The sequence below is a fragment of the Mesorhizobium sp. M0715 genome, from assembly GCF_040320355.1.
In the GTDB taxonomy this organism is placed as follows: domain Bacteria; phylum Pseudomonadota; class Alphaproteobacteria; order Rhizobiales; family Rhizobiaceae; genus Mesorhizobium.
In genome coordinates this window covers 1-55,658 of record NZ_JAMYPL010000032.1, presented here as the reverse complement: position 1 = coordinate 55,658, position 55,658 = coordinate 1, and the positions used below count along the sequence as shown (strand labels likewise).

At 61.7% G+C, this 55,658-nt stretch carries 56 protein-coding genes, 1 tRNA gene and 2 pseudogenes (1 of these 59 running past the window's edge); 27 read left to right on the top strand and 32 right to left on the bottom strand.

The genetic code is table 11. From position 1 onward, the window contains the following. The 3 genes and pseudogenes from NKI21_RS28445 to NKI21_RS28435 all read left to right on the top strand — a co-directional run. On the top strand, window positions 1-8 hold the end of the coding sequence (locus NKI21_RS28445) for an HD domain-containing protein (RefSeq protein WP_352443173.1). Its footprint begins 625 nt before the window's first position; the window shows 8 of its 633 coding nt (coding positions 626-633); its start codon lies beyond the left edge, outside the window; it ends in the stop codon at window positions 6-8. A 63-nt stretch (window positions 9-71) separates the two neighbouring features. Then, a pseudogene (locus NKI21_RS28440) lies at window positions 72-1,336 on the top strand (PAS-domain containing protein); the annotation flags it as partial. Between the two features lie 84 nt (window positions 1,337-1,420). Then, window positions 1,421-2,212, top strand: coding sequence for a putative bifunctional diguanylate cyclase/phosphodiesterase (locus NKI21_RS28435; RefSeq protein ID WP_352868567.1), 792 nt, complete (start codon window positions 1,421-1,423; stop codon window positions 2,210-2,212). 12 nt (window positions 2,213-2,224) lie between these two features. On the opposite strand, the gene NKI21_RS28430 is transcribed toward NKI21_RS28435, so the two are convergent. After that, on the bottom strand, window positions 2,225-3,115 hold the full coding sequence (locus tag NKI21_RS28430; protein ID WP_023812885.1) for a fatty acid desaturase family protein: 891 nt from the start codon (window positions 3,113-3,115) through the stop codon (window positions 2,225-2,227). 111 nt (window positions 3,116-3,226) lie between these two features. Between NKI21_RS28430 and NKI21_RS28425 the strand changes: the two genes are divergently transcribed. After that, the gene (locus tag NKI21_RS28425; RefSeq protein WP_128303041.1) at window positions 3,227-4,138 is read left to right on the top strand and encodes a LysR substrate-binding domain-containing protein; all 912 of its coding nucleotides are present in this window, start codon (window positions 3,227-3,229) and stop codon (window positions 4,136-4,138) included. An 18-nt stretch (window positions 4,139-4,156) separates the two neighbouring features. Here the strand turns inward: NKI21_RS28425 and NKI21_RS28420 are convergent, their stop codons facing one another. The 5 genes from NKI21_RS28420 to NKI21_RS28400 form a co-directional block, all read right to left on the bottom strand. Beyond that, the gene (locus NKI21_RS28420) at window positions 4,157-4,429 is read right to left on the bottom strand and encodes a DUF3303 domain-containing protein (protein WP_023812883.1); all 273 of its coding nucleotides are present in this window, start codon (window positions 4,427-4,429) and stop codon (window positions 4,157-4,159) included. Between the two features lie 18 nt (window positions 4,430-4,447). Further along, complete coding sequence (locus NKI21_RS28415) at window positions 4,448-5,911, bottom strand: RimK family ATP-grasp domain-containing protein (RefSeq protein ID WP_023812882.1); 1,464 nt, start codon at window positions 5,909-5,911, stop codon at window positions 4,448-4,450. Continuing rightward, window positions 5,911-7,014 carry a peptidase C39 family protein gene (locus tag NKI21_RS28410; protein ID WP_352630842.1) on the bottom strand — a complete coding sequence of 368 codons (1,104 nt, stop codon included), beginning with the start codon at window positions 7,012-7,014 and terminating at the stop codon, window positions 5,911-5,913. Before NKI21_RS28410 ends, NKI21_RS28415 begins: the two co-directional genes overlap by 1 nt. Window positions 7,015-7,324: 310 nt before the next feature. Further along, window positions 7,325-8,116, bottom strand: coding sequence for an anti-sigma factor family protein (locus NKI21_RS28405; RefSeq protein WP_023812880.1), 792 nt, complete (start codon window positions 8,114-8,116; stop codon window positions 7,325-7,327). Further along, on the bottom strand, window positions 8,113-8,631 hold the full coding sequence (locus NKI21_RS28400) for a sigma-70 family RNA polymerase sigma factor (RefSeq protein ID WP_352868558.1): 519 nt from the start codon (window positions 8,629-8,631) through the stop codon (window positions 8,113-8,115). The genes NKI21_RS28405 and NKI21_RS28400 overlap by 4 nt, the downstream gene beginning before the upstream one ends. Window positions 8,632-8,850: 219 nt before the next feature. Here NKI21_RS28400 and NKI21_RS28395 point away from each other — a divergent pair, with 219 nt between their 5' ends. Further along, window positions 8,851-9,102, top strand: a complete 252-nt coding sequence (locus tag NKI21_RS28395; protein WP_023812878.1) for a type II toxin-antitoxin system Phd/YefM family antitoxin — start codon at window positions 8,851-8,853, stop codon at window positions 9,100-9,102. Then, on the top strand, window positions 9,095-9,490 hold the full coding sequence (locus NKI21_RS28390; RefSeq protein ID WP_352795202.1) for a hypothetical protein: 396 nt from the start codon (window positions 9,095-9,097) through the stop codon (window positions 9,488-9,490). Before NKI21_RS28395 ends, NKI21_RS28390 begins: the two co-directional genes overlap by 8 nt. 50 nt (window positions 9,491-9,540) lie before the next feature. Here the strand turns inward: NKI21_RS28390 and NKI21_RS28385 are convergent, their stop codons facing one another. The 15 genes from NKI21_RS28385 to rpoZ form a co-directional block, all read right to left on the bottom strand. Beyond that, complete coding sequence (locus NKI21_RS28385) at window positions 9,541-12,285, bottom strand: DUF2339 domain-containing protein (RefSeq protein WP_352795203.1); 2,745 nt, start codon at window positions 12,283-12,285, stop codon at window positions 9,541-9,543. A gap of 112 nt (window positions 12,286-12,397) precedes the next feature. Beyond that, complete coding sequence (locus NKI21_RS28380) at window positions 12,398-12,916, bottom strand: PaaI family thioesterase (protein ID WP_023812876.1); 519 nt, start codon at window positions 12,914-12,916, stop codon at window positions 12,398-12,400. Continuing rightward, complete coding sequence (gene recO / locus NKI21_RS28375; protein ID WP_352677450.1) at window positions 12,913-13,689, bottom strand: DNA repair protein RecO; 777 nt, start codon at window positions 13,687-13,689, stop codon at window positions 12,913-12,915. The genes NKI21_RS28380 and recO overlap by 4 nt, the downstream gene beginning before the upstream one ends. A gap of 132 nt (window positions 13,690-13,821) precedes the next feature. Beyond that, window positions 13,822-14,979, bottom strand: coding sequence for a porin (locus NKI21_RS28370; RefSeq protein ID WP_352609813.1), 1,158 nt, complete (start codon window positions 14,977-14,979; stop codon window positions 13,822-13,824). A 550-nt stretch (window positions 14,980-15,529) separates the two neighbouring features. Beyond that, entirely contained in the window at window positions 15,530-15,661 is a 132-nt protein-coding gene (locus NKI21_RS28365; protein ID WP_352609815.1) for a hypothetical protein, read from the bottom strand. 45 nt (window positions 15,662-15,706) lie between these two features. After that, the gene (locus NKI21_RS28360) at window positions 15,707-16,600 is read right to left on the bottom strand and encodes an aminoglycoside phosphotransferase family protein (RefSeq protein ID WP_352868555.1); all 894 of its coding nucleotides are present in this window, start codon (window positions 16,598-16,600) and stop codon (window positions 15,707-15,709) included. 5 nt (window positions 16,601-16,605) lie between these two features. Further along, a complete protein-coding gene (era, locus tag NKI21_RS28355; protein ID WP_128303038.1) occupies window positions 16,606-17,532 on the bottom strand; it encodes a GTPase Era in 927 nt (308 codons plus the stop codon). After that, on the bottom strand, window positions 17,529-18,281 hold the full coding sequence (gene rnc, locus NKI21_RS28350) for a ribonuclease III (protein WP_352868564.1): 753 nt from the start codon (window positions 18,279-18,281) through the stop codon (window positions 17,529-17,531). Before rnc ends, era begins: the two co-directional genes overlap by 4 nt. Beyond that, entirely contained in the window at window positions 18,281-19,030 is a 750-nt protein-coding gene (gene lepB, locus NKI21_RS28345; RefSeq protein WP_013532585.1) for a signal peptidase I, read from the bottom strand. Before lepB ends, rnc begins: the two co-directional genes overlap by 1 nt. A 78-nt stretch (window positions 19,031-19,108) precedes the next feature. Then, window positions 19,109-19,522: a holo-ACP synthase gene (acpS, locus tag NKI21_RS28340; RefSeq protein ID WP_027038035.1), complete on the bottom strand. Its 414-nt coding sequence runs from the start codon at window positions 19,520-19,522 to the stop codon at window positions 19,109-19,111. After that, complete coding sequence (locus NKI21_RS28335; protein WP_128303036.1) at window positions 19,519-20,118, bottom strand: DUF2062 domain-containing protein; 600 nt, start codon at window positions 20,116-20,118, stop codon at window positions 19,519-19,521. Before NKI21_RS28335 ends, acpS begins: the two co-directional genes overlap by 4 nt. 255 nt (window positions 20,119-20,373) lie before the next feature. Further along, a complete protein-coding gene (locus NKI21_RS28330) occupies window positions 20,374-20,754 on the bottom strand; it encodes a VOC family protein (protein ID WP_352630857.1) in 381 nt (126 codons plus the stop codon). Between the two features lie 70 nt (window positions 20,755-20,824). Then, window positions 20,825-21,403, bottom strand: coding sequence for an orotate phosphoribosyltransferase (pyrE, locus tag NKI21_RS28325; RefSeq protein WP_127267157.1), 579 nt, complete (start codon window positions 21,401-21,403; stop codon window positions 20,825-20,827). A gap of 50 nt (window positions 21,404-21,453) precedes the next feature. After that, the gene (locus NKI21_RS28320; protein ID WP_352868551.1) at window positions 21,454-23,682 is read right to left on the bottom strand and encodes a RelA/SpoT family protein; all 2,229 of its coding nucleotides are present in this window, start codon (window positions 23,680-23,682) and stop codon (window positions 21,454-21,456) included. 131 nt (window positions 23,683-23,813) lie between these two features. Beyond that, window positions 23,814-24,215: a DNA-directed RNA polymerase subunit omega gene (gene rpoZ / locus NKI21_RS28315; protein WP_023812863.1), complete on the bottom strand. Its 402-nt coding sequence runs from the start codon at window positions 24,213-24,215 to the stop codon at window positions 23,814-23,816. Window positions 24,216-24,539: 324 nt separating this feature from the next. Between rpoZ and NKI21_RS28310 the strand changes: the two genes are divergently transcribed. Genes NKI21_RS28310 through NKI21_RS28295 form a run of 4 tightly spaced genes read left to right on the top strand, consistent with a single transcriptional unit; the run spans window position 24,540 to window position 26,452 of the window. Beyond that, a complete protein-coding gene (locus tag NKI21_RS28310; protein ID WP_023812862.1) occupies window positions 24,540-25,121 on the top strand; it encodes a LabA-like NYN domain-containing protein in 582 nt (193 codons plus the stop codon). A gap of 11 nt (window positions 25,122-25,132) precedes the next feature. Beyond that, complete coding sequence (locus NKI21_RS28305) at window positions 25,133-25,789, top strand: uracil-DNA glycosylase (RefSeq protein ID WP_352550617.1); 657 nt, start codon at window positions 25,133-25,135, stop codon at window positions 25,787-25,789. Window positions 25,790-25,847: 58 nt separating this feature from the next. Beyond that, on the top strand, window positions 25,848-26,156 hold the full coding sequence (locus NKI21_RS28300; protein WP_352868547.1) for a type II toxin-antitoxin system RelE/ParE family toxin: 309 nt from the start codon (window positions 25,848-25,850) through the stop codon (window positions 26,154-26,156). Further along, window positions 26,147-26,452, top strand: a complete 306-nt coding sequence (locus tag NKI21_RS28295) for an addiction module antidote protein (protein WP_352868544.1) — start codon at window positions 26,147-26,149, stop codon at window positions 26,450-26,452. The genes NKI21_RS28300 and NKI21_RS28295 overlap by 10 nt, the downstream gene beginning before the upstream one ends. 55 nt (window positions 26,453-26,507) lie before the next feature. Here the strand turns inward: NKI21_RS28295 and NKI21_RS28290 are convergent, their stop codons facing one another. From NKI21_RS28290 to dapA, 3 genes are read right to left on the bottom strand one after another with little or no spacing between them, the layout of a single operon-like run. Continuing rightward, entirely contained in the window at window positions 26,508-27,215 is a 708-nt protein-coding gene (locus NKI21_RS28290) for a glycoside hydrolase family 25 protein (RefSeq protein ID WP_352868542.1), read from the bottom strand. 15 nt (window positions 27,216-27,230) lie between these two features. Then, window positions 27,231-27,710 carry an SsrA-binding protein SmpB gene (gene smpB / locus NKI21_RS28285; protein ID WP_013532594.1) on the bottom strand — a complete coding sequence of 160 codons (480 nt, stop codon included), beginning with the start codon at window positions 27,708-27,710 and terminating at the stop codon, window positions 27,231-27,233. A gap of 25 nt (window positions 27,711-27,735) precedes the next feature. Beyond that, on the bottom strand, window positions 27,736-28,617 hold the full coding sequence (gene dapA / locus NKI21_RS28280; protein ID WP_352868540.1) for a 4-hydroxy-tetrahydrodipicolinate synthase: 882 nt from the start codon (window positions 28,615-28,617) through the stop codon (window positions 27,736-27,738). Window positions 28,618-28,863: 246 nt separating this feature from the next. Here dapA and NKI21_RS28275 point away from each other — a divergent pair, with 246 nt between their 5' ends. Continuing rightward, window positions 28,864-30,915, top strand: coding sequence for a lytic transglycosylase domain-containing protein (locus tag NKI21_RS28275; RefSeq protein ID WP_352868537.1), 2,052 nt, complete (start codon window positions 28,864-28,866; stop codon window positions 30,913-30,915). A 276-nt stretch (window positions 30,916-31,191) separates the two neighbouring features. Next, window positions 31,192-32,091: an alpha/beta fold hydrolase gene (locus tag NKI21_RS28270; protein WP_352868534.1), complete on the top strand. Its 900-nt coding sequence runs from the start codon at window positions 31,192-31,194 to the stop codon at window positions 32,089-32,091. 59 nt (window positions 32,092-32,150) lie between these two features. Here NKI21_RS28270 and NKI21_RS28265 read toward each other — a convergent pair whose 3' ends face one another. Both NKI21_RS28265 and NKI21_RS28260 read right to left on the bottom strand, forming a co-directional pair. Beyond that, window positions 32,151-33,245, bottom strand: a complete 1,095-nt coding sequence (locus NKI21_RS28265; RefSeq protein WP_352441276.1) for a tyrosine-type recombinase/integrase — start codon at window positions 33,243-33,245, stop codon at window positions 32,151-32,153. Window positions 33,246-33,483: 238 nt separating this feature from the next. Further along, entirely contained in the window at window positions 33,484-34,587 is a 1,104-nt protein-coding gene (locus NKI21_RS28260) for a porin (protein WP_128363099.1), read from the bottom strand. A gap of 448 nt (window positions 34,588-35,035) precedes the next feature. On the opposite strand from NKI21_RS28260, the gene NKI21_RS28255 reads away from it, so the two are divergent. The 3 genes from NKI21_RS28255 (at window position 35,036) to NKI21_RS28245 (ending at window position 36,859) form a co-directional block, all read left to right on the top strand. Continuing rightward, window positions 35,036-35,126 (top strand) — tRNA-Ser (locus tag NKI21_RS28255). 237 nt (window positions 35,127-35,363) lie between these two features. Next, window positions 35,364-35,657, top strand: a complete 294-nt coding sequence (locus tag NKI21_RS32420; protein WP_502895159.1) for a GIY-YIG nuclease family protein — start codon at window positions 35,364-35,366, stop codon at window positions 35,655-35,657. Between the two features lie 14 nt (window positions 35,658-35,671). After that, window positions 35,672-36,859: a porin gene (locus NKI21_RS28245; protein ID WP_127257438.1), complete on the top strand. Its 1,188-nt coding sequence runs from the start codon at window positions 35,672-35,674 to the stop codon at window positions 36,857-36,859. A gap of 132 nt (window positions 36,860-36,991) precedes the next feature. On the opposite strand, the pseudogene NKI21_RS28240 reads toward NKI21_RS28245, so the two are convergent. Beyond that, window positions 36,992-38,045: pseudogene (locus tag NKI21_RS28240) on the bottom strand (IS1182 family transposase); the annotation flags it as partial. Between the two features lie 200 nt (window positions 38,046-38,245). Further along, the gene (locus NKI21_RS28235) at window positions 38,246-39,919 is read right to left on the bottom strand and encodes a tetratricopeptide repeat-containing sulfotransferase family protein (RefSeq protein ID WP_352441277.1); all 1,674 of its coding nucleotides are present in this window, start codon (window positions 39,917-39,919) and stop codon (window positions 38,246-38,248) included. 118 nt (window positions 39,920-40,037) lie between these two features. Here NKI21_RS28235 and NKI21_RS28230 point away from each other — a divergent pair, with 118 nt between their 5' ends. Beyond that, complete coding sequence (locus NKI21_RS28230) at window positions 40,038-41,150, top strand: pyridoxal phosphate-dependent aminotransferase (RefSeq protein WP_352868531.1); 1,113 nt, start codon at window positions 40,038-40,040, stop codon at window positions 41,148-41,150. A 36-nt stretch (window positions 41,151-41,186) separates the two neighbouring features. Here NKI21_RS28230 and NKI21_RS28225 read toward each other — a convergent pair whose 3' ends face one another. Further along, window positions 41,187-42,179, bottom strand: a complete 993-nt coding sequence (locus NKI21_RS28225) for a bifunctional helix-turn-helix transcriptional regulator/GNAT family N-acetyltransferase (protein WP_352752495.1) — start codon at window positions 42,177-42,179, stop codon at window positions 41,187-41,189. A 159-nt stretch (window positions 42,180-42,338) separates the two neighbouring features. Here NKI21_RS28225 and NKI21_RS28220 point away from each other — a divergent pair, with 159 nt between their 5' ends. From NKI21_RS28220 to NKI21_RS28195, 6 genes are all read left to right on the top strand, one after another. Beyond that, window positions 42,339-42,623, top strand: a complete 285-nt coding sequence (locus NKI21_RS28220; protein WP_352868528.1) for an acylphosphatase — start codon at window positions 42,339-42,341, stop codon at window positions 42,621-42,623. Window positions 42,624-42,694: 71 nt separating this feature from the next. Then, the gene (locus NKI21_RS28215) at window positions 42,695-43,339 is read left to right on the top strand and encodes a TetR/AcrR family transcriptional regulator (RefSeq protein WP_352868526.1); all 645 of its coding nucleotides are present in this window, start codon (window positions 42,695-42,697) and stop codon (window positions 43,337-43,339) included. Further along, window positions 43,308-44,471, top strand: a complete 1,164-nt coding sequence (locus NKI21_RS28210; RefSeq protein ID WP_352868523.1) for an isovaleryl-CoA dehydrogenase — start codon at window positions 43,308-43,310, stop codon at window positions 44,469-44,471. The genes NKI21_RS28215 and NKI21_RS28210 overlap by 32 nt, the downstream gene beginning before the upstream one ends. A 1-nt stretch (window position 44,472) precedes the next feature. Beyond that, the gene (locus NKI21_RS28205) at window positions 44,473-46,080 is read left to right on the top strand and encodes a carboxyl transferase domain-containing protein (RefSeq protein ID WP_352868521.1); all 1,608 of its coding nucleotides are present in this window, start codon (window positions 44,473-44,475) and stop codon (window positions 46,078-46,080) included. A 195-nt stretch (window positions 46,081-46,275) separates the two neighbouring features. Next, entirely contained in the window at window positions 46,276-46,644 is a 369-nt protein-coding gene (locus NKI21_RS28200; RefSeq protein WP_352441363.1) for a hypothetical protein, read from the top strand. Window positions 46,645-46,930: 286 nt separating this feature from the next. Next, the gene (locus tag NKI21_RS28195) at window positions 46,931-48,913 is read left to right on the top strand and encodes an acetyl/propionyl/methylcrotonyl-CoA carboxylase subunit alpha (protein ID WP_352441281.1); all 1,983 of its coding nucleotides are present in this window, start codon (window positions 46,931-46,933) and stop codon (window positions 48,911-48,913) included. A gap of 75 nt (window positions 48,914-48,988) precedes the next feature. Here the strand turns inward: NKI21_RS28195 and NKI21_RS28190 are convergent, their stop codons facing one another. Together NKI21_RS28190 and NKI21_RS28185 are read right to left on the bottom strand one after the other, a co-directional pair. Further along, window positions 48,989-50,110 carry an ABC transporter substrate-binding protein gene (locus NKI21_RS28190; protein ID WP_023812840.1) on the bottom strand — a complete coding sequence of 374 codons (1,122 nt, stop codon included), beginning with the start codon at window positions 50,108-50,110 and terminating at the stop codon, window positions 48,989-48,991. A gap of 393 nt (window positions 50,111-50,503) precedes the next feature. Continuing rightward, window positions 50,504-50,770, bottom strand: coding sequence for an SEL1-like repeat protein (locus NKI21_RS28185; protein WP_013532614.1), 267 nt, complete (start codon window positions 50,768-50,770; stop codon window positions 50,504-50,506). Between the two features lie 448 nt (window positions 50,771-51,218). Here NKI21_RS28185 and NKI21_RS28180 point away from each other — a divergent pair, with 448 nt between their 5' ends. From NKI21_RS28180 to NKI21_RS28160, 5 genes are all read left to right on the top strand, one after another. After that, complete coding sequence (locus NKI21_RS28180) at window positions 51,219-51,560, top strand: DUF2147 domain-containing protein (protein ID WP_352441282.1); 342 nt, start codon at window positions 51,219-51,221, stop codon at window positions 51,558-51,560. Between the two features lie 225 nt (window positions 51,561-51,785). Next, window positions 51,786-51,944: a hypothetical protein gene (locus NKI21_RS28175; protein WP_352441283.1), complete on the top strand. Its 159-nt coding sequence runs from the start codon at window positions 51,786-51,788 to the stop codon at window positions 51,942-51,944. Between the two features lie 40 nt (window positions 51,945-51,984). Continuing rightward, a complete protein-coding gene (locus tag NKI21_RS28170; protein WP_127292634.1) occupies window positions 51,985-52,179 on the top strand; it encodes a hypothetical protein in 195 nt (64 codons plus the stop codon). Between the two features lie 116 nt (window positions 52,180-52,295). Next, a complete protein-coding gene (locus NKI21_RS28165) occupies window positions 52,296-53,759 on the top strand; it encodes an AMP nucleosidase (protein ID WP_245486076.1) in 1,464 nt (487 codons plus the stop codon). A gap of 70 nt (window positions 53,760-53,829) precedes the next feature. Beyond that, on the top strand, window positions 53,830-54,876 hold the full coding sequence (locus NKI21_RS28160; RefSeq protein ID WP_352868518.1) for an endonuclease/exonuclease/phosphatase family protein: 1,047 nt from the start codon (window positions 53,830-53,832) through the stop codon (window positions 54,874-54,876). Window positions 54,877-54,880: 4 nt separating this feature from the next. On the opposite strand, the gene NKI21_RS28155 is transcribed toward NKI21_RS28160, so the two are convergent. Then, window positions 54,881-55,480, bottom strand: a complete 600-nt coding sequence (locus NKI21_RS28155) for a DUF922 domain-containing protein (RefSeq protein ID WP_352677431.1) — start codon at window positions 55,478-55,480, stop codon at window positions 54,881-54,883. Window positions 55,481-55,658 lie beyond the last annotated feature (178 nt).

The following is a 55,658-nucleotide window of genomic DNA, read 5'->3' as shown; positions in this document are numbered from 1 at the left end:
TCGACTAAAAACGCTAAATTAACCGGCGGCGGCCACAATAGCGCGTTCGATCACGGTCCGCAGGCGCGCTCATGCCCGTCGCTGATGCCAAGGATGGTTCGACCAACCCGAAACGGGAGGCCGAAGGCATGGACCGCTCCCGCCACATGGAAGACGAACTGCGCGAGCAGAACCAACGCTTTTCGGCTGCGGTCGAGAACATGTCGCACGGCCTGTGCATGTTCGACGCCGACGAGCGGATGATCATCTGCAACGGCAACTACCTAAACATCTTTTGCCTCGACACCAGGGTGATAAGGCCCGGCATCCGGTTCCTCGACATTCTGCGCCACAGCGTCGATATCGGCATCGCCTCGCAAACCGCCGACGAACTCTACGCCATCCGCAAACCCTATATCGATCAGGCAAAGCCCTCGACCTACGAAGAAACACTGTCGGACGGCCGCATCGTCAGCATCTCGCACCGCCCTCTGGCTCTGGGCGGCTGGGTCTCGATCTATGAGGACATCACTGAGCAGCGCCGCGCGCAAGAGGACCTCAAAGAGCAGCACCGCCGCTTCGACGCAGCGCTTGCCAATATGTCGCAAGGCCTGCTGATGTATGACGCCGACGGCAAGATGATCGTGCGCAACGGGCGTTTTCTAGAACTCTACAACGTCACCGCGGCGGACTTCCCGCTTGGAACAACGCACCGCGACGCGCTCGAACGATTGCTGGAGCTCGGCATCTATACGAAGATCGATGTCGACAGCGAAGTCGCCAAGACCGAGGCCTGCCTGGTGGCGAGAAAAATGCACTCGGCCTATCGGCATCTTACCGACGGCAGGACGGTTCTGGTCACCCGCCAGCCGATGAGCGGCGGCGGTTGGGTGGCGACCTTCGACGATGTTACGGAGCGCCGCCGTACCGAAGAGCGCATGACCCATCTTGCGCATCACGATATGCTGACCGGCCTGCCCAACCGCTCGATGTTCCGCGAACGGCTCGACCTTGCGCTGGAGGACACGGCGGCCACGCCGCTGGCGATCTTCTCGCTCGATCTCGATCGCTTCAAGGCGGTCAACGACACCTGGGGACATCCGGCCGGCGACTGGCTTCTGAAGAGCGTGGCCGAGCGACTACAGCGCTGCCTGCATAATGAAAACGACGTCGTCGCCCGCTTCGGCGGCGATGAATTCGTCATCATCCAGTTCAATTTCAAGGGCATTGCCAGTGCTGAAAAACTCGCGAAGCGCATCGTCGAGACAATCGGAAACCGTTCCGCGACAAGAGCCGCGAGATGCATATCGGAATCAGCCTGGGTATCGCGGTTTTCCCCGACGACGGCCGAGATGCCGACACGCTGCTGAGGAACGCCGATACAGCGCTTTACCGGGCGAAGAGCGAAGGGCGCAATCTGTATCGGTTCTTCGAACCCGGAATGGACGCAATGGTACAGGCACGGCGTGCGCTGGAGGTCGACCTTGAGACCGCGCTGCCGCGCCAGGAGTTCGACCTCGATTTCCAGCCCATCATGAACATCGCATCCGGGGAGATCGTCGGCGCGGAAGCCTTGATGCGCTGGCATTCGCCGACACGCGGCACGGTGGCGCCGGACAGCTTCATTCCGGTCGCCGAAGACACCGGATTGATCGTGCCGCTTGGCGAATGGGCGCTGAGGAAAGCCTGCACGGCGGCGGCCGACTGGCCCGCCGGCCTGCGCGTCGCGGTCAATGTCTCGGCCGTGCAACTTAAAAGCGGCAGCTTCGCCCGCAGCGTCATCTCGGCGCTGGCTTTCTCCGGCGTGCCAGCCGGTCGGTTGGAGCTTGAAATCACCGAAACCGTGCTGATGGACGAAAGCGAGGCGGTGCTAAGGACGCTGCGGCAGTTGCGCGAACTCGGCATCCGTATCGCGCTGGACGATTTCGGCATCGGCTATTCTTCGCTCGGCTATCTCAGGCGTTTTCCCGTCGACAAGATCAAGATCGATCGTTCGTTCATCCACGACCTGGGCAATCGTGACGCCGCGGCGATCGTTCGCACCGTCATCGGGCTGGGCGCCGAGCTTGGCATCACTGTCACCGCCGAGGGGGTCGAGACCGAGGCGCAACTCGACATCCTGCGCGGCAATGGCTGTACAGAGGCGCAGGGCTATCTGATCGGCGTGCCGTCAACGGCCGCCGAGATCCAGCGTCTGTTGAAATCCCGAGCGCTCCACAGCCAGACCGGCTGAGGCCGGCCATCGTCAACGCAGCGTGTCGATGTATTTGCCGTGGAAGCTGACATAGCCGGGCTCGACCACCTTGAGATGCCGCTCGATCAGCGCATGAAACCGCGGCAGTTGATGAAACGGCACGCCTGGATAGGCATGATGCTCGGCATGGAACGGCATGTTCCACGCCAGCCTGCGGACCAGCCAGTTGGTCAGCGTGGTCCTGGTGTTCTCCAGCATGTTGGCGACGAACGGACAACGGCCGTGCTCGGCTAAGAGATAGAGGCGCAGAAACGGCTGCCCCAACAGAGCGGGCAAGATCCAGACATAGAGAAGCACCGAGAGCCGGAAATAGACGGCCAGCAGAAGGACCACGGCGTAAAAGGCAATCATGGCGCGTGCCTCGATGCGCACCTTGTCATAGCCCTTTGGCGGAACGTAGCTTTCCCGGCCGCGGTCCATCGCATTGGCATAAAGCGTCTTGAGGTGGCCCCACCACAAAGGGATGCCGGATATGTGGACGAGATATTGCCGCCATGTCTCCGGTTTGGGGAAGGCCAGTTCCGGGTCGTTCTGCGGGTCCTGCGTGTATCGATGGTGGGCGAAATGGAAATAGCGAAACCAGTCCGCCGGCAGCGCGATCGCCAGGCTGCACACCCGCGCCACGGCATCGTTCAGCCATTGCGACTCAAAGGCCGTGCGATGGACCGTTTCGTGCAGCAGCGTGAACAGGAAGACGATGAGGATACCTTGCGGCAGCATCAGCAGTGGCCAGAACGGCACCTTGACGGCGATCAGCGATCCGACGACCATGATCGCGCCCCAATGAGCAGCAAGCTGAACGAGGCCCGCAACATCAGACTTGGCGGTCAGCCGATTGCGCTCCTCCTGCGTCAGCGATGAAATTACGTCACGATGATCCACGTGCTTCGATCCAGACTGGAGTTTGATGAACCCACTGTAGCCAATGAACAACCTTTCCAAAAACGACGATTTCTGCAATCTAGATAAGCTGAACTTATCTATTCGGTGATTATGGCCGTACCTCCTTCTCTCAAAGGGCTTCAAGCTTTCGAGGCTGCGGCCCGTATAGGCAGCTTTGCCGCGGCGGCGGAAGAGCTTTCGGTGTCGGCCGCTGCCGTCAGTCAGCTCATCCGCACGGTCGAGGAGCAGATGGGCCGCAAGCTGTTCCACCGCGTCAACCGGCGCGTCGTCCTCACCGAGGCAGGCGTCGAGATGCTGCCCAGGCTGACCATGGCCTTCCAGGAGATCGGCAGCGTCGCGCGCCAGCTGGGCGGCGATACGTTCCGCCCACGCCTTGTGGTGTCGGTGCCGCCATCCATGGCCATGGGTTGGCTTTCGCAGCGTCTCGCTGGTTTTGCCTCAAGCCATGGCGTCGTCGACATATCGCTCAGAGGCGACGACGACCCGGTGCCGTTCGACCGTGAACTGATCGACATCAGGCTCTCCTATGGGCCGCATTATCGCGAGCACCCGACCGAGGACATCGTCCAGGACGCAGTCTATCCCGTGTGTGCCCCCGGGCTGGCGGACACAATCAAACCCGAGGGCCTGGCCAGCCTGCCGCTTATCCACACGGGCTGGGGACCGACTGGTGCGTCCTTTCCGTCCTGGCACAACTGGTTCGAGGCGGCCGGCATCGAGCCCGGCCGGGCAGCGCAGCGCGGCCTCTCGGCCAACTCATCGCGCGCGGCACTCGACCTTGCCATTTCGGGATTGGGCGTGGCGCTGGCGCAAGGGATCTACTGTGCCGCGGCGCTGGCAGACGGCCGACTTGTCAGGCCCCTCGCCCAGGCACTGGAGCTGCGCCAGCCCTATTGCCTGACGATCCCGGAGCGCAGCGCCAGGCGCGATGTCGTGGCCGCGTTTCGCCTGTGGCTGATCGACGAGTGTCGGCGCGCAGTCGGCTCGCCGGCACTGCGTTGACGTAGTGTGCGGCGATGATCAGAGGTGCCCGCTCAATGCCTCAGCCATGTCCTTGTTTGTCGCCACGGGAACGATCTCGAATTCCACCAGATCCGCCCATTCGATGACCCAGCGCTGCAGCAGCGTGACGTCATTGGCTTCCACCAGCAGGAAGCAACGGCTCATGTCCGCCGCGATCCAGCTGTGGTGCACGAGAAGCTCGTCCGGCTTCAGGCGGCCCCGGTCGCGAAAGCGACGGTAGATCTCCTTGCGATCGCAGCCGGTGAAATCCTCGATGACGATGAACTGCATGTTCTACCCCCGATCAAATTACCGCCCCGGCCGGTCCAGCCGCTCCAGGAACCACTGCGTCAGCCGCACCCAGACCTCGTCCTTCTCGCCGGAATCCTCCCAGCCATGGTCGAGGTTGGGATTGTCGTTGACCTCTATGACGAAGACGCCGTCCTTGGTCTCCTTGAGATCGACTCCATAGAGCCCGTCACCGATGCAGCGCGCCGCCTTCACTGCCGTCTCGACGACATGCGCCGGCGTTTCCTTTAGCGTGAAGGTCTTGATGCCGCCCTGGTCGGGCTTGCCGTTGGCCTTGTGGTTGACGATCTGCCAGTGCTTCTTGGCCATCAGATAGTGCACGGCAAACAATGGCTGGCCGCCGAGCACGCCGACGCGCCAGTCATACTCGGTCGGAATGAATTTCTGCGCGATCAGAAGGTCGGAATCCTCCAGCCATTCGGTGGCCAGCGTCTTCAGTTCCTCGAAATTGGCGCATTTCTTGACGCCGCGCGAGAACGACGAATCCGGGATCTTCAGCACCAGCGGAAAGCCCAGGGTCTGCGCCGCCAGTTCGAGATCCGAGGTGCCGGCGATCATCACCGTCGGCGGCACCGGCACCTTGTTGTAGGCCATCAGCTCGTTGAGATAGACCTTGTTGGTGCAGCGGATCATCGACAGCGGATCGTCGATCACCGGCATTCCTTCCTGCTGGGCGCGGCGGGCGAAACGATAGGTGTGGTTGGAGATCGAGGTGGTCTCGCGGATGAACAGCGCGTCGTAATTGGCGAGCTTGGCGAGGTCCCGTTTGGTGATCGGCTCGATTTCGACGCCCATCTTCTCGGCGATCTTGGCCCAATAGCGCAGCGACGATATCTCCGAGGGCGGCAATTCCTCATGCGGGTCGACCAGCGTGGCGAAGGTGTAGCGCGCCGGCGTGCGGCCCTTGGTGTCGCGCCATTCGCGGTTGGTGTAGGTCTCCAGGCACTGGATGAAGCTTTTTTCCTCGTCCTCGGTCATCCGCGCCAGCGGATGGAAACCGATCTTGCGGATCGAGGCCCATTCGGCGCTGTCCTTGATGTGGACTTCGAGCGCCGGCGCGCGGAACCAGTCGAACAGAAGTTTGGCGAAGCGGTCCCAGATTTTCGACGGGCCGATGCCGAAGAAGATGCAGACCTTTTGCGGAAAAACGTCGCCGAGGTCCTTGCGGCATTTGTTGAGCGCCAGCTCCAGTTCCGGCAGCGCGTGTTCATAGAGCTTGCGCTCCGAAAGGTCGATCATCGTTTCGACCGTCGGGATCACCTTGTGGCCGCGCGAGCTTGCCAGCAGCGACGCATAGTAGCCGCGGCTCTGGTAGGCGTAATTGTTCGACAGGTTGATGACCTTCGGCCGCTGGCCGCGAAACAGTGACGGATGCGCGAGATAGTCGCGATTGGTGATGATCTTGTGCGGTGTCGCCACCTGGTCGAGATCGCTCTGCCTGCCGGTAAGGATGACCCAGGTCATTATCTGTCACGCTTTCCCAGAGTGATGGCGGCACGCAGTCCATCGCGACCGAACTGCGCCATGTTCATGAAGATGCCGTAAGGCACGGGAATGTTGGCTGCATCAAGAATGGTCTCCTGCCTTTCATCCTCGACCCAAGGGTCGTGGATCAGGATATGGTCGCCGTCATCGCCGATCGCCAGCACCCAGTGCGGCACCTTCTTGCCGAACATCAGGAAGCCGCTGATCAGCACCAGCACCAGCTTTCCCCCAGCGATCGCAGCGCGGATATCGTCGATTGTGAATGCACGGTAATTCACCGGGATACCGTAAAGTTCCGCGCGTCGGCGAAAGTCGACCTGGGCCAGTTCCATCACCCTGCGCTTGTCCTCACTGCGCACCGATTGCAGGAACAGCGCGCCATAGAAGGAAACGTAGATCTCCACCGCGAGCCCGCTTTCGTAGCCCGAGACAGCAAGGCCGAACGGTTCGCAACCACCGGGACCCGACATCATGAAGACGGTCGTCGCTTCACGCCACAGGCGGATTTCCATGACCGGATCCGGCACGAAGCCGCGATCGAAATTGGCCATCGCCATCATCAGGCAGCACGGGCCGCAGGTGAATTCGCAGGTCTGCGGGTAGAACGGAACCTTGGTGGCGATCGGAATGCCGCCACGCAAGGTCTTTTCGTAGCGAAGTGCCGTTTCGCCATCCTCATAGTAGCCGGGCTCACGGCCGATCTTGCGATAACCGGCCCGTTCGTAGATGCGGATCGCGCGGCTGTTGTCCTCGCGAACTTCGAGGCGCAGCATCATGCGGTCGTGCTCGAAGGCGGCATCTTCGGCGGATCCGAGCAGCATGCGGCCGACACCCAGTCCGCCGAAAAACGGACTGGTCGCAATCGAGTAGAGGCGCGCCACGCCGCTGCCCTTGCGAAACAGCACGATCGCATAGCCGGCCACGCGGCCGTCGACTTCGGCGACCAGCGTCTCGGCGGTTTCACGCTCGATGAACAGGCGGAAGGAGCGGCGGGAAATACGGTCGCTTGAGAAAACAGCTTTCTCAATGGCGGCGAGATCATCGACGTCAGACGCGCGGGCCGTGCGGATCTCGGCAGGCATGCGGCTTCAGAAAACCTCGATTGGTGGTGGAAATGGCCCTACTCGAACACGTCCTTGACGCCAACCAGGGCGTTGGGAAAACCGGCGTCCACCTGGGCGCACGAAGTCCGCTCCACCACCTTGAATCTTCGCCTCGGGTTTCCAAAAACCGTTTCCGATTTTCGGGGCGATGCGACGGCATTCATCAAGCGCTATCGCACCTCGATTAGGGCCGAATTGTGACAAATCCGACGCCGGCCCGACGGGCGCAAAAGGTCCTTCGGCCGGATCAGCATTCGCGCATCGACGGCACCGGCAAAAGCGATGCCGTTCAGCTTGCCAGCCCGTTTACAAGTTGCGTGTAGGCGCTCCTCGCGACCTCGGCCAACCGCTCGCGCGGCAAGGAGCCGACCACGGCACAGCCATAGCCCTTGTCCAGCCAGTAGACGGCCTCGGGTCCGTCTTGCGCGGCGGCGTAGGTGCCCTTGGCATTCTCGGTCGATTCCGTGGTGACGAACAGCGAGATACGCTGCCCATTGCCGTCCTCGTAAAGCAGCATGGCGGCCTTGCTCTCGCCTGCCGGCAACAGCCGGCCGCCGACCAGCTGGAATCCGTCGGCGGTCAGGTCCGGCGCCACCAGCTTCAGCCCTATCCGGTTGGACAGCCAGGTCTGCAGATGGTCCTTGTCGCTGGCCGGCACCTCGACGGCATGCCGCTTTTCGGCGGCATAGATGACATGGGCCGCGATTGCCTGCTCGGCCAGCCGATCTTCCGCCGGGTCCTCCTGGCCGATGCCATCGATGCCGGCAAAGTAGCCACCAAGTCCGCCAGTGACCAGAAGCACGGCGGCAGCAGCGGCAAGCCACCAGCGTGAGCGTGGCACAGATGCCTTGACCGGCGTCTCGCCAAGCACGACCTTGCGCAACCGCGCAGGCACGGCTTCGTCCAGCACGTCGGCGAAGGCGGCACGCAGCGCCGCTCGGTCGGCGGTGAAACGGGCGCTCTTGGCCTTCATCTCGGGATTGGCGTCGAGCCAGGCATCGTAGGCCGAGCGCTCATCGCCGGGCAGCTCGCCATCGAGCGCCATGTGGATGTCACGTTCGGAAAAGTCGCGGCGGATCATTTCTCGACGATCCTTATCGCCCGGCGGCGCGCCGTGTCGTCCAGCAACCCGCGCAATTCCTCACGCCCGCGCGCAATGCGCGACATCAGCGTGCCCGCAGGCACGCCCAGAATGTTGGCGGCTTCGGCGTAGGAAAAACCTTCGATGGCAACCATGACAAGGGCTGCGCGACGGTCGGGGCTGATCGCCTGCAATGCGTCGATGATCTCGCGCGAGGCAATGCTCTCCATCTGCTCGGCCGGCTGGGCAACGGCCTCGCCCGCCTCCAGCGGCAACATCGCCGCCTCGCCGCGACGGTTCACCTTGCGCATCTGGTCGATGAACAAATGATGCATGATCGTAAACAGCCACCTCCGGGGGCTTTCTCCTGTCTGCCAATTGTCGAGCCGCACGAGCGCCCGCTCGAGGCAATCCTTGACGAGATCGTCGGCAGCGTCGCGGTCGCGCAAAAGCGAGCGTGCGTAGCGGCGCAGGCGCGGTATTTCGCCAAGGATTGCTGCCTTCTTTTCGTCCATGACCGCTGGTTTTCGAGGTCGCCCTTGTTGATCCGATTGAACGCGCCTTCCGGGCGCGGCGCAAGCGGCCAGCGCGAAGCGGTCCGCCGCTCCGGTCACCCAAGCAATGAGATAACGCTGGCTGGTGCCGATTTATTCCCGACCGGAAGGCAGCGGCAAATCGATTGCTTAGATACGTAAAATATGCACAATAGGTGAAATACATATGAGGACCACCCGATGAAGCAGTTCACCTTTTCAGACATGAACCGGGCGTCCGGCGAAATTCTCGAAACGGCAATGATCGAGCCTGTCGCTCTCACGAAACGTGGCAAGGAGAAGCTGATCATCCTGTCAGCCACCCAATACCGGCAGCTCGTCAGTTCGCCTCATGCCGTAGCCTACACGCTTGAGGACGCGCCGGACGAGATCCACGATGAACTCATGTCCGGATTGGAGGCCATCACAACCGGCGACAAGCCGGATGCTTAAGCCCGGCGATTTGCTTCGATACTACTATCTATGGGCGCGGCAGGCTGATGTCGGCGAGGCGTCCGGCCGCAAGGCGCGGCCCGTCTGCATTGTGGTTAGAACGCCGGCAACGCCTGCCGCACTCTTCTTGTTTCCGCTCACTTCGCAAAAGCCCGACCAGTCCCACACGCATGTTGCCGTGAGCGAAATCGAGTGCCGCAGAGGTGGGCTCGATTTTCCGTCGTGGCTGATTCTAGACGAGTACAACCGCGTACAAGTCGACGAAGCTTATGATCTGGTCACGACGAAGCCAATAGGTTCCTTCAGCCCGGCGTTTGTCCGCAAGATCGCGGGCCTCATCAAAGAGGCAGTCGTACAACGCCGCGTGCGTGGCACCATCCGAAAATAGCGAATAGGCGGTCCATGAACCGGTAAGAACTGTTCACGGAAGCAAGCGTGTCATCCCTCCTTCGCCGCCCGCGTCAGCAGCCGCTGATAAAACAGTCCGATGCCGATCAGCACCGCGCCGAGGCCGATGAAGGACAGCGCCCTGAGCACTCCCTCCAACTCCGACATGTCGAAGATGAAGACTTTCAGCACGGCGATCGCGATCAGCGCGGCCGAGGCAATTCGCAGCACCTGCGACTTCAGCCAGACGCCGGCGGTGAGCAGCGCCACACCGATGACCAGCCAAAGCGCCGAGTAGGTGTAGGTTTCCAGCTGGCCGAGGCCGCTCCACAAGCCGATGAACTCGCCCTTGAACAGACGCCTCACCGAGAGCGTGGCATAGGCGAAGGCAAGCGCGGCAGCCACCACAGCCAACATCTGCGCATACCATTTCGGCCGCTTGTCCCTGGTGTAGAGCGCCAGCGCGCCAACGGCGACCGCTGGCAAGAGATAGGCGAGGAACAACAGGTTGAACACCGGGATGCGGCCGGTCGATTCGTCGGTGAACAATGGGTTCAGCAAGACCAAATGCCTGACAACGATGAAGGCGACCGAGGCCACACCGGCGGCCATCGAACCATAGCGCAGCACCGAGCTTGGCGAGCGCATGTCGATGGCGACCAGGATGGCGCCGGCGCCAATGGCGATCAGCGTGTAGATCGACTGTTCGGCGAGCGTCATGGCACCCGTGTCGATGACGCCGCCGTGCATGGCGTGGCGCACCAGCATGGCGAGCGTGAGCAGCGCAAACAGCGCCGCAGCCGCCTCCATGGCAAGGCGCGGCCGGCCATTCGTGGTGCGGGCGAGCTGCCAGGCGGCGAAGCCGAAGGCCAGCGCCGGTACGCCGTAGCCGGGCAACAGCCAGTTGAAGACCGGTGTCCTCGACAGGAACCCGGCGCCGACAATGGTCGGGTCGAAAGCGACGCGGCCAAGCACCGCGATCACAGCGCCGACCGAAATCCAGCCGAGCACCGGATAGGCGCGCCGGCGCGTGGCCAGCGCCGGCACGATGGCCGCCGCACCGAGCAGGATGGTGGTCCAGCCGGAATCGAAAGCCATATGCATGAGCAGGAGCCCGGCGATGGCCGCGCCGCCCAGGGCAAACGACACCGCGACACCGCCCTTGAGCGGCGGCTCCTCGGCCCGCGCGATCCACTCGCCACCGGCGGCGAAAATGACGACCAGCAGTGCCGCCGCGGCAGCGTAGACAAAGTCACGGTCGAGATTGCCGAAAGTGAACCAGAGCGCCAGCAGGACGACCAGCGGGACGATGACGCCCCACGCTGCCCATGAGGCCGCGCGGATCTGCGTGCCGGCGGCGAACCGGCGTGCGGCCCAGAAGCCGGCGCCGATGAAAACCAGGCCAAGTACGATGCCGATGCGCAAGGTCAGCGCGTTGGACGTGGCCACCGGCAGTCCGTCGACGCCCAGGGCACCGCCCGAAAAATCGGAAGCGATCGAGGTTGGCGGGATGATGCCGAGATAGATCAGCACCATGACCAGTCCCGCGGCATAGAGGAGCGGCAGCGCCAGCGGACGATAAAGCGCGACAGCCACCATTGCGGCGATCACCACCGCGCCCGGCAAGGCATCGCCGGCGGCTGCAAAGACCGGGTCGACCGACAGGCCAAGCGCCGAGAATGCGATGAACAAGCCAGGCACGATAGACGGCCAGTCGAAAACCCTGGCCGGCCCGGTTTCATCGCCACGGCGAGCGAGCCAGACAAGGGCCAGCACAGCCAGCGTGACGGCGTCGATGAACAGGATGGCGGAGAGGTTCGCCCCCCGCGCATCGGTCATGTAAAGGATGGTCCAGACACCGGTGCCGAAAAAGGCCGCCGCCATCAGCGACGTCCAGACGCGCATGCGGGCGATGACGCCGGTGGCGGCGAGCACGATCGCGAGATAGCCGAACAGCGCCCAGGGATTGGGCGCCTGCGAGGCGACCAGCACCGGCGTCACCATGGCACCGACGAGACCGATGCCGGCCAGCGCCTGGCCATGGACGAGGGCTGCCGCGATCGTCGCCACGCCGATGACGCCGAGCAGCGTGAAAGCGAGTGCCGGGCCTATGAAGCCGTAAATGCCATGCGCGGCATAGACGGTGCCGAACAGGATGAAGGCACCGGCAGCAGTCAGGATTGCTGGAATATAAGCGCCGGCGGCCCCTTGCACCGGCACCTTGAAGCCGGTGCGGCGGATGAACTCGCCGCCGGCGACCAGCACCAGGCCGAGCACGCCGGCCATGGCCAGCCGCACGCCGGGACCGAAAATGCCGGCTTCAATGGTGTAGCGGATCAGGAACAGGCCGCCCAGCGCCAGTGCGATGCCGCCAACCCAGACCGCCCAGCGGGTTCCGAGCGCGGTTTCGACATCGGATTGGCGGGCGGCTTTCGCCGCTCCGGGAAGCTCCGCGGGATCCACCGCCTTCGGTGCCGGTTCTGGAGCGGTCCACGGCCCGGAGGCGATCTCGCCGGTCGAGTCTTCCGTGTCCGTGGCTGGCGCCGGGGCGGTGACTGATGCGCTTACCTCCGGCGGAACGATATCGGTCGCAGCCGCTGCGTCCGGAGCCATGTCGGCGGGCGCGTTGTCGTCCACCTGTTCGGACGACTGGGCCGCAGGCGGCACGGCACCGGAAAGGACCAGGCTGCGCAGCGCGCCAAGCTCGCGCTCGACAAGGCCGATGCGGCTCTGCTGGCGCGAAATGATGACGAACAAAGCGATGATGGCGACAAGGCCGATCAGGCTTTCAAACATGGCGGTTCCCCCAAACCAGGCCAGTTTTCACTGACATCCGTCGTACTGACATTCAAATGCGGCGGCCAAGCGGCCAGAAAATCCAAGCTCGGAAAACTCAATGCGCCGCCAGTCAACGCGCCGCCAGATTGGCGGCCGGAAAGATCGAGCATGTTTCGGTGCCGAAAGCCAGCAGCTTGCCGCCGGCATCCTTCAACGTCGCTTCCGACACCGCCAACGTGCGGCCCTTGTGAACAACCCTGCCCTCGCACACCACCTCGCCGGTCCTCGGCGTGATGGGACGCGTCAAATTCACCTTGAACTCCGCCGTCGTATAGGCCTCGCCCTTTTCGAGCAGCGTCTGCACGGCACAGGCCAGTGCCGAATCGAGCAGCGTCGCCGCCCAGCCGCCATGTACGCTGCCCAGCGGATTGAGATGGCGCTCGCTCGGCATGCCACGAAAGACAGCGCGCCCTTCCGAGACTTCGGTGAGAGTGAAATTCAGCTGAAAGGAAATCGGCGGCGCCGGATACTTGCCGTCGACGATGCGCTGCAGCAATTCCAAACCGGTGTATTTCAGGATGTCGGCGTGCGGAATGGTGCCGAGGCCGAGCGGTGAGACCCGGCCAGGATAAAGTTCGACCTCGCTCATGTGATGATTTCTCTGGCTGCGTCCTCGCCAGCTATGGCCTTGCCGCGCGCGTGATGTTTGCGCAAGGCGGCGAGGAAGCCGGTACGAGCGTCTGGCGGCTCGAAGCCGCGCGGCTCATAGACATGGCGGTTGAAGAAGAAGCCGGTGAGCCGGAAGGCGTCCTCGACCGCTGCCGCATCGGCGCGCAGGCCGGAGCCGCGCTGCAGGAAAGCCGGCAGAGCCAGCATCTTGTCGCGCCAAGGCAAACCGGCTTCGCGCGATACCGCGCGTCCCGACTTCGGCGAGACATAGGCCAGGTCCTGTCGCGTGCCGGTGGCGGCACATTGACTGAGATCGAGGCCGAAGCCGAGTTCGTCCAGCACCAGAAGCTCGAAGCGCGCCACCAGTTCGCCGGCAATTTCGGCATCGTCGAGATGGACGATCATTACGGCAAGCGTTTCGTAAAGACCTTCGTGCGCATCGCGCTCGGGCAGCAGGCGCAGATGCGCGGCCATGGTCTGCAAGCCGTAGACGGCGACGGCGCTGTCCATCAGCCGGGCCGCGTTCATCTCGATCGCTTCGGCCTGGAACGTGCCGAGGTGCTCGTCAAGGCGCGCTCGCCACAACAGGTCGACACGGTTGCCGGGCTGGAGAACAGGCTGCTGCTTGCGCGAACGGCCGCCGCGAACAAGGCCGAGATGACGGCCATGCGCTCGCGTCAACACCTCGAGAATGGCGCTGGTTTCGCCATGCTTGCGGGTGCCGAGAATGATTCCCTCGTCGCGCCATTCCATTTCAGGAGCTTTTCACCGATCGGGTGGCGAAATCAAGGTATCGGCTTGGCCCTGGGTAACTCTCATGCCAATGGCATAAAAAACCGCCCGCAGCGATGTGCTGCGGGCGGGCTGGTGAGGTCAGTCGATCTGTTAGAAATTGCGCTGGAAGCGAACGATGCCGCCGACGCTGCTCTTCTTGTCGGCCTTGGTCCAGTTGTTGAAATCGAAGTCGTCGAATTTTCCTGCATTGAGGTAATCGACTTCGGCCGTGATCGTGTAACCGGGGACGATGGTGTAGGCAACGTTGGCCGCGACGCCGAGGTTCTTCCAGTCGTCATAGGAGACCTGGGCGTTGAACGAGGTCTTGTCGTTGAACTTGTAGGTGCCGCCGCCCCAGATCGCCCAGTTTCCGCCCCATGGCTTGTATTGGGTACGGCCTGTGCCGAAGTCGTTGATGTTGTCGTTGGTGCCGTAGCCGCCCATGACGAACAGCGTCAGTTCCTTGCTGACGTTGACGTCCAGACGGACCTTGCCGGACACTTCCTCATAGTTGCTGTCATAGGCCACGACGCCGGTGATCGCACCCCAGTCGCCCTTGTACTTCAAACCGCCGACAACATGCGGAACGTAGCTGTCGATCGTGTTGACGGCGGTGCCTTCTTCGAGCGAGACCACGCCCGTGAAGCCGCTGCCTGCGTCGAAGTAGTAGCTGATGAGGTTGGTATCCTTGACACCATACGGGATGAGCGTGTCCTGGATGACATTGCCGGCATAGCCGATGAACTGGTCGTATACCGTTTCATCCTTGCCGACCCGCAGGCCACCGAGCTGGATCCAGGCGAAATTCAGCGAAGTCTTGCTGGTTCCATCTGCCTTGTTATTGCCGGCTTGCCAGCCAGTGCTTGAGCTTCCGTCATAGTCGCCAGAGGAGTTGCCGAACTGGAACCGGGTCTCGGTGAAGGTCTTCAACGTGCCGAGCTCGGTTTCCTGGCCGGTATAAGTCCTCAGCGTGAAGCGCATGTTCTTGTAATAAGTGTCGTGCCTATCGCCGTCCATGTGATCGGCAACGTTGTTGACACCATCGAACGTGCCGGAATCGCCGACGCCCATGTCGTAGCGGAGATAGCCGCCGATGCGCAGGCAGGTCTCGGTGCCCGGGATGTAGAAGTAGCCGGCGCCATAGACGTCGCAAATCTTGACGTATTCGGCAGGTTCCGGCTCGGCAACGACGACAGCGTCGGCGGCGCGCGCGCCGCTGACCGCGATGAGGGCCGCGGCTGAGCCGAGAAGGAGGCTCTTGATGTTCATTTTCTGACCTCTCCAGTCATAGTTATAAATGGCTTCGGATTTGTGGCTGGCGGCAATGTTTTCCCGCCTCACCCCCACAGCGAAAAAGGCTCGCATCGCTCGCCCTTTTCAGCGGCGAACATACCCATCGATCATCTGTCTTCAATGACGATTTCTCGAATAATGCCAATTCCTTGAACAGATTAATACTGTGTTGCACAAATAACACTTGCGAATCCGACGAGTGGCACAACTGGCACAATGTCATTTATTAAATATATATACCGATACTTTCGCGGCTAAATACAATTGTGACGTGCTATATTTCCAAAATGACCGTATAATGCGGAATATCTACCTGATTTACGCCGAAATCGCCTGAATCTTGCCGCCCCCTTTATCGTCAGATGCCGCCGATCCGCCAAACCCACTTTGATACCGAGGCGAAAAGCGGGATGACGCCTCCAAGCCTGTCTGCCTCTTCCAAAGCGATCGAAACCCCCTGGAGCGCTGTCGCGTCGCTGATTGTGACAGCAGTCAACCGTTGAAGGCGATTCCTTCGCGACGCCTCTCAGTCGACCTTGGCGACGCAGGCGACGTGGTCGCCCGCCTCGATCAGGCGGATCGGCACTCCATAAGTCCGGGAAAGCGTCGTTTCGGTCAGAATGTCCCTGGTCGCGCCATGCGAGGATGGTTCGGCCACAGGATCAGGATCTGGTGGGCGAGAGCGGCTTGAACGTTTGGCGCCTCACGCCCCGTGCGCGTGATCGGCAAGCACTTCATCGATCACATGACGGGATCTTTCAACCTCGACAGGGTTGACGTCGATCTGCCCGGCAACCGTGATCAGCGCCTTCCAAAGCGTCCAGCCACGACCGCGCGCCCACATCGCCCCGTCGGCCGGAAGGCCGGCACGAAACGCCTCCCGGCTTTTGCCTTCCAACAGCGTCCACGCAATCGCCAGATCGCAGGCGGGATCGCCGACGCCGGAGGTTCCGAAGTCGATCACCGCGCTCAACCGGCCTTGCCTGACCAGCAGGTTTCCCCAACTGACGTCACCGTGGAACCAGACCGGTGCACCGTGCCATTGTGCGGCAAGTGCTGCCTCCCACACCGCACTGGCGGCGTCCGTATCGATCTTGCCGTCGAGGGCGGCAATCGCTTGCCGGGCCTCGCCATCGTAGACGCTGAGTGCTCCGCCGCGAAAGAAATTGTGCTGTCCCGGCGCCGGTCCGCCGGTGGCATCGATACGCTGAAGGGTGACCAGGAACGCGGCCAGATCGGTCGCAAATTGCGGCAGGCTGGCAATCCGCTCGCGCTCTGCCGTCTCGCCTTCGATCCAGCGGTAGACGGACCAGTGCCACGGGTAGTCTTCGGCCGCAACTCCCATCGCCAGCGGCACCGGAATCGGCAGCGGCAACAGAGGCGCCAGTCTCGGCAGCCAACGATGCTCCTTTTCCACCTGCAGGGAATAGGCCCCGGCACTCGGCAGCCGCACGGTCATCTCGTCACCGAGATGAAAGTTCCTGTTGTCCCAGCCGCCTGATGCAACCGGCCTGATCGCAAGATCCTTCCACTTGGGAAATTGCGTGGCGATCAATCGGCTGACAAGTGCTATGTCGATATTCGGCTTGTTGACCATCGAGCCTAGCGCGGAAACTCGAGCCCCATCTCGCGATAGCGCTCGGGGTCGTCGCCCCAGTTCTCGCGCACCTTGACGAACAGGAACAGATGCACCTTCTGTTCGAGAATGCCTGCTATCTCCATCCGCGCCGCCTGGCCGATGGCGCGGATGGTCTCGCCCTTGTGGCCGAGAACGATCTTCTTCTGGCTGTCCCGCTCGACATAGATGGTCTGGTCGATGCGCACCGAGCCGTCCGGCTTCTCTTCCCATTTCTCGGTCTCGATATGCGAGGAATAGGGCAGTTCCTGATGCAGCCTGAGATAAAGTTTTTCGCGGGTGATCTCGGCCGCGAGCTGGCGCATCGGCAGGTCCGAGATCTGGTCTTCCGGATAGTACCAGGGACCGACCGGCAGAGCCTCGGCTAGGTAATCGAGCACGTCCTTGCAGCCGGAACCAGTCAGCGCCGAAACCATGAAGGTGCGCTTGAACGGCACCCTTTCGTTCGCTGCCGCCGACAGAGCCAGCAGCGCTTCGTGCTTGACGCGGTCGACCTTGTTGAGGATCAGCACCATCGGCTGGCGCACATCCTTCAGCCGTTCGAGGATGGCGTCGGCGTCGCCCCTGATGCCGCGCTCGGCGTCGATCAAAAGCAGCACGATATCGGCGTCCTTGGCCCCGCCCCAGGCGGTGGTCACCATCGCCGTGTCGAGCCTCCGCTTCGGCTTGAAGATGCCGGGCGTGTCGACGAAAACGATCTGCGCATTGTCATGCGTGGCGATGCCGCGCACGATGGCGCGGGTCGTCTGCACCTTGTGGGTGACGATCGACACCTTGGCGCCGACCAATTGGTTGACCAGCGTCGACTTGCCGGCGTTGGGCGCGCCGATCAGGGCAACGAAACCGGAATGCGTGGGGGCAGCTTCCGTTGCCGGCTCTTCGGTGGCGGTCATGCCCCACTCCCTTCACTTGAGCGCGCGCGCTCCGATTTTTGGGCCGATGTGGTGGTCCATACGCCTTCACGCAAAAGAAATGCCGAAGCCGCCGCTTCTTCGGCCACCCTGCGGGAGCCGCCAGTACCGCTTATCGGCGCAAAGCCGCGGACCTGCAAGGACACGGTGAAGACGGGCTGGTGGTCCGGGCCTTCGCGTTTCTCGATCACATATTCGGGGCGCGCATCGCTGGCCTTGGCAATCCATTCCTGCAGATCGGATTTCGGATTGAGCGGTTTTGCGATCACCGTATGCGAGCGCGGTTCCCAGTAGCGCAGGACGAACCGCCGCGCGGCCTCGATGCCACCGTCGACGTAAACCGCCGCGATCAGGGCTTCTACCGCATCCGCCAGATAGTTTCCGCCCGAGCCACGCGACCGCATCTTCAAGGCAGAATCGGCGCGGACCAGATCTTCGAGCTGCATTTCGATGCCGATTTCCGAGCATGTCCGCGCATCGACCAACGCATTGAAGCGCGGGGCGATTTCACCTTCCGGCGCATCAGGAAATTTCTCGAAAAGCATATCGGCGACGACAAGCCCGAGCACGCGGTCGCCAAGAAATTCAAGACGTTGGTTGTTGGTGGCCGCCTTGACCGCGCTGGAATGCGTCAGGGCGGTCTCGAGCAAACGGACATCCTTGAAGACGTGGCCGGTCTTGGCCTTCACCAAACCGGCCAGAGTTTCGCCTGTCGGACGCTTCAAAGCCATCAATTGACGAAGTGGAACAGGCGCGAAGCGCGCATCAGCGACGGCCATTTCCAGATTTCGAGAGGGCTCGCCTTGCCGGCGATCGAGAAGAAAACAAGATTGGCGCGGCCAACCAGATTTTCCGCGGGAACGTAGCCGACGGTGAAACGGCTGTCGGCGGAATTGTCCCGGTTGTCGCCCATCATGAAATAGTGGCCGGGCGGCACGTCGAATTCGCGGGTGTTGTCGCCGATCGAGTTCGAATTCAGGTCGAGCGTGTCGTAGCTGACGCCGTTGGGCAAGGTCTCACGATACACATCGATCGGGCGCGATTCCTCGGTGATGTCGGGATTGTCGATCTGGCCTGTTTTCACGCGCGGCACGCCGACGCCGTTGATGAAAAGCTGGCCGTCCTTGACCTGGATCTTGTCACCCGGCAGGCCGACAACGCGCTTGATGTAGTCGACGGACGGATCAGGCGGGAACTTGAAAACCGCTACGTCGCCGCGCTTCGGCTCGGAGCCCCAGATGCGGCCTGAAAAAATATCGGGTCCGAAAGGCAGCGAGTAGCGCGAATAGCCGTAGGACCATTTGGTGACGAACAGATAGTCGCCTTCCAAAAGCGTCGGCCGCATCGATCCCGACGGGATCGAAAAAGGCTGGAACAGCAGCGTGCGGATGACCAGGGCGAGCAAAAGCGCCTGGACGATGACGCTGACGGTCTCGCCAAGCCCGCCGGATTTCTTCTCGGATTTTTCAGCCACGCTCATGTCGTCCTCGATTGTGCGTTGGATGGTATAGAGTCTCGGCGCGCGCTGGGCAACGTCAATGCCGGTCGTCAGAGGCAATCAATGTGGCGCTTCTTCGACGGGCAACGCCTCGATGATCACAAAGGCTTGAGCGAGCGGGAAATCATCCGTGATGGTGAGGTGGATCGCCGCCCGGTGGCCCTTTGGCAGGATTTTGTCCAGCCTGGCCTGCGCTCCTCCCGTCAGCGCCATGGTCGGCGCGCCACTGGGCAGGTTGACGACACCCATGTCGCGCCAGAACACGCCCTGCGCCAGACCGGTGCCCAGCGCCTTGGCGCAGGCCTCCTTGGCAGCGAAACGCTTGGCATAGGAGGCCGCGCGGGCGCGTCGATTGTCCGAACGCGCCTGTTCGATCTCGGTGTAGATTCTCTGGATGAAGCGCTGGCCGTGACGCTCCAGCGACTTTTCGATGCGTCTGATGTCGATCAGGTCGCTGCCGATGCCGATGATCATCGCGCGGTGGAACCGATGCTTGCGCCGGGATGGGACGATTGCGCATGCCGGCTTGCACGCTCGGCCAGACGCTTGCGCCGCTGTTCGCGGAAAGCGTTCATGCCCCAGCGCGTGATGGCGTAGAACAGCAGCCCGAAGGCGAGCCCGAGCGGAACCGCGCCGATCAGCATCGGTTCGAGGACCGGTTTCCACAATTGCGCGAAGGAGAGATTATGCAGCATCTCGCCTAGATGTGCCGGCGGCCCATGCGTCGGCAGGCGGTCATGCAGGATGAGCTTGCCCGTTTCCCACGACGCGCCCCATAGCAACGGGAAGGTCAGCGGGTTGCCGAAAAAAACCGCGCCGAGAGCGGCCGCCACCAGATTGCCGGCGATCACCCAGCACAGGAGGGCAGCGATGATGAAATGGAAACCGACGGGAAAGAATGAAGCGAAGACACCGGCCGCAACACCGGCCGCAACCGCATGCGGTGTGGCCTTCAGCCGCAGGATGCGCTTGGAAAAATACTGAAGCGAGCGCGAAAACGAGCGGCGCGGCCAAAGGTAGGTACGCACCCGCTCATAAAGGCCATCAGGCTTGCGGCGTCGAAAAAGCACTCTGTTCCCGTTCCACAGCGCCCGCAACGGCATCTTCAGCCGGGCGTGGCAGCCACATCTTGCGCTTGACGATCACCCTATGGCAATCGCCACCTTATATAACGACGCGCTGGCGCAAGAACAACCAAACACCTTCTATGCGCCGCGCTTGTCGCCGCCCTTCGGGGCGGCAGGTCTTGCTTCGAACATTGGATAATCGCGGCGAATTTAGGGAACCGGCAGTCGCATCGCCGAAAGGCGCTTCGTCGCCGGCGGCTACCGCAGGTATTCGCTGACCTCGACCAGATTGCCGTCTGGGTCACGGAAATAGACCGACATCATAGGACCTCTAGCCCCGACACGTTCGACCGGGCCGAGTTCCACCGCCACACCATTGGCCGCGAGCCGGGCACGGACCTCATCCAGTGGCCGGTCGGTGATCAGGCAGAAATCACCTGATCCTGATGTCGGCGACTTCGCCTTGGGCTCGAAGGTGCGGCCGACCTCATGCACATTGATCTTATGGGTACCGAAAGCCAGCGCCGTCGGCCGATCCGCCGCGTCGATGCGCTCAAAACCCAGCACGCGCTGGTAAAACTCACAGGTCACTTCCAGCGAAGCGACCGTCAGCACGAAATGATCGATGCCGGCGATCATTTCCAATCTGTCTCACGCATGTCGCTTTCCCCAAAACCGCCGCGCACTGTTGGGCGAAAAAAATGCCCCGTCAGATGTTGCGGCTGCCGGGCTTGATCGCCGGGATGGCGGCAAGCTCCGGCGGCAGCCGGTCGGCCGGATAGGCCGGGACCTCATACTCGGCAAGCGCGATGAGCGGCACGCCGACATCGGTCTTGCCGGCCGAACGGTCAATGATGCAAGCCGCGGCCACCACCTCGGCGCCAAGATCGCGCAGGCACTCGATGGTCTCACGGATCGACAGGCCAGTGGTGACGATGTCCTCGACGATGACGACACGCGAGCCCCTGGCGATCTCGAAGCGGCGCAAGCGGAACTCGCCCCCTTCCCGCTCGACCCAGATCGCCGGCACGCGGAGATGACGCGAGGTCTCGTAGGCTGGGATCAGCCCTCCGATCGCCGGGCCGACGACATAATCAATCTTGCCTGGCACGCCAGCGCGGATCTTCTCGGCCAACGCCTTGCACAGAAGCTCGGTCTTGTCGGCATGCATGAACACGCGCGCCTTCTGCAGGAAGACCGGACTGCGCAGGCCCGAGGTCAAAATGAAATGCCCTTCCAGAACAGCACCCGCCTCGCGGAAAATGCCCAGCACTTCATCGGTGTTCATGTCTGCCTCTTTTTGATTGACCATGACTTTGTCCGAAACCGGAGCATGGTCTAGCCATTGACGCGTCTTGCGTCGCTGACGCTCGAATTGTCCTTGAGCTGCGACAGCAGCCGGTTGAGGTGCTTGAGATCCCAGACTTCGAGATCGATCAGCATTTCGGTGAAGTCGGGAGCAGTGCGCACCATCGACAGCGTATGGATGTTGGCGTCGTTCGAGGCAACCACCTGCGCTATATCGGCGAGTGACCCCGGCGCGTTGATGGCGGTGACCGATACGCGCGCCGGAAAGCGTTCCTTGGTGCGCTCGTCGATGTCCCAGCGCACGTCGATCCAGCGTTCGGGCTGATCGTCGAACGCCTGCAGCGCCGGCGACTGGATCGGATAGATGGTGATGCCGGTGCCCGGCTGGACGATGCCGACGATGCGATCGCCAGGCACCGCCCCTTCCGGCGCGAAGCGCACCGGCAGATCGCCGCGCACGCCGCGGATCGGCACGGCGCCATCGCGTGGCTGGTCCTTGTCCTTGCGCGCGGCACGACCCGGAATCTGGAACAGCATGCCGGCGGCATTGCGGATCTTCGACCAGCCCTCCTCGCGCGGCTTGGGGACGGCCGTGGTGACGCGCTCATCCTTGTAGTCGGGGAATACCGCCTTCATGACGTCGGTGGAGGCGAGCTCGCCGCGCCCGACGGAGGCCAGCACATCCTCGATGTCCTTGCGCGCCAGCCTGTGCAGCACCTGCTTCAGGCTCTCCTTGGTGAAGGTCTTGCCGGCACGCTCGAAGGCGCGTTCCAGGATGCGGATGCCGAGACCCGAATATTGCTTGCGGATGGCATTCTTGGTGGCACGGCGGATGGCCGAGCGCGCCTTGCCGGTGACGACGACCGATTCCCACGCCGCCGGCGGAACCTGTGCCTTGGAGCGGATGATCTCGACCTCATCGCCGTTCTTCAGCTCCGTCATCAGCGGCATGATGCGGCCGTTGACCTTGGCACCGACGCAGGTGTCACCGACATCGGTGTGCACCGCGTAGGCGAAGTCGATCGGTGTCGCGCCGCGCGGCAGCGCAATCAACATGCCTTTCGGGGTGAAGCAGAACACCTGGTCCTGAAACAGTTCCAGCTTGGTATTTTCGAGGAAATCCTCGGGATTGTCGCCTTCGGCAAGCTGCTCGATGGTGCGCCGCAGCCAGGCATAGGCGTTGGTTTCCTTCGAAATCGCGTGGGCGGCGCCATTCGTCTTGCCGCCGGTGTCCTTGTAGATCGAATGGGCAGCGACGCCGTATTCGGCGATCTTGTTCATCTCTCGGGTGCGGATCTGCAGTTCGACACGCTGGCGCGACGGGCCGACGATGGTGGTGTGGATCGACCGATAATCGTTCTGCTTCGGCGTCGAGATGTAATCCTTGAAGCGGCCCGGCACCATCGACCACGCGGTGTGGATGGCGCCAAGCGCCCGGTAACAGTCCTCGACCGTATCGACGACGACGCGGAAGCCGAAAATATCCGAGAGCTGCTCGAAGGACAGTGCCTTGGCCTCCATCTTGCGGAACACCGACCACGGCTTCTTCTGCCGGCTCTTCACGCCGGCGTTGATCGCATGTTTCTCGAACAGCATGGACAGCGCTTTTTCGATGTCCGTCAGTACGCCCTTGTTGCGCTCGAAGATTTCGGCAAGCCGTGCGGTGACGGCGCGATAGGCCTCCGGATTGATGAAGCGGAAGGCGATCTCCTCCAGCTCCTCGCGCATGCCTTGCATGCCCATGCGGCCGGCCAGCGGCGCGTAGATATCCATCGTCTCCTCGGCGATGCGCAGGCGCTTGGCTTCCGGCATGTGGTCGAGGGTGCGCATATTGTGCAAACGGTCGGCGAGCTTGACCAGCAGCACGCGGACATCTTCCGAAATCGCCAGCAGAAGCTTTCTCAGGTTTTCCGCCTGCTCGGCCTTCTTCGAGACGAGATCGAGCTTCTTCAGCTTGGTCAGGCCCTCGACCAGCTTGCCCATTTCGGGGCCGAACAGATCGTCGATCTCGGCCCGTGTGGCGGTCGTGTCCTCGATCGTGTCGTGCAGCAGGGCGACCGCGATCGTCGCCTCGTCCATATGCATCTCGGTGAGGATGGCGGCGACTTCGAGCGGGTGCGAGAAATACGGGTCGCCGGAAGCGCGCTTCTGGTGGCCATGCTTCTGCATGGCATAGACATAGGCCTTGTTGAGCAACGCCTCGTTGACGTCAGGCTTGTAGCGCTGGACGCGCTCGACAAGCTCATACTGACGCATCATGGGCGGGATCTCGCAGCGGTGAAATGAATCATGCGCCGCACGGCTGTACGGCGCATGTCATAGATAGCCACGAAACTGCCGATGCGGAAGTGCGGAAGATTGTTCCAGCGACCTTCGCAACCGTGGCTGGCTTAGTAGTCGTCGCTCTTTTCCGGCGGCACCAGGCCCTCGATGCCGGCCAGGAGGTCTTCCTCGGTCATCCGGTCGAAGGTGACGTTCTCCTCGGTGTCATCGGCGTCGGTGGCCGCAACGGCGGCGCCGGTCTGATCGGCAATCGCCTCGCCGTCGGCTTCGGGCTCGTCGACCTCGACATGCTTCTGCAGCGAATGGATCAGATCTTCCTTGAGGTCGTCGGGCGAAAGCGTCTCATCGGCGATCTCGCGCAGCGCCACGACCGGGTTCTTGTCGTTGTCACGCGGCACGGTGATCGGCGCGCCCTGGCTGATCTGGCGGGCGCGGTGGCCGGCCAAGAGCACCAGCTCGAAGCGGTTGTCGACCTTGTCGATGCAATCTTCAACGGTTACGCGGGCCATGGATTGCCCCTTTCATGCGATGGATTTGATGGAAAACAGGCGCGGTCCATAACCCGAACGCCGCCAAAATACAAGCATCATGGCAATGGCCGGGCTGCATGGCGCCCAAACCTTGGTTCAAACACCCGATTTGGCAAAACCTGTCTGTGGTTATGTGTTCGGTGTCCCGATCACAATTGCTTGCAGTACCGCACGCACCCTTGGATTGCCGCGAAACTGGCGCTATCTCGGATGGCATGGAGGTCAGCCGGTTTATTATGAGCCTGACCGAACGCTATCGCATTTCGTTTAGACGGCCGTTTATTTCGAGAAGGAATATTTTCCATGTTCGACCCTCGTGAAAAAATCGCCCTATTCATCGACGGCGCCAATCTTTACGCGACGTCACGTGCACTCGGCTTCGACATCGACTATCGCAAGCTCCTGTCGAGCTTTCAGAAGCGCGGCTATCTGTTGCGCGCCTATTATTACACGGCGCTGGTCGAGGATCAGGAATACTCCTCGATCCGTCCGTTGATCGACTGGCTCGACTATAATGGCTTCAAGGTGGTCACCAAGCCGGCCAAGGAGTTCACCGACTCGACCGGTCGCCGCAAGATCAAGGGCAATATGGACATCGAGCTTGCGGTCGATGCGCTGCAGCTCGCCGATGTCGTCGACCACTACGTCATCTTTTCCGGCGACGGCGACTTCCGCACGCTGGTCGAGGCGTTGCAGCGGCGCGGTCGCAAGGTGTCGATCGTCTCGACCATGGCCTCGCAGCCGCCGATGATCTCCGACGACCTGCGCCGCCAGGCCGACCATTTCATCGACCTGATGACATTGAAGAACGAGGTCGGCCGTGATCCCTCCGAGCGGTCGGTGCGGCGGCCCGAGCCGGCCGAAGTCGACGAGGACGATTACTGAGGCCAGTCGCCTTGACCGCCCTTTCCGCCTCCGAACCCGGCCGCGATTGCCCGCTCTGCCCGCGGCTGCATGACTTCATCGCCGAATGGCGGCAGCGCGAGCCGTCCTGGTTCAATGCGCCGGTGCCGACTTTTTTGCCGCCGGAGGGCGACGCCGGGGTTCAATTGCTGATCGTCGGGCTGGCGCCTGGCCTTCGCGGTGCCAATCGAACGGGCCGCCCGTTCACCGGCGACTATGCCGGCGACCTGCTCTACTCGACGATGATTTCGCACGGTTTTGCGCGCGGAGAGTTCAAGGCCCGGCCAGACGACGGATTGGAGTTGGTCGGCACCGCGATCACCAACGCGGTGCGCTGCGTGCCGCCGGAGAACAAGCCGGTGGGCGCCGAGATTGCCACCTGCCGGACATTCCTGGTGCCGACGATCGCGCGGTTCCCCAATTTGCGCGCCGTGCTGGCACTGGGATCGATCGCGCACCAGTCGACCGTGCGGGCACTGGGTGGGCGCGTCGCCGCCTACCCGTTCAAGCATGGCGGGCAGCTGCCGGCCGGTGGCGTCACGCTGTTTTCGAGCTATCACTGCTCACGCTACAACACCAATACCGGCGTGCTGACCGAGGCAATGTTCGTCAGCGTTTTCAGCCAGATAGCGGCGTTCTTGGGCAAGTAGGCACGATAAGCAATCAGCTTCTCCCCTTGACAATAGTCAACCATGGTTTACAGTTACCATGATGCAGGTTTCGAAACCGATACATTCAAACGCTGGCTCGAAGACCTCCGCGACGCGCAAGCAAAAGCCCGCATTGTTCGGCATCGACCGACTGACTGTAGGCAATCCGGGAGACGTCAAGCCCGTTGGCGAGGGCATAAGCGAAATGCGGATCGACGATGGTCCTGGCTATCGCATCTATTTCCTCCAAGCAGGCAACTTGTGCGTGCTGCTCCTTTGCGGTGGCGACAAAGGAACGCAAAGCAGAGACATCGCAGCCGCAAAAAAACTCGCCAAGGAATGGAAGGACAAGGCAATATGGCAATGAAAGTCACAGCCTTTGACGGGGCCGAATATCTCGACACTCCAGAGGCAATCGAAGCATATCTGGCAGCGACGTGCGAAGATGGCACCGCAGCGGAGATTGCTCATGCGCTTGGCGTCATTGCGCGTGCGCAGAACATGACGAGACTTGCCGAGAAAGCCGGTATGACGCGACAGGCTCTCTACAAGGCCCTGAGCGGCGAAGGGAATCCCGAATTCGCAACGATCATGAAAGTGGCCGAGGCGCTTGGTCTGAAACTGACCTTCGTGAGCGCGCAGGTAGGACGGAACGCTGCGTAACACGAATCAGCGCGCCGACATTTGGTTCTCCATCTCGCCAGCGGAATTCGTCTGATCAAGGTGCAGCGAACAGCTCGGCCAATTTCTCCGGCCCACCCTGCAGCACATTCAGGTCGACATCGCCGTTGATGCCGTCGACGCGACCCCTGTTGTGGTACTGCCAGTAGACCCAGTCGTCGCGATCCGGCTCCAGGAGCAATGAGCGGAGCCAGAGCGGACGGGCAGCAATGCGCCCTGCATACGCTTCCGCTGCGTCGTCGGTCAGATAGACCACCGCCGGCTTGCCGAACGCCGCCTCGACTGGAGCGAGGAACGCGGCCAGTTCGGCGTTCAATTGTTCGGGCGTCGGCCGCTGCGGGCAGTTGCCGCCGAATTCGATATCGACCACGGGCGGCAGCAGGGGCTGATCGTGCGGCACCACCGAGATGAAATTCTTCGCCTGGTCCGCACCCGGCCGGCAAAAGGTGAAAAAGTGATAGGCGCCGACGGCGAGACCGGCGGCCCGGGCCTCTTCCAAATTCCGTGCGAAAGCATCATCGACATGATCGCCGCCTTCGGTCGCCTTGATGACGGCAAAGGCGACATCGTCGGCGGCTACGCGCCGCCAATCGATCTGGCCCTGATGATGGGAGACGTCAATGCCCCTGACCGGATATTTATCGCGATCCGGCGAGAATGTGCGGAAGTAGAGATAGCCGCCTGCCGTGATGAGGCACACCGAGACCAGGCTCGCTAGACCGAAAAGAACAATCCGGTTCGTCAAGCGAATGGCCCCAGCCTACCCACGCTCTTTTAAGAGCCGGCCCTTCTCGCGCGACCAGTCGCGCTGCTTCTCGGATTCGCGCTTGTCGTGCAGTTTCTTGCCGCGGCCGACGGCGAGCAACAGCTTGGCGCGACCCTGGTCGTTGAAATAGATTTTCAGCGGCACCAGCGTCATGCCTTCGCGGTCGACACTCTGCGACAGTTTCGCCATCTCGCGCTTGTTGAGCAGCAGCTTGCGGCGCCGGCGCGGCTCATGGTTGAAGCGGTTGGCCTGCAGATATTCCGGCAGATAAGAGTTGATCAGCCAGATCTCGCCGCCTTCGACCGAGGCATAGCTGTCTTGGATGTTGGCTTGGCCCTGGCGCAGCGACTTGACCTCGGTGCCGGTCAGCACCAGACCGGCCTCGACCGTGTCGAGCACCTCATAGGAAAACCGCGCCTTGCGGTTTTCCGAAACGGTCTTGTTGTTGGGATCGGCTTTTCTGACTTGATTCATGATGCGGAGAGGTGGCGCCTCATCCCTAATTAATCAAGCCGGCGTGCTTCATGGCCGCATCGATCTTGTCGGCGGTCGACTGTTCGACCGTCATTAGCGGCGAACGCAGCACATTTTCGACCTTGCCCAGCTTCGACAGCGCATATTTCGCCCCGGAAACGCCAGGTTCGATAAAGATCGCCTTGTGCAGCGGCAGCAGACGATCTTGCAATTCCAGTGCCTTGGCGCTGTCGCCGGACAGCGTCGCCTCCTGAAATTCCGCGCACAGCCACGGCGCGACATTCGAGGTCACCGAGATGCAGCCGACGCCGCCATGCGCGTTGAAACCAAGCGCCGAAGCATCCTCGCCCGAAAGCTGGATAAAATCCATGCCGCACGTGGCGCGCTGCTCGGAGACCCGTTCGACCTTGCCGGTGGCATCCTTGACGCCGACAATGTTCTTGAAGTCGTGCGCGAGCCGCCCCATCGTCTCCGGCATCATGTCGATGACGGACCGCGGCGGGATGTTGTAGATGATGATCGGCAGCTTGGTCGCCCTGGCGACGGCAGCGAAGTGCTCGTACAGGCCGCGTTGTGTCGGCCTGTTGTAATAGGGCGTGACAACGAGTGCAGCGTCCGCACCGGCCTTCTCGGCATACTGCACGAGGCCGACCGCTTCCTCGGTGTTGTTGGAGCCGGCGCCGGCGACGACCGGAACGCGGCCCTTGGCCACCTCGATACACACCTTGACGACCTGGCGGTGCTCGTCATGCGACAGCGTCGGCGACTCGCCGGTGGTGCCGACCGGCACCAGTCCAGTCGTGCCCTCGCCGAGTTGCCATTCGACGAATGCGCGAAAGGCTTTCTCGTCGAAACGCCCGCTCTTTTCGAACGGTGTCACGAGCGCAGTAAGCGAGCCTCTCAGCATATCGTCCAACTCCTTGGCACTTCTATTTTGTGTCGGTGTTTTGTCGTGCGCGCCTTCTAGCCGAAAGCGAAGCGGCGCACCATAGTCTCGACATGGTTGCGCGGCAAGCATTGCCATGGTGCCAGCAAGCGCAATTCGAACAGCCTCGCTAACTCTTTGTTTACGGGCTCTTCACGACCTAAGTTTAGGCTTTGAGGCATCTTCGCCAGCTTGTGGAATGCCAGGACAAGGAAAGACTTAAGGATCATGCCGGGCGGTCGGCCTCACCTTTTCGCGCTGCTTGGCGCCACGCTCGCGCTGATGCCGGGCATGGCGATCAGCGGTAGCGTGGACGTACGGGTCACCTCAGCCATTCCGATTCCCGGCGCGGCAATTGCGCTGCCAGACCTGCAGGACAGGACGCGACAGGCGCCCTTGCCGGACGTCGCCCCCCTGAAAAGCGGGCTGGACGCGCTGGCGGCGGGCGATAGTCCCCGCGCTCGTGGAGTGCGCGATGCCCTTCCGGCTCAGTCGCTCGACCAGCACATCCTTGCCTGGGCGATCGCGCTTTATGGCGGCGACAAGGTTCCTAGCGGCGATATCACTGCTGCGGCCAGGATGCTGCCCAACTGGCCGGGGACCGTCGCCTTGCGCAAGAACAGCGAGCGCGCGCTCTTTCGCGAGAACCCTGCCCCCGACATCGTTATCACGACGTTCGACGGCAGCCAGCCGCAGACGTTCGAAGGTGTGATGGTTCTTGCCCGTGCCTATGTGGCGTCGGGCAATACCGAAGCGGCGCGTTCCGTGCTGTCGCCATTCTGGCGCGCCGCGATCCTGGAGGCCAAGGACGAGGCGGCGCTGATCAAGGAATTCGGCAGCCTGATCCCGGCCGCCGACCACCGCTTTCGCATGGAGCGCATGTTCTATGCCGACCGTGCGAATTCCGCCCTGCGTGTCGCCGGCCTTGCCGGTGCCCAGCAGCTCGCCGATGCATGGGCGGCGGCCGACAAAGGCGACAAGAACGCGCCCAAGCTGCTGAAGGCCGTGCCGGCAATGCAACGTTCGGCCGGCTACTTCTTCGCGCAGGCCGAATATCTGCGCAAGCAGGAGGATTTTGCCGGCGCCGCGGCCATTGTGATGCAGGCGCCGACCGATCGCGAAGCTCTGGTCGATCCGGATGCCTGGTGGGTCGAGCGCCGGGTGCTGTCGCGCGAACTGGTAGACCAGGGCGACATGAAGACCGCGTACAAGATCGTCGCCACACACGCCGCCGAAAGTGCCACCAATGCGGCGGACGCCGAATTCCATGCTGGCTGGTACGCGCTGCGCGGCCTGAACGACCCAAAAACCGCGGCCAGTCATTTCGCTCGCATCGCGGACCTCGCCCAGGGGCCGATGACGCTGTCGCGCGCCTATTACTGGCTCGGCCGTGCCGCGGAAGTCGGCGGTCCGGGCAATGCCAAGGACTATTTTGCGCGCGCCGCTGCCTATGGCACGACATTCTACGGCCAGCTTGCCGCCGAACGCGTGGGGCGGCAGGCGCTGAACATCGTCTATCCCTCGCCAAGTGCAGCCGACCGGCAGAATTTTGCCGGCCGCGAGGCCGTCAGCGCCATCAAGCGGCTGCAGGAGGCGGGCTACGACCGCTATGCCGAGACGCTCTATCGCGACCTTGCCGGGCAGTTGACCAGTCCGGGAGAACTGGCGCTGCTGGCTGTCCTTGCCGAAAAGCAAGGGAACCATTTCATGGCGCTGAAAATCGGCAAGATCGCCGGGGCGCGCGGCATCGATGTCGGCGCATTGTCGCATCCGCTCGGCGTCATTCCCGATTCGGCCGACATTTCCGGCTCGGGCAAGGCGCTGGCCTATGCGATCGCCCGCCAGGAAAGCGAATTCAACATCGGCGCCGTGTCGAGCGCCGGCGCGCGCGGGCTGCTGCAGCTGATGCCGGGAACCGCAAGGCAACTGGCGAAGAAGGCCGGGCTGCAGTTTTCACAAACACGGCTGACCACTGATGCCGGCTATAACGCGACGCTTGGTTCGGCCTTCCTCGGCGAACAGCTCGACCGCTTCAACGGCTCCTACGTGCTGACCTTCGCCGGCTACAATGCCGGCCCCAACCGGGCCAGCCAGTGGGTGGCCAGGTATGGCGACCCACGCGGCAAGGACATCGACGCGGTCGTCGACTGGATCGAGCGAATTCCCTACACGGAAACCAGAAGTTACGTTCAGCGCGTGATGGAGAATTACGAGGTCTACAAGATGCGTATTTCGGGCAAATACGACATTGTCGGGGATCTGGTGAACGGGCGGGGTTGACGGCTCAAGAGGCGACTTCGTCGAAGCTGGAGATCTCCCCCTTGCGGGGGAGATGCCTGGCAAGGCAGAGGGGGGGGTGCTGTCCCTCGGCCTATCAGTTCAATGGCTCATTCCCAGTAATGGGCCAAGGTTGGCAATCCTTCACACCCCCCTCTGGCCTGCCGGCCATCTCCCCCGCAAGGGGGGAGATCGGCAGCTTCAGCGCCCCGCCCTCTATTTGACCATCCCCGCGCTCGCCTGTAGCAGTCGGCTGAGGCATGGCGGGAGAGAATCCAGATGTCGAGCACCAAAGGCTTTTCCGACTTCTTCTTCAGCGCACCCGATGGGCTACGCCTTCATGCGCGCATCTATGGTGAGGCCAATACCGGATCCTGGCCGGTTGTCTGCCTGCCTGGCCTGACCCGCAATGCCAGGGATTTTCACGAGCTGGCGCTCTATCTGTCGACGGATGCGGCAACTCCGCGAAAGGTCGTCGCCTTCGACTACCGTGGGCGCGGGCAGTCAACCTATGATCCCGACGTCAAAAATTACAATGTCGGCGTGGAGGCCGGCGACCTCCTGGCCGGGCTGACGGCGCTGAACATCGGAGAAGCGGCCTTCATCGGCACCTCGCGCGGCGGGCTGATCATCCATGTGCTCGGGATGATGCGGCCATCCGTCCTGAAAGCCATTGTTTTCAACGACATCGGACCGGTGATCGAGACGGCCGGGCTTGCCCATATCCAGTCTTATCTCGAGCGCGACCCGGGACCGAAAACCCGCACGCAGGCGGCGGCCGCCCAGCGCAGCGTGCATGGCGAAGACTTCCCCGCCCTTGCCGGCGCCGATTGGGATCGCATGGTCTGGGCTCTCTACCGCGAAACGGATGGTGGGCTGATGCCGGATTTCGATCCGAAGTTGGTGGATACCGTGGCGAGCCTCGATCTGACGCAGAAGCTGCCTGATCTATGGCCTCAATTCGAGGCGTTGGCCGCCATCCCGTTGCTCGCCATACGTGGTGCCAATTCGAGATTGCTGTCCATGGACACGCTCAACCAGATGAGAGAGCGACATTCCATGATGGAGACGATCACTGTCGAGGGCCAGGGCCATGCGCCATTCCTGGAGACCGGCAGCCTGCCGGGCGACATAGCCGCTTTTCTCGACCAAGCCGAACGCAGGAATATCTCGAAGTAAATCCCATGACCAAACAAGGTCACGGGATAGCTACAATAGTATAGACAGGATTCTTCAGCCTACTTGGCTTTTGAATTTTTCCGAGCCGCTTTCGGCGACTCTTTTGCGGCGGCGGCTGCCTCATCCCTCTTTTTTCGCCCTGCCGTCGGCGACGAAGGCGTCGTCACGGGCGAAGAAAACATGGAGCCTTCAGCGCGATTGCCGCCCGGCTGAGTCGATCGAGGCGTTTCCAGCACGATGACACAGCCATCGAGATCGTTGGTGGCCAGATGCGCGTAGCGCATGGTCATCGACAACGTCTGATGGCCGAGCCACATCTGCACGCGCCGGATGTCGATGCCGCCCTGGACAAGACGCGAGGCGCAGGTATGGCGCAGTATGTGCGGCACCACCTGATCGTCGGCGCCGAGACCGACTTCGGCCTTCGCGTCGTTCCAGATGGCACGAAACTGTGCCTGGCTGAGCTTGGTGAACGGTCCTTTGGGCCGGCGACCCTCAGTGGGAGGCAGCTTGATGACCTCCTTGACCCGCTCGGTCATCGGGATGGTGCGGCTGCGGCCGGATTTGGTGATCCAGAAACTGACGCGATGCTCCTGGATATCGTTCCAGATCAGCCCAAGCGCCTCGCCGAGACGGCATCCGGTGTCGACCAGGAAGACGGAAAGCCTGTAGGCATCCTCGCTGCGGCTCTTGATGGCGGCGAACAGCCGCGCCTCTTCGTCCCTTTCGAGGAAGCGAATCCGACCCGCCCGCTCCTTCTGGCGGCGGAACTCGGGCAGGCTGTGGATATCCCCCATCTTGTGAGCCTTGCGCAGCAGTTTGCTGAGGGCAGCCATCTTTCGATTGATGGTTGCGTTGCTGTTGCCGCGCTGGCGCAAGGTGCCGATAAGGTTGTCCAGGGTACTTTGGTCAAAGGCGCTGAAACGCTCCCCAAGGAGGATCTCGTCTATTTCGCCGATGAACGAGCTGACATTATACTTATGCCGCCCATCATCCCATAATATGTCCCGATATGCTGAAAAAAGATCTCCGACCCGATGCGACTTTACTTCTCTAATCTTGTTGTAGGTATATCGAATCTTCGGACTTTGAGAAGAAAACATCGAAAAATGATCAGAGGACTCACCCTCTTGAATCGCTTCGTTCGTCATCATTTGCCACACCCCCGAGTGGGATAGGTCAGCCCTACCCGCTTGGAAGCGTCCTTTCAAGAGATTTTAATCACGCAGTTGTGATTTCATCCGCCCATCAGCAGATCCCACGAAATCACCCCACGGATTCATTCAGCTACCGTTACCCCCATCCTTCCGTTTGCCTTGATCCAGTCGCGAAAACAAAAACAGCCCGGGCGTTGTGCGCCCGGGCTGGATTTCACCTGTAAGGAACCAGCCCTTAGAACGAGCGCTGGAAGCGGAGGATACCGCCGATGTTGTTTTCTTTGTCGGCGCCAGTCCAGTTGGAGACGGTGTCATCACCAACATGGAGGTAGTCGACTTCCGCCGTGATCGTCAGACCCGGGACGATATCGTAGGCAATGTTAGCCGCGGCGCCGAAGTTCTTGCCATCGTCATAAGACAGCTGAGCATTGAACGAGGTCTTCTCGTTGAACTTGTAGGTGCCACCGCCCCATACGGCCCAGCTACCGCTCCACAGCTTGTACATGGAGCGACCACCGCCGAAGTCGTTGATATTATCATCAGTGCCGTAGCCACCCATGATAAACAGCGAAAGTTCATTCGTGGCGTTCACATCCAAACGAACCTTTCCAGAAACTTCTTCGTAATTGCTGTCATAAGCAATGACGCCGCTGATGCCACCCCAACCCTGCGTCCACTTCACGCCGCCAACGACATGAGGGACGTAGCTGTCGATCGTGTAGTCGCCATAGCCTTCTTCGAGCGAGACCACAGCCGAGAAGCCGTTCCCAGCGTCGAAGTAGTACTGAATCACGTTCGTGTCGAAGCCACCATAAGGAACGAGCGTATCCTGGATGACGTTGCCAGCATAACCGGTAAACGTATCGAACGCCGATTCGTCCTTACCGACGCGCAGGCCACCGAGCTGGATCCAGGCGAAATTAAGCGAAATGCCCTTATTGAAGGCTTCGTCGCTAAAATTCGTGTTGCCGAAATTGATACGGGTCTCGGTGTAGGTCTTCAAGGTGCCGAGTTCGGTCTCCTGGCCGGTCCAGGTCTTCAGCGCGAAGCGTGCATTTTTTCTCCAGGTATCCTGGACGTCACCATCCATCCGGTCGATAGCACGAGCACCATTAAACGAACCAATGTCACCAGCGCCGATGTCATAACGGACATAGCCGCCGATGCGCAGGCAGGTTTCGGTGCCGGGGATGTAGAAGTAGCCAGCGCCGTAGACGTCGCAAATCTTGACGTATTCAGCGGGTTCCGGCTCGGCGACGACGACGGCGTCGGCGGCGCGCGCACCGGAAACTGCGATCAGGGCCGCAGCGGAGCCGAGGAGAAGGCTCTTGATGTTCATTTTCTGACCTCCAGTCAAAAGTTAAAAAACGGGTCTGGGTATTCTTTGCTGAAGGACAGCGTTCCCTGCCCCATCCCCACTACCGAAAAAGATGCGCACCGCGCCGCTCCTTCAAAATCGACATTACTCATGAGACGGCGGCGTTCAACCACGATCGTACCGGTGAAAGGGCTGCCTGGCTGCTATCCCCCGGCGTTGTTGCACAAATGACACGATTTGGCCTCACTCAGAAAGCTCTCGTTAACCATCAGGCCACCGCAACCCCTTGCTCGTCGCCGAATCCGGCGATGGACCGACGGAATCATGGCGAGTTCCCGAGTCGCTGGCCAGAAACAACCGCAGAACCGCCACATCTATGGAAGGTCGCGGTTCGGCGCCTTCTTATTTTGCATATAATGATGCGGGCTTGTTGATTGTGCCGGCGCTTTTCTTTATCCAGCGGCCCAACGGAGAGGTGGCCGAGTGGTCGAAGGCGCTCCCCTGCTAAGGGAGTAGAGGTCAAAAGCTTCTCGTGGGTTCGAATCCCATCCTCTCCGCCATCCTGCTTCGCGCTGCGCGCTTCGCAGGACAAGTCCCGACCTCCCCGCGCGAAACAGGATGCCCTCCGAAGCCGTAGCGAAGGAGGGCTCAAGCGCCTGAATTTCTTGCAAAAACAGGGTTGGCAGCTGCCCTTCGGCCAAGCCGGATACCTTCTCGCATTGGCAAAGGAGGGGCCGGCTCATGTGGTACGTTTATCTTCTGGAGAGCGAGGTTGCGGAAGGTGGCGTTATGTCGGCATGACGTCGGACCTAAAACGACGGCTTGCCGAGCACAATTCGGGAAAATCCAGCCATACGTCCAAGTTCCTGCCATGGCGGATCGTCACCTATATGGCCTTCTCGAATCAGGCCAAGGCAGCTTCATTCGAACGTTATCTCAAATCCGGGTCAGGCACGCTTTCGCCAGTAAACGCTTTGGTGACGACCGCAGGCCTACCGAAAAATGCTACGGTTTTCCAAAAAGAGATAGCGATAACAGCTCGTTACTCCGATGAAGCGGACGGCGGCTCCCGTAATTTCATTCGATTCTGACTGGAGGTCAGAAAATGAACATCAAGAGCCTTCTCCTCGGCTCCGCTGCGGCCCTGATCGCAGTTTCCGGTGCGCGCGCCGCCGACGCCGTCGTCGTCGCCGAGCCGGAACCCGCTGAATACGTCAAGATTTGCGACGTCTACGGCGCTGGCTACTTCTACATCCCCGGCACCGAAACCTGCCTGCGCATCGGCGGCTATGTCCGTTATGACATCGGTGCTGGCGACGTCGGCTCGTTCGATGGTGCTCGCAGCAACGACGTGCAGGACGGCAAGAACCAGGGAGCCTGGTACAAGAACACCCGCTTCACGCTCAAAACCTGGACCGGCCAGGAGACCGAGCTCGGCACCTTGAAGACCTACACCGAGACCCGCTTCAATTTCGGCAACAGCAACGGTGATCCCGACTTCGGCCCGAACGATGCGCACAACAAGGACGTATCGCTGAACTTCGCCTGGATCCAACTTGGCGGTCTGCGCGTCGGTAAAGACGAATCGGCCTTCGATACGTTCATCGGCTACGCCGGCAATGTCATCCAGGATACGCTGGTTCCCTACGGCGACTTCGACACCAACGTCGTCCAGTACTATTTCGACGCAGGCAATGGTTTCTCGGCCGTGCTCTCGCTCGAAGAAGGCTCGGGCGCTGGATCCGTCGACGATCTTGGCAACGGCAAGTATGGCGTTGGCACGATCGACAGCTATGTTCCGCATGTTGTCGGCGGCGTGAAGTGGACCCAGGGCTGGGGCGCGATCACTGGTGTTGTTGCGTATGACAGCAACTACGAAGAAGTCGCCGGCAAAGTTCGCTTGGATGTGAACGTTTCCAACGAGTTGTCGTTGTTCATCATGGGTGGCTATGGCACCGACGACAACCTCAACGACCCGACCTATGATCAGCCCGCGGGCGGTCGCGGCTTCTACAAGCAGTGGGGCGGCAACTGGGCAGTGTGGGGCGGTGGCACCTACAAGTTCAACGAGAAGACCTCATTCAACCTTCAGGCGTCTGCTGATGACTGGAAGAACGTCGGCGTTGCAGCGAACGTCGCCTATGACATCGTTCCCGGCTTCACCGTCACGGCCGAAGTTGACTATCTTCATGCCGGCAAGTTCGATGAGGGCAGCACGGACAACGTCGCCTGGACTCCGGCCGACAAGAAGAACAGCGTCGGCGGCCTCCTTCGCTTCCAGCGCTCGTTCTAATAAGTTGCGACTTGTCGAATCGAAAACCCGGCGGGCAACCGCCGGGTTTCAGACTGCTGACAAACCCCGTCGATTTTCGGCGGGGTTTTTTGTTATGTGATTGAAGTGTCTTGGACTGTTTGTGTCAGGAGATGGGCAGCCGCGGCAGATGGCGGGGTCGCTCTTGTAGCGGCGGTAGCCATTGCGGTCGGTGGTGGCGTAGGCCAGCACCTGGCCCTGTGGGCCATCAGCCGCCGGCTCATGGGTGAAGGCCGACGGTGCCATCATGCCGGGCTTGGGCGGTCTCGGTCGGCGATAGCCGGTGACACCGCACATGGCTCGATCCTCCAGTCCTTTGGCGATGCCGGCCGTGGCATAGCCGGCGTCCAACCCGACGGCGCCGACATCAAAGCCGAAGCCCTCCACCTGCCGATCGAGCCTCGACAGGTAGACGGTCGAATCATGGACGATCGCTGTCGCGTGTGTGTCGGTGATGATGGCATGCGCCGCATCCACCGTGCGGTGATCGAGATAGAAAAAGCCTTTCGGCTTGCCCTCGCGCACCATGTAGCCGCTGTCGGGATCGATGCGCGAGACCTTGGTCTCTTTCTCCACCGGCTGGCGTTGCTTCTCCTTCAGCCGTTTCTGGCTATGGACGGCGCGCTCTTCATCGATCGCCGCGTCCAGCGCCTCCCAGTAATGGGCCCGCGACTTGGCCACGAACGCCAGATCGAAGCGGGTCTTGTTGGCGTTGGCCTTCAGATGGGTGGAGGCGGTGTAAAGCACCGTGCCATCGACAAGGCCCGCCCGGATCGCCTGCTCGACGATGCGGTCGAAGATCGCCTGCGACACGCTGGTGTCGTCGTAACGCCGCCGCCGGTTCTGTGACAACGTCGAGGCGTCGAACACCTTGTCCGTCAGCTTCAGCCGCAGGAACCAGCGATAGGCGACATGACCTCGATCTCGCGCACCAGCTGCCGTTCCGAGCGAACTCCAAACAGATAGCCGATGAACAGCGCCTCGAACATCAACGTCGGATCGAGTGGCGGGCGGCCATTGTAGGGGCAATACAGTGGCGCGGTCAGTTCGTGGATGAAGGAGAAATCAATCACACGGTCGATCTTGCGCAACGGTGATCAGCCGGAACCAACTGATCCAGCGTCACCATCTCGAGTGCGGTCTGTTCAGGGGCGGGTCGCTTCAACATAACCCAGTGAATCAAAAACCCCTAGCAAATGCTAGGGGTTTGTCAGCAGTCTGCAACCCGGCGGGCAACCGCCGGGTTTTTTTCAGGACATTGTGCGACTATTGGATGCGGTGCTGCAACCCGCTGTCTTAATTGATTGATTCGGTATTAACAGCGAAAGTCGCGGGCGCATTGCATGCACCCGCACAGCTCGGATTGGATTATTTGTCCGCTAGATCGCCCAACGCATCAATCAGCGTCTGAATCTCATTTTCATAATTCTTCCAGCGCTTGACCGACGATTTGTAGATCGGTTGGCGAACCTGCCAGCGGCTGGGCGTATTGACCGAACCATCCCTGTCGAAAAAACGCAGGCAGGCGTCATCCCAGGGCAGCCCAAGGTAATCTATGAGGCGGCGTGACTGCGCCTCCTGATCCTCGACCAGCGTTTCGTAGCGATTTTCGAAGATAAGGCCTGGAAAAACCTCGTTCCAATGGCGCATCAGTCGGTCATACTCGCGGTAGTACAGACCTAGTATCCGCAAATCAGTATTGTAGCTGTGTCCTTTGTTGAAGCTCTGGACAAAGCAAGAGACGCAATTGTCGATGGCATCACGGCGACAATGAATGATGCGCGCGTTGGGAAAGAGAAGGCCGATAAGGCCGATCATTTCAAAATTGTGCGGCATCTTGTCCACCACGCGAAGCGCGGCAGGCGCCCACTCCCTAAGGTAGGACAGATGCTCTTCCGCCAACTTTCTGGACAGATCTTGCGTGACCGACATGACCGGCCGGCTCAAATCGCCGGCCGATGAGGTTTTAAGGCCGATTGCATTGGCGACCCGCCTTAATTTGTTAAGCTCGCCTGCCCCTTGAACATCGGGATGGCTGGCGCAGATCTGTTCCGTGAGCGTTGTGCCCGACCGCGGCATACCGACCACGAACACAGGCACTTCGGAAGGATTTCCATAGCCGGCCCTGGCCGCCAGAAAGTCCGGCGTGAAGGTTTCAATCAGGGAGTCGATCCAGCGGCGATACAGATTGATGTCGAAGGTGTAGCCGGAGGCCCGTTTCCCCCTATTGAAATGGTCGAATGCCTCACTGTAGCGCTTGAGGTCGTTCAGTACCTTGCCGGCAGCGTGATGGAGCTTGTAAGCACCGTCCGGATCAAGCTTGGGATTGCCGAGTTCACGCAGGATGGATTGGAGTTCCTCCGGCTCTTCGGTGAATTTTTTCGTCTGTACGAGGTCGTGGTAGGCAGCCGGCACGTCGATGCGACGTCCGATTGCTTCTTTCAGAAAGGCGGCGGCCTCATCCATGCGCCCCAGGCCGCTGAGCGCGCTGGCCAGCCCCGCCCGCACTTTGGGATGATCGCGGTTGATCTTGAGCGCTTTCTCGTAAAGCGGCAAAGCCATGTCGGGTTTGTCAAACTTGGTGTAGGCGCGCCCCAGTGCACAAAGCACTTCGATAAGTCTGGGCTGCAGTTCCAAAGCATACAGCATATGCTTGATGGCTGGCGAATATTCGCTGACCTTCACATAGGCCTCGCCGAGGCTGAGGTGGTAGTAAGGGTTTTTAGGTTCCTCGCCGACCGCCCGCGCGAAATATCGCAAGGCCATCTCGTCATCGTAACGCTGGTACAGGGTCCCCAGGATGTACAGAGCGAGCGGATGGTTTGGCGTGCGCGCCAGCACCCGAAGGCACAGGTCCTGAGCCTCGTCGAGCCGCTGGGCCTGCTGAAGGGCATAGGCCTGGTTCAGCAGCGCTTCGTCGGCCTGCGCTCGCGATTGAGCGTTTCCTTGGCTCACTGTCGGCTTGAGTATCGGCCCCTTCGCTTTCGGCGTGGGCCCGGGCTTGATGTGCTTTGACCAAGCAGGCGGGAGACGGTTGTTCATGATATCTCGCTAGCAAAAAGAGCCGGATGAATCCAGCGTTACGGATCTGCCCAGCGGCAACTTGCACCGACCCATCCGGCGCGCTAGCAAGAAGGCCCTTTTCAAACGAGCTTCCACCATGCCCCAGCGCCCTCCCCTCATGCCGCTCATCGCAGCGCTTCCCTCGACGGTGCCGTTTGTCGGCCCCGAAGCGCAGGAGCGCGAGCGTGGCCGCGCTTTTCGCGCCCGCATCGGCGCCAATGAGAGCAGCTTTGGTCCCTCGCCGCGCGTCACCGCCCGGATGGCCGAGATCGCCGGCGACATGTGGATGTATTGCGATCCCGACAATCACGATCTGAAGGTGGCGGTCGCCGCGCATCACGGCGTGAAGGCCGAGAACGTCGTTGTCGGCGAAGGCATAGATGGCCTGCTCAGCCTGGTGGCACGCATGTATGTCGCGCCTGGTGACGCGGTGGTTACCTCGCTCGGCGCTTATCCGACCTTCAACTTCCACATTGCCGGTGTCGGCGGGCGGCTGGTGACAGTCCCTTACGAGAACGACAAAGAAAGCCTGGATGGCCTGCTGGCGGCGGTGCGCAAGGACAAGGCCCCGCTGGTCTATCTCTCCAACCCCGACAATCCAATGGGCAGCTGGTGGGAGGCGAGCGAGATCATCCGCTTCATCGAGGCGCTGCCGGAAACCACCATGCTGGTGCTCGACGAGGCCTATGGCGAACTCGGGCCGGCCTCGGCGATGCCGCCGATCAATATCTCCAGGCCAAACGTCATCCGCATGCGCACCTTCTCGAAGGCTTACGGGCTGGCGGGCATACGTTGCGGCTATGCGATCGCCGAGGCCCAGGTGATCCGCGACTTCGAGAAGATCCGCAACCATTATGGCGTCAGCCGCATGGCGCAGATCGCCGGCGTCGAGGCGCTCGCCGATCAGGACTATCTGCAAAGCGTGGTCACGCGGGTCGCGGCCGGCCGCCGACGCATCGCCGGCATTGCCGAAGCGAACGGGTTGAAGCCACTGGCATCGGCGACCAATTTCGTCACCATCGATTGCTGCGGCGATGGCGCTTTCGCGCTGAAAGTTCTGCAAGGTCTGCTGTCACGCGACGTCTTCATCCGCAAGCCTATGGTGCCACGGCTCGACCGCTGCATCCGCGTCAGCGTCGGCCTCGATCACGAGCTCGATATTCTTGCCGAGGAGTTGCCTGGCGCGCTGGCAACGGCGCGGGGGAACTAGAATCGCGTCTGCAAGCAGCCCAGCAGCAAAAGCTGCCTACAAATCCATTTCCCAGGTCTGGCCGGTCAGATCCTTGCCGAAGCTGTGGTGGTGCTCCTGCGAGACCAGCGTGAAGCCGGCACGTTCGTAGATTGCACGCGCCGCAACGAGGATGTCGTTGGTCCACAGCACCAGCTTGGTGTAGCCGCAAGCTCGAGCCCGGTTCACGCATTCCGCGACCAGTCGTTTGCCGATGCCGAGGCCGCGCGCCGACGCCTCGACATGCAGCATTCTCAGCTTGGCCACCTTGTCGTCCTGATGAACAAGGAACACCGCGCCGACCGGCTGACCACCGCGCTCGGCGATCCAGCAGAAATCGCGGCCGGGCACGAAATTGCGAATGAAATCGGCGCCGATCTCGGCGAGCATGGCCTCGAACTCGATCGTCCAGCCATATTCCTCGGCATAGAGTTGGGCCTGGCGCTGCACGACCCAGCCGACATCGCCGACGCGATGCGGCCGCAACGTCACCTCGCTGCTTTCACGGGTGGGGTCGCCCAGCAATTCCCCCGCCTTGCGCAAGGCGCTGCGCAGTTCATGCAACCTGTCGTCGGGGACGCTTTCGATCAGCCGCGCCGTGTCCCGATCGGCCGCCGCTTGCAGTCTGGCAAGCGCTGCCTCGCCTCGTGAGGTCAGCGAGAGGACCCTTCGGCGCCGGTCAGCCGGGTCCGTTCTGGCCTCGGTCAGCCCCTGGCCCGCGAACTTGCGCAGGATCCGCGTCAGATAGGCGGCATCGACACGCAACTGTCTTGATATTTCGGAGGCCGCCGGGCCATTCTCCAGCCGAAAAGCATCAGCCAGGAAACCTCGCTCGCCGGCGATTTCGGCGGAAGCCAGGTTGCTGCGGTGACCCAGTTCGAACAGCACGCGCGCCTCGGTCAAAGTGAATGCGCTTTGTGTCAGCGTCTCGTCGAGAAGGCCGACGGTGCGCGTGTAGAAGCGATTGAAGCGCCTGACATCGGCCACCAATGCATTGCGTTCGTCCAACATCCGCAGCCACTCCTGAGGCAGCCGTATTTTCCAAAATTAGTGGACGGAGTCAATTAAATTTCGAGCCAGAGAGCCCAGCCATTGCGCCCGCGCGCAGTTCCCAGGTTGCATTCCTCACGCCATGCGCCAGATTCAAACAAGACAGGCTTGGAGAGATTCATGGCTGATCGTCGCAGGGAAGTGCTGACGCGGGTCTACGGCAATGTGCAAGGCGTCGGCTTCAGGGCCTGGGCTCGGCATCAGGCCACGAGCCTTGGCCTTGCGGGCTGGATTCGCAATGAGGCGGACGGGTCTGTAACGGCCCGGATCGCAGGGCTCGATGAGGCGGTCTCGACAATGATCGAGCGCCTCTGGAAGGGGCCGGCCGGGGCGTCGGTTTCCAGGGTGGACGTCGACGACTTGGCAGTACAACACGCCCTTGTCGGGTTCAGGATCATTGCCTGATTGCGGTTTCGATCTCCTCATCTTGAATTAATTGAACGTTCGTTTTATTATTGTTCCGCGGAGGAGCTGACATGGCACGCACCACGGGGTCCGATGGCGAAAAGACCGAAGCGACCATCCGTGGGGCTGCGGTCAACCTCATCGCGCGCCTTGGTTACGAGGCGATGTCGATGCGCCAGCTTGCCGCCGAGGTCGGAGTCCAGGCGGCCGCGCTCTACCGCTACTTTCCAACCAAGGAAGAGCTTCTGTTCACGCTGATGCGCGAGCACATGGAAGATCTGGCCACAGCATGGGAAGCAGCCCGCCCGGCGAACGCAGATTCGGCGCAACTGCTCTCCGTCTATGTGCGCAATCACATCGCCTTTCACATCGAGCGACGGCACGCCACGCATGTGTCGAACATGGAATTGCGCAGCCTGTCGCCCGAACGGCTGACGCAAATCCTGCGCATGCGCACTGCCTACGAAAAGGAGCTGCGCGCCATCCTGCGCGACGGCGACGAGACGGGCGCCTTCAACATCGACGACACCGGGCTGACGGCCATGGCGCTGATCCAGATGATGACCGGCGTGATCGTCTGGTTTCGGCCGGGCCAGCGGCTATCAATCGCTGAAGTCACGGCGACATATCTTTCAATGACAATGCGGCTCGTCGGCGCGAAGATCGACGGCAGGGAGGAAAAGCATGTACACGAACACACTCAGCTTCGGGCATGACGAGGAGATCGAGGCGCTGCGCGACTTGGTGCGGCGCTTCGCCCAGGACCGGATCGCTCCGGTCGCCGCCGACATCGATCGCTCGAACGAATTTCCGGCGCATCTGTGGGGTGAACTCGGTGCGCTCGGCCTGCTTGGGGTCACGGCCGATCCCGATTTCGGCGGCAGCGGCATGGGCTATCTCGCGCATGTGATCGCCGTCGAGGAAATCTCGCGCGCTTCGGCCTCGGTCGGCCTCTCCTACGGTGCCCATTCCAATCTCTGCGTCAACCAGATCAACCGCTGGGGAACGCCGGCGCAGAAGGAAAAATTCCTGCCGCCACTGTGCTCGGGCGAGCGAGTCGGCGCGCTGGCGATGTCGGAATCCGGCGCCGGCTCGGACGTCGTCTCGCTCAAGCTGCGCGCTGAAAAGCGCAACGACCGCTACGTGCTCAACGGCACCAAGATGTGGATCACCAACGGGCCGGACGCCGAAACGCTGGTCGTCTATGCCAAGACCGCCCCGGAGCAAAACTCGCGCGGCATCACCGCCTTCATCGTCGAGAAGGCTTTTGCCGGGTTCTCCGTTGCGCAAAAGCTCGACAAGCTCGGCATGCGCGGCTCCAACACCGGCGAACTGGTGTTCAGGGATGTCGAGGTGCCCTTCGACAATGTGCTGCATGAGGAAGGGCGCGGCGTCGAGGTGCTGATGTCTGGCCTCGACTATGAGCGCACGGTGCTTGCCGGCGGCCCGATCGGCCTGATGGCGGCGTGCCTTGACGTGGCAATCCCCTATGTGCACGAGCGCAAGCAGTTCGGCCAGGCGATCGGCGAGTTCCAGCTGGTGCAAGGCAAGCTGGCCGACATGTACACGGTGATGAACGCCGCGCGCGCCTATGTCTATGCCGTTGCCGCCGCCTGCGACCGCGGCCAGACGACGCGCAAGGATGCCGCCGGCTGCGTGCTGTTTGCCGCCGAGAAGGCGACGCTGATGGCGCTCGACGCCATCCAGCTGCTTGGCGGCAACGGCTACATCAACGACTATCCGACCGGCCGCCTGCTGCGCGATGCCAAGCTCTATGAGATCGGCGCCGGCACCAGCGAAATCCGCCGCTGGCTGATCGGCCGCGAGATCATGGCGGAGGGGGTATAGCATGGCTACGCTGCAAACCCAGATATCCCCCTCCTCCGAAACCTTCCGTGCCAATGCCGAGCGCATGCGGGCGCTGGTCACCGACATTGCGGAGAAGGCGGCCACCGTCGAGCGCGGCGGCTCGGAGGAAGCGCGCGAGCGGCATGTTTCGCGCGGCAAGCTCCTGCCGCGCGAGCGCCTCGCGCAATTGCTGGATGTCGGTTCACCCTTCCTCGAGATCGGCCAGTTCGCCGCTTGGTCGATGTATGGCGAGGAGATTTCGTCGGCCGGCATGATCGCCGGCGTCGGCCGCGTCGAGGGCACCGAGGTGATGGTCGTCGTCAACGACGCCACGGTGAAGGGCGGCACCTATTACCCGCTGACGGTGAAGAAGCATCTGCGGGCGCAGGAGATCGCGCTGCAGAACAATTTGCCTTGCATCTACCTCGTCGATAGCGGCGGTGCCAACCTGCCCAATCAGGACGAGGTGTTTCCCGACCGGGAGCATTTCGGCCGCATCTTCTACAACCAGGCCAACATGTCGGCAGCCGGCATTCCGCAGATCGCCTGCGTCATGGGTTCCTGCACGGCGGGCGGCGCCTATGTGCCGGCGATGTCCGACGAGACGATCATGGTGGGCAACCAGGCGACCATCTTCCTCGGCGGTCCGCCGCTGGTGAAAGCAGCGACCGGCGAGGATGTCAGCGCCGAGGATCTCGGCGGCGCCGATGTGCACACCAGGCTCTCCGGTGTTGCCGACCACTATGCGCTGGACGACGACCATGCGCTCGCCATCTGCCGCCGCATCGTCAAAAACCTGAATCGGAACAAGACTGTAAGCCTAAACTTACAGAGATCGATTCCGCCGCTTCATCCGGCGGATGAACTCTACGGCATCGTGCCGACCGACCTGCGCCAGCCCTATGACGCACGCGAGGTGATTGCGCGCATCGTCGACGGTTCCGAATTCGACGAGTTCAAGCAGAATTACGGCACCACGCTGATCACCGGCTTTGCCCATCTCCATGGCATGCCGGTCGGCATCATCGCCAACAACGGCGTGCTGTTTTCCGAAAGCGCGCTGAAGGGGGCGCACTTCATCGAACTGTGCTGCCAGCGCAAGATCCCATTGGTCTTCCTGCAAAACATCACCGGCTTCATGGTCGGTCGAAAATATGAAGCAGGCGGCATCGCCAAGGACGGCGCCAAGCTGGTGATGGCCGTTGCCACCGCCCGCGTGCCAAAGGTGACGATCATCATCGGCGGTTCGTTCGGCGCCGGCAATTACGGCATGTGCGGCCGCGCCTATTCGCCGCGCTTCCTGTGGATGTGGCCGAACGCCCGCATCTCGGTGATGGGCGGCGAGCAAGCAGCAACGGTGCTTGCCATGGTCAAGCGCGAAGGCATCGAGCGCAAGGGCGGGGAATGGAGCGCCGAGGAAGAGGCGAAATTCAAGAAGCCGATCCTGATGAAATACGAGCATGAGGGCCATCCGCTCTATTCGTCCGCACGCCTCTGGGACGACGGCATCATCGACCCTGCGAAGACCCGCGACGTGCTGGCGCTCAGCCTGTCCGCCGCGCTCAACGCCGAAATCGAGGACACGCGCTTCGGCGTGTTTCGGATGTGAGAATGGACGGTCAACTTCGACGGACAAACGGCGGAACTATACCGGCAGGCCGTTGCTGCCGTGCGAAAAGGCTGAACTGTATGGACCAACCGATTCATCAGCATAGGCGGCTTCGAATCTCAAACAGTGAACTGGCGGCGAGGCAAAATATTCGATACTGCTTATCCAGCATGGGGCAATGGGGACGGGCTGGAAATGAAACTGAAATATTGCCAGGGAACGGCTGCTTCGATACTTTCAGTATTTCTAATATTAACCGCGACCGGCATCGGCTCGGCGGAATCGCTCGCGGGACGCAAGGGAGACGTGCGTTTTCCGCCGACCTTGGGTTCGGGCGAATGCAACGTTGCCTACAAGGGCTACGTCGCGGCGAGCGGCCATTCGGCTTACGCCACAACCTTTTATTCGCGTGTCGTCGACCTCTACATTGTCTGCGGGACGAAGCTCGACGCGCCGTCCCAGAAGGCGGCGGAAGAGACGGCGCTGCGCAATTGCCAGGCCGGCTTGACACGGTGGAAGCTCAAGACCGCGAGTGGCGGCTGCGCAATTTCGTCATCGAAATAGATACTACCGACCGCAAGGTAGAGCACTCCCTTGGTAAGGGAGAGGTCTACGCCGAGGGCTGGAATGGCTCGCTGGACAGTACCCCCCTCTGTCCTGCCGGACGTCTCCCCCGCATTGGGGGAGATCGACTGTCGCTATCGCTTTCGCCAAATTCCAACATTGAAAGTTCGCAGCGAGGGCAAAGCTGCCAATCTCCCTCCTTGCGGGGGAGATGTCCGGCAGGACAGAGGGGGGTGTTGAAGCGCCCTGCTTCCCATGGACTGCGAGCCTTACATGCGGAGGCTCCATGTTTGCCAAGATCCTGATTGCCAATCGCGGCGAGATCGCCTGTCGTGTCATCCGCACGGCTCGGAAACTGGGTGTGCGCACTGTCGCCGTCTATTCGGATGCCGACGCGAGATCCCTGCATGTCGAGATGGCCGACGAGGCGGTGCATATCGGCCCCTCGCGCGTCGGCGAAAGCTATCTGCGCGGTGATAAGATCATCGCCGCGGCCTTGACTACCGGCGCACAAGCCATTCATCCCGGCTACGGCTTCCTGTCGGAAAATCCCGATTTCGTCGACCAGGTGACGGCGGCGGGGCTCATTTTCATCGGCCCGTCGGCGGCCTCGATCCGTGCCATGGGGCTGAAGGACGCGGCCAAGCGTCTGATGGAAAAAGCCGGCGTTCCGGTCGTTCCGGGCTACCATGGCGAGGCGCAGGAGATCGTGCTACTTGCCTCCAAGGCACGCGAGATCGGCTATCCCGTGCTGATCAAGGCACGCGCTGGCGGCGGCGGCAAGGGTATGCGCCGGGTCGAGCATCCCGATGAGTTTTCCGAAGCGTTGTCCAGCGCGCGGCGCGAGGCGAAAGCTGCGTTCGGCGACGACCGTGTGCTGGTCGAAAAATATGTCGACAAGCCGCGCCATATCGAAGTGCAGGTGTTCGGCGACAATTTCGGCAACGCCGTGCACCTCTACGAGCGCGACTGCTCGGCGCAGCGCCGCCACCAGAAGGTGATCGAGGAATCGCCCGCGCCCGGCATGACCGAGGCTTTGCGCAAGGCGATGACGGATGCGGCGGTGAAGGCCGCCAAGGCGATCAATTATTCAGGCGCCGGCACCATCGAGTTCATCGTCGATGCCTCGCAAGGCCTGAAAGCCGACCGCTTCTGGTTCATGGAGATGAACACCCGTCTGCAGGTCGAGCACCCCGTCACCGAAATGGTGACCGGCACCGATCTGGTCGAGTGGCAGTTGCGGGTCGCCAGCGGCGAAAAGCTGCCGAAGACGCAAAGCGAGATCGCGCTTACCGGCCATGCCTTCGAGGCGCGCATCTATGCCGAGGACGCGGCAAAAGGTTTTCTGCCGGCAACGGGCACGCTGCATCATCTGAGATTTCCAGACGCGGCCCCGCAAGGCGCCACGATGCGCATCGAGACCGGCGTGCGGGCGGGTGACGCCATCTCGCCGTACTACGATCCGATGATCGCCAAGCTGGTCGTCCACGCCACGGACCGCCAGGCGGCTCTGGAAGCGCTTGGCGCGGCGCTATCCCGGACCGAGATCGCCGGCTCGACCGTCAACACCGCCTTTCTTGCCGCTCTCGCCGCCGATCCGGATTTCGCCGCAGGCGACGTCGACACCAGCCTGATTGGCAGACACCAGGCGGCTTTGACGATCGTCCCGCCGCCGAGCGGAGAAACCATAGCCGCGGCCGCAGTCGCAGCCTCGGGGGCCGGAGCATCGCCGTTGTCAGACGATCCGTGGTCGTCGCTTGCCGGTTATGCCCATTTCCACAGCGTGGCGCGACGCACATGGCTGAAGTTCGGTGAAGACGATATCGCGGCGAAGGTTTCGGTGCGGCCGGATGGGCGCTTCCAGGTCGCGCTGGAGAAGCCCTATGACGACACCAATTCGCATGATTTTCGCGCCGCGCCGCGCCTTGCCCGCTGGCCCGGCCACATCACCGTGTTCGAAGGCGCCGTTGGCTACACCTTCGCCGTGTCGGACCCGTTGGCACGGGCCGATGAGGCGGCGGCAAGCGCCGGCAGCCTGCGTGCGCCGATGCCGGGATTGGTCAAGCTGGTGCGCGTGGGAAAAGGCGATACGGTGATCAAGGGCCAGCCGCTGCTGATCCTGGAGGCGATGAAGATGGAGCACACCATCGCCGCGCCGCATGACGGCGTGATCGCTGAGATCGCCACCGAGGGCGCGCAGGTGACCGACGGGACGGTGCTGGTGCGGTTCGTCGGGGAACAAGCCGCCTCGACCGCTGTAGCCAGCTGACGGTTCGAAGGTAAAAAGAAATGGCCGGGACGGACCCGGCCATTTCTCTACGCTACTTGGTCGCCAAGTCGGCGATTACTGCGCGATCGGCGCGTATTTGCCGTCATGCCACTGGTTGATGTCGTAGCTGGCATTCTTGAGATCGCCCTTCTCGTCGAAGGTGACATCACCGACAACGGTGCTGATCGGCGTGCCGTTCTTCAACGCTTCGGCAACCTTGGCCGGGTCGTCGCTGCCGGCACGCTTGATGCCTTCGGCGAATGCCTGGATGGTGGCGTATGAGAACAGCGTGAAGCCCTCCGGCACGAAACCGCCGGCCTTGATCTTCTCGACGGCAGCCTTGGCTTCCGGCTTTGCCTGCGGATCCGACGGGAAGACGAACATGGTGCCCTCGCCGGCCGGGCCAGCGACCTGCCAGAATTCCGGCGAGGCGATGGAGTCCGGCATGATCAGCTGGAACTTCAGGTTCTGTTCCGCCGATTGACGCAGGATCAGGCCAGCTTCAGGATGGTAGCCGCCGAAATAGACGACGTCGGCTTTCAAGTCCTTGAGCTTGGTGACGAGAGCCGAATAGTCCTTCTCGCCAGCGTTGATGCCGTCATAGTAGACCTCCTTGAGGCCGCCGGCATTCATCGTTGCCCTGACGGCGTCAGCCACGCCCTGTCCGTAGGCGCTCTTGTCGTGCAGGACGACGACATTCTTGCCGGCAAACTTCTTGGCGATCCATGGGCCGATGAAGGCGCCCTGCGCATCGTCACGCGTGTATAGGCGCATGATCGTCGGCCAGCCGGCCTTGGCTGCCGCATCGGTCAGCACCGGGTTTGACGAGGCCGGGCTCATCATCAAGGCGCCGGCTTCGGCATAGACGGCCGAGGCCGGAATGCTCGAACCCGAGCAGGCATGGCCGTCGATGAACTTGACGCCATCGGCGACGACGCGGTTGGCAACCGACACGGCCTGCTTGGGATCGCACTGGTCGTCTTCGATATCAAGCTTGATCATCGACCCGTTGATGCCGCCAGCGGCGTTGATCGCGTCGGCAGCGGCCTGTGCGCCCTGCTTGAACTGATCGCCGATGGTGGCGAGCTGTCCGGTCATCGGGCCGATCACCGCAAAGGTGATGTCGTCGGCGAATGCGACCGGCGTGCTCATCATCAGGCCGAATATGGCCGCGTTTAGAATACTCAATTTTTTCATTGTTGTAGAACTCCTCCACTCACGCGCGGCCGCCCCGGCCCCGCTTCTTCCAGAGAGGCCGGACAATTTCATCCTTCATTCGGCCTGTCTAGGCGCATTGGCGCCGCTCGATTGGGCCTGCAAGACGTCATCAACGCAAAAAGCCACGCCAGCCTTGTTCCGGCTGGTCGTGGCTTTTTTGTCCGTCGAGCAATCTCCGGGCGCTCTCGCGCCTAAGAATCCCGCTCGCCTTCCCCGTGTCGCGCACAGCTGAGCCTTGCTGCCTGCCGCGTTCTTTCTCTTGCCTTCGTGACCGTCTTGCGCGGCCTTCGATTTCGCCGGGTCTGGCCGTCTGTGCGGCCTTGATCCCGGAGCTTCCCTGTCTTCGATGGACCTCTCTGCGATTGGCAGATTTCAGTGCATGGTCATCCATTCGCGGGCTTCGCGAAGCGCCGTGGCGATCTCGACCTTCGACATGGCGGCCGACAGTTCCGAGCGCAGCTCGGCGGCGCGGGCCGAGCCCTTGATTGCGGCGATGTTGAACCATTTGTGGGCGGCAACGACATCGGTCTCGCAATCGCGGCCGGTCGCATACATCATGCCCAATTCGAAAAGGATGTCGGCCTGGGCAGTTGCTCCCATGGCGCCGAAACCTGCTTCAAGCATTTCAAAACGTGCCATTTCAATCCCCTGTTTTCCGGCCCTGTCAGGCTCCCGAGAGCTGCCTTCTTTCGTCTTGCCGGCTGCTCTTCCGATGCTTTCGAGAATGCCGTGCAGGCTTGAATCCGTCGTTAAATGGCGTGCTTAATTTGAGGAAAACAAAGCTAAAACAAGAGGTAAACGCCGAAATTCGTTAAGGATACAAACCCAGCAATTCAGCCTGCTTGCGTCAAATTTGACGAAAGTTTTCTCACGCGGGGGCAAGACTTCGCTAACCACGGCAGACAAAGGCGATGCGCCGATCGTTTCATTTCGTCGTCGAGGAGGCGCTTTCAGGTGGCTTCAAAATCCGAAAGTCTTCCGCTACGGCACCGCTTTTGTTTTGCCGGGAGCTGGATTAGCTTACGTTTGCGTAAGCGGCAGACCGGCGAGGCGGAGCATCCGGCCGGACATCCACAGGGAGGAAGACATGTTTCGAAAACTGAGCCTGGCCCTTGCGGCCACATTGATCGTGCCGGGTGCGGCATGGGCCGATCCGATCGAAGGCAATTGGAAGACGCAGGCCGGCGAAACCGCGGCCATCGCCGGCGGCGGCTCGTTTTCCATCACCCTCAAGTCCGGGAAATATGCCGGCAAGACCATCGGCTCGCTCAAGGCGACGGGCGACAACAAATATGCCGGCAACATCACCGATCCGGCAAACGACAAGACCTATTCGGGCAAGGCGACATTGTCGGGCAGCTCTCTCAAGATGAGCGGCTGCGTGCTGGGCGGACTGATCTGCAAGAGCCAGACCTGGCACAAGCTCTGATCGACCGCACCCTTACGACATGATGACGGGGCCTCGACGGGCCCCGTTTTCGTTTTGTCGACACATCCTGCGCCGGTGATGCTCGATACCCGCCGGCGGCTATCCAAACCGACGCCGGCGCCGTCGAAACCCCGTCAATCATCTTGAACCGCAGATGAACGCCGGCATCAGAGCCGGTTCAGTTGCATCAGGGCATTCTCCGGCGTGTTGAAGGAGACCGACCCAATGCTTTCTCGCCGCTTCACCATCGTCTGCCTGCTGGTGAGCCTGTTTGGGATGTTCTTCGCCATCCTCGTCGCCGAAGCGGGCCGTCCGGCCCGCGCCTGGGACGAAGCCAGTTCCGGAACCTGCCGCCTCGCCTGCCCCACCCATCTTCGCAACTGAACAAAGAAACCAAGACCTCGAAAAGAAAAGCTGAAACACCATGAACCGCATCGCCGCCAACGCTCTCAAGACCCTTCGGCTTCTGCCGCGGGCGGCGCTTATCCTGGCGGTTCTGGCCGCTCCGGTTCTGGCCGTGCCGATGATGCGCTCCGATGCCGGCTCGACGATCGACGCACCTGCCCTGAAGAAGTCCGGCGTCGGCTTTGTGCTCCTGGTCAGCCTGCAGCGCGGTTGAAGAAAAACGGCGCTTTGGCCGCCTTCGGTCGCGACACCCCTCCCAAGTGCCGATCCAAGTCTCTATATTGAGCCATGGAAAAGCGAATCTACCCACAAGCCATCGAATCTGTCGTTATGCCGGAGCCTTTTGGCCGGCAAAGCTTTGATAGCGCCGAAAAAGCCGTCAAGGCACTGCAGGCGCTTTACGACCGCAACACCAAGTTCCTGCGCGACTCCTTCGCAGAGCTGGCGGCAGCAGGCGGCGACAATGGCAAGCGCTACCGGGCCTTCTATCCGGAGATCGGCGTCACCACCAACTCATTCACCCAGATCGACTCGCGCCAGGCCTATGGCCATATGCCGACGCCTGGGCATTTTTCCACTACCATCACCCAACCGGGCCTGTTCGAAAGCTACCTCGTCGAGCAGTTGCGCCTGATCATGCGCAATCATGGGGTTGCGGTCACGGTGTCGGAATCGACCACGCCGATCCCGCTGCATTTCGCCTTCCTTGAAGGCACCCATGTCGACGGCGCGACGGCGGAGCGCATCAAGCGGCCGATCCGCGACCTGTTCGACGTGCCGGATCTCGACGGCACCGACGACCAGATCGCCAACGGCACCTTCGAAGTGGCCTTTGGCGAGCCGAGGCCGTTGGCGCCCTTCACTGCGCAGCGCATCGACTATTCGCTGCACCGGCTGTCGCACTATACGGCGACCACACCGCAGCAGTTCCAGAACTTCGTACTGTTCACCAATTATCAGTTCTACATCGACGAGTTCGTCGCCCGCGCCCGCGACCTGATGGCCAATGGCGGCGGCGGATACACGGAGTTCGTCGAGCCGGGCAATGTCATCACCAAGAGCGGGCAAAGCGCGCCCAGCGAAGGCGTTGCACCGCCGCGCCTGCCACAGATGCCGGCCTATCACCTGAAGAAGTCGGGACATGGCGGCATCACCATGGTGAATATCGGCGTCGGGCCTTCCAACGCCAAGACCATCACCGACCATATTGCGGTGCTGAGGCCGCATGCCTGGGTGATGCTCGGCCACTGTGCCGGCCTGCGCAACACCCAAGCGCTGGGCGACTATGTGCTGGCGCATGCCTATGTGCGCGAGGACCATGTGCTGGACGACGATCTTCCGGTCTGGGTGCCGATCCCGCCGCTGGCCGAGATCCAGGTGGCGTTGCAGGAAGCCGTCGCCGAAGTCACCGGCCTTACCGGCTACGACCTGAAGCGCATCATGCGCACGGGCACCGTCGCCACCATCGACAATCGCAACTGGGAACTGCGCGACCAGCGTGGCCCGGTCCAGCGTCTGTCGCAATCTCGCGCCATCGCACTCGACATGGAATCGGCGACCATCGCCGCCAATGGCTTCCGCTTCCGCGTTCCCTACGGCACGCTGCTGTGCGTTTCGGACAAACCGCTGCATGGCGAGTTGAAGCTGCCCGGCATGGCGACCGAATTCTACAAGCGCCAGGTGGCGCAGCACCTGACCATCGGCATCAGGGCGATGGAGAAGCTCGCGGAAATGCCGATGGAGCGGTTGCATTCGCGCAAGCTCAGAAGTTTTTCGGAAACGGCGTTCCAGTAGGCCGATACCACGCATCGCGTAGGCATTTCTCATCTTGATTGGGCCGCATTTCTGCCGATAAGCAGGCGGCATGGAGAGAGCGAGCTTCGGGACATTGCTGATTTCGGTTGCATTCCTGGCAATGCTGGCCTGTTCGATCGCTCTGGTGGCCGGGTTTTTCGGAACGCTGCATCCCGCCTTCGATTCCTTCTCGCATTTCCGCGTCCACATTGCCGTGCTGATGGCGCTTTGCGCACTGCCGCTGCTGGCCACGACATTTCGCCTGCAGGCGGCCGTGGCACTGCTTTTTGCCTTGGCGGCCTTCGCCACCACTTCCGGCTCGCTGTCCTTCTCCCGCCTGTGGCCGGTTCAGGCCGCCTATGAAGCCAAGAACGAAGACCGCGCGATCTACAAGCTGCTGCAGATGAACCTGCGCTACGACAATCCGACGCCGAAGAAGGTGCTGTCGCTGATCGGCCGGACCAATCCCGACGTGATCACCCTGGACGAGGTATCGGCGATGTGGGCGACCGAGCTTGGCTATATCAGCAGCGCCTATCCATACCGGATCCTCTGTCCTTATCCCAACGGCATATTCGGCGTCGCGCTGCTCTCGCGGCGGCCCTTTGCCGCCGGCACCGAGGCGCGTTGCGAAAGGCGCGGCGCCATGGCGACAGCGACCGTCGACTTCGGCGGCATCGACGTCGATGTCGCGGCGATCCATCTCAGCTGGCCGTGGCCACGCGAGCAGTACTGGCAGATCGGCGAGTTGACGGAGCCGCTTTCCGCGCTCGGCGGGACGGCCATCATGGCAGGCGACTGCAATGCCGCCCCGTGGAGTGCCGCCGTGCGGCGGGTCGCGGCGCTTGGCGGGCTGACCGTGATGCCTTCCGCCGGCCCGACCTGGATCCACATCAAGCTGCCGGACTTCCTGCGGCGCTTCGCCGGCCTGCCGATCGACCAGGTTTTCAGCAAGGGCGGTGTGACCATCCATTCCGCGACACGGCTGGAAGACACCGGCTCGGATCACCTTCCGGTCATGGTGGAGTTCTCGCTCAGGCCGAACCAGCAAAAGCCGCTCGATGAACATGAAACCGCGACCGCGGCCATTGTTCAGACCGGCAAGACGCCAGGCTGATGGATCAGGGCCTGACCAAAGCGATGACGAGATGCTGGACATGGCCGCCGTCGCGATGCTCGCGCGCATCGAAAGCGAGCTGCTTGGCCTCATATGCGGCATTGGTGGCCTTGATACGTCGCTGTGCCTCGCGACGTGTCTTGTAGCAGAACCGGTCGTCGGCAATCCTGAGGCCGGAGATCGATCTTTCCGTGGCCCGCATCATCTCCCTGGCGATGCGGCCATGGGTTTCCTCATGGGCGCGGACGCCGGCGAAGAACCGCGTCCAGCGCTTCCGGAGCGTCGGCGTGGTGGCCGAGGCGACACGCGGAAACGTATAGAAGAGATTGAGCGTGCCGTTGGCACGCCGCAAGCGGCAAACGCCATTGTCCTGGCTGGTGTCAAGGTCCCAGTCCACTGCGTAGCCGGTCAGCGCGATGGCATGCGTCATGAAGCCGTGCTTCGGCCCCTTGCGGTCCATAGCCTGCATCAGCGCCAGCCCCGTGTTCCCGGTGATGTCGTAGGTCCGCGTCTTGACCACCACCCTGGTGCCGGCCGGGGCCGCCGAAGCCAAACCGAACAGCGCACCGATCGCCACAAGGCATGCCAGAACCGCCAGGCGCATTGGCCATCTCCTTATCGTCAAGGAATGGAACCATAAGCGTGCGGCAGTTTCAACAGTCCTAATGTTTCACATGCCACGGGAGACCCCGAGCCGTGAACTGACCCCCGAAAGTTGGACATCAACCTTCGGGGGTTTTCATGTCCAAACACAGCGAGAGTTTGAAGCGCACTGTTGTTGA

Bases quoted from the DNA above. Each gene is read 5' to 3' on its own strand.
- NKI21_RS28435 (WP_352868567.1), top strand. From the start codon at position 1,421: ATGGACGCAATGGTACAGGCACGGCGTGCGCTGGAGGTCGACCTTGAG.
- NKI21_RS28425 (WP_128303041.1), top strand. From the start codon at position 3,227: ATGGCCGTACCTCCTTCTCTCAAAGGGCTTCAAGCTTTCGAGGCTGCG.
- NKI21_RS28420 (WP_023812883.1), bottom strand. From the start codon at position 4,429: ATGCAGTTCATCGTCATCGAGGATTTCACCGGCTGCGATCGCAAGGAG.
- NKI21_RS28415 (WP_023812882.1), bottom strand. From the start codon at position 5,911: ATGACCTGGGTCATCCTTACCGGCAGGCAGAGCGATCTCGACCAGGTG.
- NKI21_RS28410 (WP_352630842.1), bottom strand. From the start codon at position 7,014: ATGCCTGCCGAGATCCGCACGGCCCGCGCGTCTGACGTCGATGATCTC.
- NKI21_RS28405 (WP_023812880.1), bottom strand. From the start codon at position 8,116: ATGATCCGCCGCGACTTTTCCGAACGTGACATCCACATGGCGCTCGAT.
- NKI21_RS28400 (WP_352868558.1), bottom strand. From the start codon at position 8,631: ATGGACGAAAAGAAGGCAGCAATCCTTGGCGAAATACCGCGCCTGCGC.
- NKI21_RS28395 (WP_023812878.1), top strand. From the start codon at position 8,851: ATGAAGCAGTTCACCTTTTCAGACATGAACCGGGCGTCCGGCGAAATT.
- NKI21_RS28390 (WP_352795202.1), top strand. From the start codon at position 9,095: ATGCTTAAGCCCGGCGATTTGCTTCGATACTACTATCTATGGGCGCGG.
- NKI21_RS28385 (WP_352795203.1), bottom strand. From the start codon at position 12,285: ATGTTTGAAAGCCTGATCGGCCTTGTCGCCATCATCGCTTTGTTCGTC.
- NKI21_RS28380 (WP_023812876.1), bottom strand. From the start codon at position 12,916: ATGAGCGAGGTCGAACTTTATCCTGGCCGGGTCTCACCGCTCGGCCTC.
- recO (WP_352677450.1), bottom strand. From the start codon at position 13,689: ATGGAATGGCGCGACGAGGGAATCATTCTCGGCACCCGCAAGCATGGC.
- NKI21_RS28370 (WP_352609813.1), bottom strand. From the start codon at position 14,979: ATGAACATCAAGAGCCTCCTTCTCGGCTCAGCCGCGGCCCTCATCGCG.
- NKI21_RS28360 (WP_352868555.1), bottom strand. From the start codon at position 16,600: ATGGTCAACAAGCCGAATATCGACATAGCACTTGTCAGCCGATTGATC.
- era (WP_128303038.1), bottom strand. From the start codon at position 17,532: ATGACCGCCACCGAAGAGCCGGCAACGGAAGCTGCCCCCACGCATTCC.
- rnc (WP_352868564.1), bottom strand. From the start codon at position 18,281: ATGGCTTTGAAGCGTCCGACAGGCGAAACTCTGGCCGGTTTGGTGAAG.
- lepB (WP_013532585.1), bottom strand. From the start codon at position 19,030: ATGAGCGTGGCTGAAAAATCCGAGAAGAAATCCGGCGGGCTTGGCGAG.
- acpS (WP_027038035.1), bottom strand. From the start codon at position 19,522: ATGATCATCGGCATCGGCAGCGACCTGATCGACATCAGACGCATCGAA.
- NKI21_RS28330 (WP_352630857.1), bottom strand. From the start codon at position 20,754: ATGATCGCCGGCATCGATCATTTCGTGCTGACGGTCGCTTCGCTGGAA.
- pyrE (WP_127267157.1), bottom strand. From the start codon at position 21,403: ATGAACACCGATGAAGTGCTGGGCATTTTCCGCGAGGCGGGTGCTGTT.
- NKI21_RS28320 (WP_352868551.1), bottom strand. From the start codon at position 23,682: ATGATGCGTCAGTATGAGCTTGTCGAGCGCGTCCAGCGCTACAAGCCT.
- rpoZ (WP_023812863.1), bottom strand. From the start codon at position 24,215: ATGGCCCGCGTAACCGTTGAAGATTGCATCGACAAGGTCGACAACCGC.
- NKI21_RS28310 (WP_023812862.1), top strand. From the start codon at position 24,540: ATGTTCGACCCTCGTGAAAAAATCGCCCTATTCATCGACGGCGCCAAT.
- NKI21_RS28300 (WP_352868547.1), top strand. From the start codon at position 25,848: ATGATGCAGGTTTCGAAACCGATACATTCAAACGCTGGCTCGAAGACC.
- NKI21_RS28295 (WP_352868544.1), top strand. From the start codon at position 26,147: ATGGCAATGAAAGTCACAGCCTTTGACGGGGCCGAATATCTCGACACT.
- smpB (WP_013532594.1), bottom strand. From the start codon at position 27,710: ATGAATCAAGTCAGAAAAGCCGATCCCAACAACAAGACCGTTTCGGAA.
- dapA (WP_352868540.1), bottom strand. From the start codon at position 28,617: ATGCTGAGAGGCTCGCTTACTGCGCTCGTGACACCGTTCGAAAAGAGC.
- NKI21_RS28275 (WP_352868537.1), top strand. From the start codon at position 28,864: ATGCCGGGCGGTCGGCCTCACCTTTTCGCGCTGCTTGGCGCCACGCTC.
- NKI21_RS28270 (WP_352868534.1), top strand. From the start codon at position 31,192: ATGTCGAGCACCAAAGGCTTTTCCGACTTCTTCTTCAGCGCACCCGAT.
- NKI21_RS28265 (WP_352441276.1), bottom strand. From the start codon at position 33,245: ATGATGACGAACGAAGCGATTCAAGAGGGTGAGTCCTCTGATCATTTT.
- NKI21_RS28260 (WP_128363099.1), bottom strand. From the start codon at position 34,587: ATGAACATCAAGAGCCTTCTCCTCGGCTCCGCTGCGGCCCTGATCGCA.
- NKI21_RS32420 (WP_502895159.1), top strand. From the start codon at position 35,364: ATGACGTCGGACCTAAAACGACGGCTTGCCGAGCACAATTCGGGAAAA.
- NKI21_RS28245 (WP_127257438.1), top strand. From the start codon at position 35,672: ATGAACATCAAGAGCCTTCTCCTCGGCTCCGCTGCGGCCCTGATCGCA.
- NKI21_RS28235 (WP_352441277.1), bottom strand. From the start codon at position 39,919: ATGAACAACCGTCTCCCGCCTGCTTGGTCAAAGCACATCAAGCCCGGG.
- NKI21_RS28230 (WP_352868531.1), top strand. From the start codon at position 40,038: ATGCCCCAGCGCCCTCCCCTCATGCCGCTCATCGCAGCGCTTCCCTCG.
- NKI21_RS28225 (WP_352752495.1), bottom strand. From the start codon at position 42,179: ATGTTGGACGAACGCAATGCATTGGTGGCCGATGTCAGGCGCTTCAAT.
- NKI21_RS28220 (WP_352868528.1), top strand. From the start codon at position 42,339: ATGGCTGATCGTCGCAGGGAAGTGCTGACGCGGGTCTACGGCAATGTG.
- NKI21_RS28215 (WP_352868526.1), top strand. From the start codon at position 42,695: ATGGCACGCACCACGGGGTCCGATGGCGAAAAGACCGAAGCGACCATC.
- NKI21_RS28210 (WP_352868523.1), top strand. From the start codon at position 43,308: ATGTACACGAACACACTCAGCTTCGGGCATGACGAGGAGATCGAGGCG.
- NKI21_RS28205 (WP_352868521.1), top strand. From the start codon at position 44,473: ATGGCTACGCTGCAAACCCAGATATCCCCCTCCTCCGAAACCTTCCGT.
- NKI21_RS28200 (WP_352441363.1), top strand. From the start codon at position 46,276: ATGAAACTGAAATATTGCCAGGGAACGGCTGCTTCGATACTTTCAGTA.
- NKI21_RS28195 (WP_352441281.1), top strand. From the start codon at position 46,931: ATGTTTGCCAAGATCCTGATTGCCAATCGCGGCGAGATCGCCTGTCGT.
- NKI21_RS28190 (WP_023812840.1), bottom strand. From the start codon at position 50,110: ATGAAAAAATTGAGTATTCTAAACGCGGCCATATTCGGCCTGATGATG.
- NKI21_RS28185 (WP_013532614.1), bottom strand. From the start codon at position 50,770: ATGGCACGTTTTGAAATGCTTGAAGCAGGTTTCGGCGCCATGGGAGCA.
- NKI21_RS28180 (WP_352441282.1), top strand. From the start codon at position 51,219: ATGTTTCGAAAACTGAGCCTGGCCCTTGCGGCCACATTGATCGTGCCG.
- NKI21_RS28175 (WP_352441283.1), top strand. From the start codon at position 51,786: ATGCTTTCTCGCCGCTTCACCATCGTCTGCCTGCTGGTGAGCCTGTTT.
- NKI21_RS28170 (WP_127292634.1), top strand. From the start codon at position 51,985: ATGAACCGCATCGCCGCCAACGCTCTCAAGACCCTTCGGCTTCTGCCG.
- NKI21_RS28165 (WP_245486076.1), top strand. From the start codon at position 52,296: ATGCCGGAGCCTTTTGGCCGGCAAAGCTTTGATAGCGCCGAAAAAGCC.
- NKI21_RS28160 (WP_352868518.1), top strand. From the start codon at position 53,830: ATGGAGAGAGCGAGCTTCGGGACATTGCTGATTTCGGTTGCATTCCTG.
- NKI21_RS28155 (WP_352677431.1), bottom strand. From the start codon at position 55,480: ATGCGCCTGGCGGTTCTGGCATGCCTTGTGGCGATCGGTGCGCTGTTC.